Raw genomic sequence first — 57,671 nt, 5'->3', positions numbered from 1 at the left:
CCCTGGGTGAGCTCGGGGGCGGTGTTGGCCGGGGAGATGAGGGCCATGTCGGCCTGGTCGAAGGCCTTCTGCATCGGCGGGGCGACGTTGGAGTTCAGCGGGCCGATGGCGCCGACCGCCTCCTTGTTGTCGATGATGCGGTTGGCGTTCTGCTGGCCGGTGCCGGGCTGGGCGACGTCGTCCAGCGCCAGCAGCTTGAAGGTGACGCCCTCGACTTCCTTGTTCTTGTTGGCCGTCTTCACGGCCAGTTCCGCGGAGTTCTTGATGCCCTGGCCGAGCGCGGAGAGCTTGCCGGAGAGCGGGGCGTCGACGCCGATCACGACGGTGGTGCTGCCGCCGTCACCGCCGCCTCCTGCGCTGTCGTCGCGTGAGCCGCAGGCGGTGAGTGTGAGTGCCCCCGCGGTGACCGCGGTGGTGAGTACGAGCAAGGAACGGTGACGCACGATCTGTCCTTTCCCCTGGCGCGGCCTTCTCGCCTGAGTGGGCCGTGTCGCGTCGCCGGGCGGCGTGGGGGGTGGAAGAGGTGCTGCGTGTTGCCCCTGGCACGGGTGGTGCTGGTGGCGTGGAGGGGGTGTCCGTGGGCCTGCCCGGAGTCGCGGTAACTGGCGGTGAATATATGGGGAGGAGCTGCGCCCCGGCAGATGCTGGTCAAGGATGTGACGCTCTTGTTATGCCGGGTGTCCCCGCAGGCGCCGGCCCCGGGACCGCGTGGGCGCCCGGGCGGTGGCCGGACGGGCAGCGGACGGCCCGGAATCATTGATTCCGCAGTTCGGCGGAGGGGTGCCGGCGAAACCTCCCGGAGGGGGGTCCGCATATCGTGCGCCCTTCCGGGACGCGGGGCGCGGTGGCGCGGGAGGGTCCGGTTCCGGGGAGGGCCGTTCGGCAGTTGTGTTACGCAGCGTTACGATTGGGTGAGCGGAACGGACGTTTCGGACACGTTCCGTGGGCGGTCCCGGGCCCGTGCGCCCGGCGCGCGCCGGGCGGGGTGGACGCCCTCGTGCCCGGGGCGGCCGGCCGGCGGGGCAGGGGCGGGAGCGAGCGGTCAGGGGAGCCCGCGAGCCCTGTGGGACGTGCGGGACGTGCGGGACGCGGAGCGCGCGGAAAGGGCGCGGGCGGGGAGCCGCGCTTCCGGGGGTTCGCGGGACTGCCCGCACGGGCCGCCGGGGACCGGCGCCGGACCGGGTGCCCCGCGGCGGCCGGGTCTGGTGCTGCGCGCGGCCGCGGGCACCGGCGGGCCGCGCGGCGCCGGGACCGGGCGTTCCGTTTCCCGCCGCCCGCATCCCGCCCGCTTCGCGCGCGGACCGCGCGGAAGGGGTTCCCGTTCGCGCCGCCCTCGGCACGGTGGGCGGCCCGGCCGGGGCGGGCCGGCCGATCCCGGCGGGACGCGTGGCCCACCGCCGGACGGGCCGCCGGGCGGGCCAACGGCCGGACCGGCCTCCGGGTCCGGCGGACGGCGGCGGGCTGTCACCCGGGCCGGGGCCGGTCTCAGCCGGTGGGGGCGTCCTTGAGCAGGCAGGTGAGCCGGGCGGTGCAGACCCGCTTGCCGTCCTCGTCGGTGATGACCGTCTCGTAGGTGGCGGTGGAGCGCCCACGGTGCACGGGGGTGGCGACCCCGGTGACCACACCGGAGCGGACGCCCCGGTGGTGGGTGCAGTTGAGGTCGACGCCCACGGCGATCTTGCCCGGACCGCCGTGGAGCATGGCCCCCACCGACCCCAGGGTCTCGGCGAGCACCGCGGAGGCGCCGCCGTGGAGCAGGCCGTAGGGCTGGGTGTTGCCCTCGACCGGCAGGGTGCCGGTGACCCGCTCCGGGGAGGCCTCCCGGATCTCCAGCCCCATCCGGGTGCCCAGGTGCCCCGCGGAGAACAGGGCGGCGAGGTCCACGCCGAGACCGGCGTACTGGTCCAGGATCTCCTGGGGGAAGGTGATGGGGCTGTGCTCGCCCATGCTGCGGGACTCCGGCTTCTCCTCGGGGCACGGCGGCGCGCCGTGGCGGTCGGTGCAGTGTGCACCGTCCCCTGGGGCGGGCGCTGTGGGGCAGGTCACGGGGCGGGGGACGGGGCGGGTTCGAGGCGGACGACGACGGACTTGGAGACGGGGGTGTTGCTCCGGTCCGCGGTGGCGTCCAGCGGCACCAGCACATTGGTCTCCGGGTAGTACGCGGCGGCGCAGCCCCGGGCGGTGGGGTAGTGCACGACGCGGAAGCCGGGGGCGCGGCGCTCGGTGCCGTCGGTCCACTCGCCGACGAGATCGGCGTAGGAGCCGTCGGCGAAGCCGAGCGCGCCGGCGTCCTCGGGGTGGACCAGGACGACCCGGCGGCCGCCGCGGATGCCGCGGTAGTGGTCGTCGAGGCCGTAGATGGTGGTGTTGTACTGGTCGTGCGAGCGGAGGGTCTGCAGCAGCAGCCGCCCCTCGGGCAGCTCCGGGTACTCCAGCGGCGCCGCGGTGAAGTTGGCCTTGCCGGTGGCGGTGGGGAAGCGGCGCTCGTCACGGGGGGCGTGCGGCAGGGTGAATCCGCCGGGGCGCGCCACCTTCGCCTCGAAGTCCTCGAAGCCGGGGACGACGCGCGAGATCCGTTCGCGGATCAGCCGGTAGTCCCCCTCGAACTCCTCCCAGGGGATCTCCCCGCCCGGGCCGCCGTCGAGGACCCGGCGGGCGAGGCGGCTCACGATGGCGGGTTCGGAGAGCAGGCCGGGGCTCGCCGGGTCCAGGCGCCCGCGGGAGCCGTGCACCATGCCCATGGAGTCCTCGACGGTGACGAACTGATCGCCGGTGGCCTGCCGGTCGCGTTCGGTGCGGCCGAGGGTGGGCAGGATCAGCGCCCGCGCGCCGGTCACGGCGTGGGAGCGGTTCAGCTTGGTGGAGACGTGCACGGTGAGCCGGGCGCGGCGCATCGCGGCCTCGGTGACGTCCGTGTCGGGTGAGGCGGCGACGAAGTTGCCGCCCATGGCGAAGAAGACCCCCGCGGTGCCGTCGCGGAGGGCGCGGATGGAGTCGACGACGTCGAGGCCGTGGCGCCGGGGCGGGGCGAAGCCGAACTCCTTCTCCAGGGCGTCGAGGAAGGCGGGCGTGGGGCGTTCGGTGATGCCCATGGTCCGGTCGCCCTGGACGTTGCTGTGGCCGCGCACGGGGCAGACGCCGGCGCCGGGGCGGCCGATGTTGCCGCGGAGCAGCAGGAAGTTGACGATCTCGCGGATGGTGGGGACGGCGTGCTTGTGCTGGGTGAGCCCCATCGCCCAGCAGACGACGATCGACCGGGCGCCGAGCACCATCTCCAGGGCCGCGTCGATGTCGGCGCGGTCCAGGCCGGTGGCGCGGAGGGTCTCCGCCGGGTCGGCGGCGCGCGCCGCGGCGGCGAACTCCTCGTAGCCGTGGGTGTGCTCGCCGATGAAGGCGTGGTCGAGGGGGCGGGGGCCGTCCGCGCCGGGCGGCAGGGCGTCGTCGGCGGCGAGCAGGAGCCGGCTCAGCTCCCGGAAGAGGGCCTGGTCGCCGCCGAGGCGGATCTGCAGGAAGAGGTCGGTGAGCTCGGTGCCGCGACCGGCCATCCCGCGGGCGTTCTGCGGGTTGCGGAAGCGGATCATGCCCGCCTCGGGCAGCGGGTTGACGGTGATGATCCGCGCCCCGGCGGCCTTCGCCGCCTCCAGCGCGGAGAGCATCCGCGGGTGGTTGGTGCCCGGGTTCTGCCCGGCGACGATGATCAGGTCGGCGCGGTTCAGGTCCTCCAGGAGGACGCTGCCCTTGCCGACGCCGATGGTCTCGGTGAGCGCCTCGCCCGAGGACTCGTGGCAGAGGTTGGAGCAGTCCGGGAGGTTGTTGGTGCCCAGGGCGCGGGCGAAGAGCTGGTAGAGGAACGCGGCCTCGTTGCTCGTCCGGCCGGAGGTGTAGAAGAGGGCTTCGTCGGGCGAGCCGAGGGCGCGCAGCTCCTCGGCGACGATGTCGAACGCCCGGTCCCAGCTCACCGGTTCGTAGTGGGTGCCCCCCTCGGGGAGGTACATCGGGCCGGTGAGCCGCCCCTGCTGGCCGAGCCAGTAGCCGCTACGCCCGGCGAGGTCGGCGACGGAGTGCTCGGCGAAGAAGTCCGGGGTGACCCGGCGCAGGGTGGCCTCCTCGGCGACGGCCTTGGCGCCGTTCTCGCAGAACTCGGCGGTGTGCCGGTCCTCCGCCTCCGGCCAGGCGCAGCCGGGGCAGTCGAAACCTTCCTTCTGGTTGACGCGGAGGAGGGTGAGCGCGGTGCGCCGGGCCCCCATCTGCCGTCCCGCCATCCGCAGGGAGCGCCCCACGGCGGCCGGTCCGGCGGCGGACCGGGCCGGCGGGCCGACCTCGGGGGCGTCCTGGGCCGGGTCGCTTACGGGGGGCTTGGCTGCCATGACGTTCTCCCTGGGGCTCCCGGAGGCGGGTGGGCGTCGTTCGATCTTGCCACGCCGGGGCGGTGGTGGTCACGGGGTGGGGGGTGGGGACGGCCCGGTACGTCCGGAGACCGGCCCGGGCGCCCCGGCCGCACGCCGCCCGCCACCCGTCACCCGCCGCCGGGAGCCGGGTGACCGGGGAGTGTCGGTGGGGTCTGGCAGGATCGTCCCCGTGGCGAAGACAGCAGCGAAGAAGACATCGGCGGCCGTCCCCCCGGGGGACGGGCGGCCCCGGCTCATGCTCATGGACGGGCACTCCCTGGCGTACCGCGCGTTCTTCGCGCTGCCCGCGGAGAACTTCACGACGAGCATGGGACAGCCCACCAACGCCATCTACGGCTTCGCGTCGATGCTGGCCAACACGGTGCGTGACGAGGCGCCGACGCATCTGGCCGTCGCCTTCGACGTCTCCCGCGTGACCTGGCGCTCCGAGGAGTTCGCGGAGTACAAGGCCAACCGCTCCAAGACGCCCGACGAGTTCCGCGGCCAGGTGGAGCTGATCGGCGAGCTGCTCGACACCATGCGGATCCCCCGGTTCGCGATCGAGGGCTACGAGGCCGACGACGTCATCGCCACCCTCGCCACCCAGGCGGAGGCCGCCGGCTACGAGGTGCTGATCGTCACCGGCGACCGGGATTCCTTCCAGCTCGTCAGCGACCACGTGACGGTGCTGTACCCCACGAAGGGCGTCTCGGAGCTGACCCGCTTCACCCCCGCGAAGGTCGAGGAGCGCTACGGGCTGACCCCGGCCCAGTACCCGGACTTCGCCGCGCTGCGGGGGGACCCGTCCGACAACCTCCCCGGCATCCCGGGCGTGGGGGAGAAGACCGCCGCCAAGTGGATCAGGCAGTTCGGTTCGTTCGACGAGCTGGTGGCGCGGGCCGATGAGGTCAAGGGCAAGGCCGGGGAGAATCTCCGGGAGCACCTGGACGCCGTCAAGCTCAACCACCGGCTCACCGGCCTGATAAAGGACGTCGAGCTGCCGGCCGGCCCGGAGGGGCTGGTCCGCGAGGCGTACGACCGCAAGGCGATGGCCGTGCTGCTGGACGCCCTGGAGATCCGCAACCCGAGCCTGCGGGAGCGGCTGGCCGCCGTGGACCCGGGAGCGGAGGACGAAGAGGGGCCCGCCCCGGCCGCCGGCGTCGAGGTCGACGGCGAGGTGCTCTCCGCCGGCGGTCTCGCCCCCTGGCTGGAGGTTCACGGCTCCGGGCCGCTGGGCCTGGCGTCCGTCGCCCACTGGGCGCAGGGCGGCGGCGGCGTCTCGGAGATCGCTCTCGCCGCGGGCGGCGGGCCGGCCGCCTGGTTCGACCCGGCCGGGCTGGACGAGGCCGACGAGCGGGCGTTCGCGGCCTGGCTCGCCGACGCCGGCCGGCCCAAGGTGGTGCACAAGGCGAAGGAGACGATGCGCGTCTTCGCCGAGCACGGCTGGACGCTCGACGGGGTCACCCTCGACACCGCGCTCGCCGCCTATCTGGTCCGGCCCGGCCGCCGCACCTTCGACCTGGACGCGCTGGCGCTGGAGTACCTGGGCCGGGAGCTGACGCCGGCCGCCGACGCCGGCGGTCAGCTCGCCCTCGGTGCCGACGAGGACGCGGAGCGCAACGCCCTGATGGTGGAGGCCCGCACGGTGCTGGACCTCGGCGGGACGCTGGAGGGGCGGCTGGAGGAGGTGGGCGCCGCCGGTCTGCTGCGCGACGTGGACCACCCGACCTCCCGGCTGCTGGCCCGGATGGAGCGGGCCGGGATCGCCGCCGACCGTGGCTGGCTGGAGCGAATGGAGCAGCAGTTCGCGGCCGCCGTGCAGCAGGCGGTCCGTGAGGCGCACGACGCGGTGGGCCGCGAGTTCAACCTCGGCTCGCCCAAGCAGCTCCAGGAGGTGTTCTTCGGCGAACTGGGCCTGCCGAAGACGAAGAAGACCAAGACCGGCTACACCACCGACGCCGACGCCCTGGCCTGGCTGGCGGGGCAGACCGACCACGAACTCCCCGTGATCATGCTGCGCCACCGGGAGCAGGCCCGGCTCCGCTCCACGGTCGAGGGGCTGATCAAATCCATCGCCCCCGACGGGCGCATCCACACCTCCTTCAACCAGACCGTCGCGGCGACCGGCCGGCTCTCCTCCACCGACCCCAATCTGCAGAACATCCCCGTCCGCACCGACGAGGGCCGCGCCATCCGCCGCGGCTTCGTCGTCGGCGAGGGGTACGAGTCGCTGCTGACGGCCGACTACAGCCAGATCGAGCTGCGGGTGATGGCCCACCTCTCCGAGGACGAGGGGCTCATCCAGGCCTTCCTCTCCGGCGAGGACCTGCACTCCACGGTGGCCTCCCAGGTCTTCGGCGTGGACCGCTCCCAGGTCGACCCGGAGATGCGCCGCAAGATCAAGGCCATGTCCTACGGCCTGGCGTACGGCCTCTCCGCGTTCGGCCTCTCCCAGCAGCTCGGCATCGAGGCGGCCGAGGCGCGGCGGCTGATGGACGACTACTTCGCGCGTTTCGGCGGCGTGCGGGACTACCTGCACCGGGTCGTGGAGGAAGCCCGCGCCACCGGCTACACCTCGACGATCCTGGGCCGCCGCCGCTATCTGCCCGACCTCAACAGCGACAACCGGCAGCGGCGGGAGGCCGCCGAGCGGATGGCGCTCAACGCGCCCATCCAGGGCACCGCCGCCGACATCGTCAAGATCGCGATGCTGGGCGTCGACCGGGCCCTGGCCGAGGAGGGCCTGCGCTCCCGCATCCTGCTCCAGGTGCACGACGAAATCGTGCTGGAGGTCGCCCCGGGCGAGCGCGGCCCGGTGGAGGAACTGGTCCGCCGGGAGATGGCGGGCGCCGCGGACCTGCGGGCCCCGCTGGACGTGGCCGTCGGTTTCGGCCGTGACTGGGAGTCGGCCGCGCACTGAGACCTCAGGGGCCTCGCGGGGGTGCCGGCCCGCGCTCCCCGGGGCCCCGGTCCGGCGGGGCCCCGGCCGCCCGCGCCCCGCGGGCGGGGCGCGCGGCGGGGCGCGGACGTCACCCGCCACGGGCGGCCCCGTCTCCGGTGGTGCCGCCGGTTCCCGCGCCGGGCACCGCGCCGGCCGGGCGCGCCGCGCCCGGGGAGCCGGCCCGCCGCCGCCCGCGCCGCACGCGCCGGCCGATCCGTACCGCCGCCGCGCGGGCCACCAGCCCGGCCGCGAGCCCGGCGCCCGCCCCGAACAGGGCGGCCGGCGCGTAGTCGACGAGCGTGTACTCCCACCCGGTCAGGGCGTGCTGCCGGACGCACCGGTGGACGGCGCCCGCCAGGGCGCACCCACCGAGGAACACCGCCCCGGTCCACCGGCCGGCCCCCGCCGGCCGGGGCGCGGACTCCACCCCCACCGCCTCGGGCGCCCGGCGCACCGCCGTCACCACGGCCACGGTGAGGATCACCAGCGCCAGTGCCGAACTGCCGTACTGCACCCAGAAGTGGAGCGGGTACCCCGCGACGGTCTCCCCGAGCGGCGGCACCAGCCGGACACCCCAGCGGCCGGGGTGGGTGAACGCGTCCCACACCACATGGGTCGCGGCGCCCAGAGCGGCCGACACCCAGAACCAGAACGCCCGCCGCCACCACGGCAGCCCCCGCCCCGGCCTCCCGCGCGCCGCCCCGTACACCCGCCGCCGCCACCGGGCGGGCACCAGAACGGCCAGCGGCTCGCGCAGCACCGGCCAGGCGCCGACGAGTACCGCGCTGAGCAGCACGTCCACGGTGAGCACTCCGGCGAGGGAGTGGGTGACCCCGCCGAAGGCGGTCGCACCGGGGACCAGGGACCCCGCGTAGTACGTCAGGTCGGGCGCGAACGAGCCGGCCACCAGGGCCGGGGCCACCAGCGGCCCGCGCGCCCGCCCGGACCGCCGCAGCAGCGGCAGCACGGCCGCCGCGTGGCTGAGTGTGAACGGCATGATCCCCCTCGGTCCGCCCGGCGGTGCGCCGGGGAGCACCCGTGTGCCCACCGGGGGCGACGCCCCGGCCGCGTCCGGGGTTCGCGCCGGACCCGGAGATCCGGGCCACGGAGGCCGCTTTGCCCGCGCGCCGGGTCGCTCCCCCCGCTCTTCCCCCGCGCGCCCGGCCGTTCCCGCCGCGCCCCGGCGGACGCCGCTGCGGGGGGCGCGCCACCGTGCCGCCGGTTCACCACCGCCCCTTTCCGTGCCGTTCCGGTGCGGGCGGTCACCTCCGTGGGCGACCGGGGTGACCCGCGCTCCGGTGCGCCGGTGGAAATGCGGTGAAACATCCCCAGGGCCGGGTGCCCGGGGAGCGGAAGGTGGCGTAGTGTCACGGCAGTTGCCGTGGCGGCCCGCAGCGGCGGTGTGCGGCACGGGTGGTGTCGGAGGGGCGGCGGTCCACGCCCCGTGGTCCAGGGGAGGGACACACGTATGGCAGCGCACATCGGCCGACGGCTTCGCAGGGGGGCGGCAACGACAGCCGTCGCGGCGGTCGCGATGGCCGCGCTGACCGCCTCCCAGGCGCCCGGCCTGGTCTCCCCCGAGAACGAGCGCACCCCGGCCGGCTCGCCCGCCGACGACCTGCCCATCGACGGCGGCTCGCCGTACCACACGGATCTGCCGCCCCTGCGCACCCCGGACAAGCCCGGTACGTCCACCCGCCTGCCGGGGGTGAAGGACCCGGCCTCCGGGATCCCCGCCACCGTCCTCGACGCCTACCGGCAGGCCGAGGCCGCGCTCGCGGTGAGCAACCCCGGCTGCAACCTCCCGTGGGAGTTGCTCGCGGCCATCGGCAAGGTGGAGTCGGGCCACGCCCGTGGCGGTGCCGTGGACGCCGAGGGCACCACGCTCACCCCGATCCGCGGCCCCCAGCTCAACGGCGACGGCTTCGCCAGGATCGCGGACACCGACGGCGGGACGTACGACGGCGACACCAGCTTCGACCGGGCCGTCGGCCCCATGCAGTTCATCCCCTCCACGTGGATGCGGTGGAGCGCCGACGGCAACGGAGACGGCGCCAAGGACCCGAACAACATCTACGACGCCGCGCTCGCCGCCGGCCGCTACCTCTGCGCCGGCGGACGCGACCTGGCCGACCCGGGTGACCTGGAGCGGGCCATCCTCGGCTACAACCCCTCGCGGGAGTATCTGAACACCGTCCTGACCTGGCTGGAGTCCTACCGCAAGGGCACGCACGAGGTGCCGGACGGCACCGGTGTCCTGCCCACCACCCCCGGCGCGGGAAGCGGTGCCGGGAGCGGCGGGAAGGGCTCCGGCAGCGGCGTGACCCCGGGCACGGGCGGCACGGGCCCGGGCGGGAAGGAGGCCACGGCCCCCTCCGGCCGGGACGGGAAGCCGGGCGAGCCCGGCAGGCCCGGCACGCCGGACCGGCCGGCCGACCCGGACCGGCCCACGGTCAGCGCCAGTGGCACCGTCCGTCCCGGCGGCGGCTCCCCGACCGGCACCTCCCCGAGCCCCTCCGCCCCGGAGACGACGGAGCCCGGCGACGGCCCGGGTGAGGGAGAGACCACCCCGCCGGCCGAGTGCCCCACGGACTCCGCCTCCCCCAGCCCGTCACCCAGCGACGGCTCCGGCTCTCCCGCTCCCTCGGCCTCGCCGAGCGCGTCGCCCAGTGGCAGCGGTTCCCCCACCACCTCGCCGGGTGACGATCCGGAGGAGCCGGAGGACGGCGCGGAGGACCCCGGCGATCCGGACGACCCGTGCGGCGACCGGGACGCCGAGGACGGCGACGGCAAGGACGGCGAGGACGGCGACGGCAAGGACACCGTGGCCGAGCCGGCGGCGGCTCCCACCGCCGGTTCCCTCATCGGCACCGCCCTGGCCCGGCTCACCTCCGCCTGAACCACTCCGTCCCGGTGCGCCGCCCCTCGCGGGACGGTGCGCCGGGACGTGCCACGCCTCCGGGCCTTGCCGTTCCGGCCCCGCCACGTACCGTCCCTTGCCGTTTGCCGTTTGCCTTTGCCGCTCGCCGGCGGCTCGCCCGGCCGCGTGCCGGGGCCGTCCGCCAAGGCTGTGCGCCAAGGCCGTGCGCCGGGGCGGTGCGCGAGCTGTGCCCGCCGTCCGGCCACCCCGTTCGGCTCCGGGGCCCGGCCGCGGACCCGGCCCCGGAGCCCGCGGCGGGGAACGCCTCGCCGGGCAGGCCGGCCGGGGCCCGCGGGCGCGTCAGCCGCCGCCCGGCCGCCGGCTGGTGCGGCGGGTGGGCTCGGCGCCGGCCGGGTCCTCCGGCCACGGGTGCTTCGGGTAACGGCCGCGGAGCTCGGCCCGTACGGAGCGGTAGCCCGTACGCCAGAACGACGCCAGGTCCGCGGTCACCGCGGCCGGACGGCCGGCGGGGGAGAGCAGGTGCACCAGCAGCGGCACCCGGCCGTCCGCGATCCGCGGGGTCTCCTGCCACCCGAACAGCTCCTGGATCTTGACCGCCAGCACCGGCTGCCCCTCGCCGTAGTCGATCCGCACCCGTGAACCGCTGGGCACGGTGATCCGGTCCGGCGCCAGCTCGTCCAGCCGCGCCGCCTCACCCGTGGCCCACGGGAGCAGGGCGGACAAGGCGCGCCCGGCGTCGATCCGCTCCAGGTCGGCCCGGCGGTTCGCGCGTTCCAGCGCGGCCCCCAGCCACTCCTCGGCGCGGGCCGGGGCCAGCAGTGCCTCGTCCGACACCTCCGGCCAGGGCCCGCCCAGCTCGCGGTGGAGGAAGGCCATCCGCTGCCGCAGCCGCACCGCTTCCGCCGGCCAGCGCAGCAGGCCCGTACCCTCCCGTCGCAGACCGGTGAGGAGCGCGGCCCGCACCGCGGCCCGTTCCGGCGCGCGCAGCGGGCGCGCGGAGAGTTCCAGCGCCCCCAGCCGCTCCACGCGCCGGGCCACCACATCGCCGCGCTCCTCGGACCAGCGCACTTCCTCGGCGTCCGAACCCAGCGGCGCGGCCGCCCACCGGGCGGTCGCCTCATCGAGGACGGCGGCCAGCCGCACCCGGGCGGACGCGGCGGTCACCGGACGGTCCGCGACGGCCACGGCCAGCCACGCGGCGGCGGCGAGCGGTGAACCGGCCGCGGTCTCCGCGCCGGTGCCGGAGGCCATGAGGAACGCCCCGTCCCCGCGCCGCCGCGCCACCCGCTCGGGAAAGGCCAGCGCGGCCATCACCCCGGCCGCCGCGTCGTCGGGGAGCCCTCGCCCGGTGGCGGCCGGCGCCGAGCCCCCGCCGTCACCCGGGCCCGCCACGCCACCCGCCGGGGCCGCCTCGGTGCCCTCGCCGTCCCCGCCGTCCCCGTCCCCCCGTACGGACACGCCCGCCGCCAGGGCGCGTTCCAGCCGGCGGGCCTCCCGGCGCCAGCGCTCCGGGTAGGTCCCGGCAGCGGGGCGATCCGGACCGCCGGGCCGCCCACCCCGCCCGCCGCCCTCCGCCCGTACCGCGCGCCACACCGCCGCCAGATCGTCGCCCAGCGCGCGCGGCGGCTCCTCGGAGAGGAGTGCCACCAGCTCCGCGGCCCGCCGCGCGCCCACCTCCGGAGCCCCGTCCAGCAGGGCCCGGGCCAGACGGGGGTGCAGCCCGGTCCGGGCCATCCGCCTCCCCCGCCCGGTCGGCCGCCCGTCCCGGTCCACGGCCCCCACGGCGGTCAGCACCTCGCGGGCCGCGGCCATCGCCCCGGCCGGCGGCCGGTCCAGCAGCGCCAGCCCGCTCGCGTCCGGATCGCCCCAGCAGGCCACGTGCAGGGCGAAGGGCGCCAGATCGGCCACCGCGATCTCCGGCGAGGGCCGGCGCGGCAACCGCCCGTCCTCCGCCTCCGACCAGCAGCGCAGGGCCAGGCCGGGCGCCTGGCGCCCCGCGCGGCCGGCCCGCTGCGCCGCCCCGGCGGCCGACACCCGGACCGTGGTCAGCGCCCCGAGGCCGCGCCCGTGGTCCATCCGCGGTTCCCGCGCCAGCCCCGCGTCGACGACGGTCCGCACACCCGGAACGGTCAGGCTGGACTCGGCCACGGCCGTCGAGAGCACCACCCGCCGCCGCTCCCCGCCCCCGCGCACCACCGCCTCCTGCACGGCCGCCGGAGCCTGCCCGTGCAGGCGCAGCACCTCGGCGCCGCTCCCGGCCAGGGCCCCCGCGACCCGCGCGATCTCCCCCACCCCGGGCAGGAAGCAGAGCACGTCCCCGTCCCCCTCGCGCAGCGCCCCCCGCACGGTCGCGGCGACGTGGTCCAGCAGGGCCGGGTCCACCCGGGTGCCGTGCGGCGGGCGCACCGGCCGGGGCGGGGGCGCGTGGCGGATCTCCACGGGGTACGCGCGCCCCTCGGCCCGGATGACCGGGGCGGGGGTCCCGGTGTCCTCCGGGTGGCCGGGGGCGCCGGATCCCGCCCCGCCGAGCAGCCACGCCCAGGCGCCCGTGTCCGTCGTTGCGGAGGCCGCGACCAGCCACAGCTCCGGCCGGAGCGCCGCCCGCACGTCGAGCAGGAAGGCGGCGGCCGTGTCGGCGTCGAGATGCCGCTCGTGGCACTCGTCGAGCAGCACCGCGTCCACCCCGGGCAGTTCGGGGTCACGCTGCAACCGCTGGAGCAGCACCCCGGTGGTGACCACCTCCACGACCGTCCGCGGTCCCGCCCTGCGCTCCCCGCGCACCGTGAACCCGACCCGCCCGCCGGTCTCCTCGCCGAGCAGCCAGGCCATCCGGCGGGCGGCGGCCCGGACCGCCATCCGGCGGGGCTCCGCCACCAGGACCCGGCGCGCCGGGCCCGGTGACGGCGGGCCGCCGGACGGCGGGACGAGCCCGGCGAGCGCGAGCGGCACCAGCGTGGTCTTGCCCGTACCGGGCGGCGCCTCCAGCACGGCGGCGCCGTGCCCGTCGAGGGCGGCCAGCAGCCGGGGCACGGCGGTACGCACCGGCAGTTCGAACATCGCGTCGGTCCGGGTCACGGCACCAGTCTCCCGTGACCCGGTTCCCCGCCCCGCCCCGGGACCCCACGGCCGCGGCCGTCCCGGAGGGGTGACCGCGGCTCACCGCTCCGGGGCCCACGGCGTCCCGGGACCTGCCGGCCCCGCCCGCGCCGCCGACCGTTCACGGGCGGGACCTCCGGCCCACCGGGCGCTCCCGGCCGTCGGGGCGCCGGTGCGGCCGCCGGCGCGGGCGCGCGTCCCGGGCGGCCGGGGCCCGGTCCGTGAGTCCTCAGTCCTTGACGCAGACGAAGACGGCCGTGCCCGGGATCAGCCGCCCGCGCAGCGGGGACCAGCCGCCCCACTCGTGCTCGTTCTCCTCGGGCCACTCCGGCTCCACCACGTCCAGCAGGCGGAAGCCGGCCGTGACGACGTCCCGCACCCGGTCGCCCAGCGTCCGGTGGTGCTCGACGTAGACGGCCCGGCCGCGCGCGTCCTCCTCCACGTAGGGCGTGCGGTCGAAGTACGAGCCGGAGACCGACAGCCCTTCCGGGCCGGGTTCGTCGGGGAAGGCCCAGCGGAAGGGGTGGGTGACGCTGAAGACCCAGCGGCCGCCGGGCCGCAGCACCCGGTGCACCTCGCGCAGGACCCGCACCGGGTCGGCGACGAAGGGCAGCGCCCCGTACGCGGAGCAGGCCAGGTCGAAGGAGTCCGCGGCGAACGGCAGCGCCCCGGCGTCGGCCTGGACGAGCGCCACACGGCCGGCCGCGCGCGCCGCCGGGGGACCGGTGGGCCCGGCACCCGCCGGGCCACCGTCCCTCCCGCCGCCCGCCGGGGCCGCCTCGGTGCCGCCCGCCCCGGCGCGGCCCGTCCCACCGTGGCCCGGCCCGGCCCGGCCGCCGAGCCGCAGCGCGTGCTGGAGCTGCCGGTGGGAGAGGTCGAGGGCCACCGGCCGGGCGCCCCGCGCCGCCAGCCAGCGCGAGCACTGCGCCGCGCCGGCCCCGATCTCCAGCACGTCCCGCCCGGCGAGCCCGGCGGCCGGCCCCAGCAGGCCGGCCGCCGCCTCGTCCAGCCCCTCCGGGCCCCAGACGAAGCGGTCGTCCCCCAGGAACGCGCCGTGCTCGGCCTGGTAGTCGTCGGCGTTCCGGTCCCACCAGCCGCGGCTGGCCCGGCTGCTCTCCGCGGCACCGCTCGCGCGGCGCGTGGCCGCCGCCTCCGGTTCGTCCTCTTGGTTCATCGCGCCCGTCGTCGTACTCTTCCGTCGTCCCGGGGCCGCTCCGGCCGCCGGGCGCCGCGTGATGCGGTCCTGCCGGAGGGTGACACCTGCCGGGTATGGGAGTTTCCACCCACCCTGAGCCCTTCGTGCATTGACCCTGTCCGGCCGCCCCCGTATGCTACAAGTTGCGCTGCGGGCCTGCGCGCCTCAGACAGAGCAGGTCGCGCTCGCATCTGTTGCGGTCCCCTCGGTCATCGGGACGCCGGCACTTCCCTCCGGAAGGTAAGGCGCCCCAGGGCTGTCCGGCTTCGGCGGTGCGATACGGGTTCTCGGCGTAGCAGTATCTACGACACCTTGTCCGTACCGGAGCCCTTTCCCACATGACGAGCAGCACCGAGGCAACCCGCACCACCCCGCAGGTGGCGGTCAACGACATCGGTTCCGAGGAAGAATTCCTCGCCGCGATCGATGAGACGATCAAGTACTTCAACGACGGCGACATCGTCGACGGCGTGATCGTGAAGGTCGACCGGGACGAGGTCCTGCTCGACATCGGTTACAAGACCGAAGGCGTCATCCCCTCCCGCGAGCTCTCGATCAAGCACGACGTCGACCCCAACGAGGTTGTGGCCGTCGGCGACGAGATCGAGGCCCTGGTCCTCCAGAAGGAGGACAAGGAAGGCCGCCTGATCCTCTCGAAGAAGCGCGCTCAGTACGAGCGTGCCTGGGGCACCATCGAGAAGATCAAGGAAGAGGACGGGATCGTCACCGGTACGGTCATCGAGGTCGTCAAGGGTGGTCTCATCCTCGACATCGGCCTCCGTGGCTTCCTCCCGGCGTCCCTCGTCGAGATGCGCCGCGTCCGCGACCTCCAGCCCTACGTGGGCAAGGAGCTCGAGGCGAAGATCATCGAGCTGGACAAGAACCGCAACAACGTGGTCCTGTCCCGCCGTGCCTGGCTGGAGCAGACCCAGAGCGAGGTCCGCCAGACCTTCCTCACCACGCTGCAGAAGGGCCAGGTGCGCTCCGGCGTCGTCTCCTCGATCGTCAACTTCGGCGCCTTCGTGGACCTCGGCGGCGTCGACGGCCTGGTCCACGTCTCCGAGCTGTCCTGGAAGCACATCGACCACCCCTCCGAGGTCGTCGAGGTCGGCCAGGAGGTCACGGTCGAGGTCCTGGACGTCGACATGGACCGCGAGCGGGTCTCCCTGTCGCTGAAGGCGACGCAGGAGGACCCGTGGCAGCAGTTCGCCCGGACCCACCAGATCGGGCAGGTCGTCCCCGGCAAGGTCACCAAGCTCGTCCCGTTCGGCGCGTTCGTCCGTGTGGACGAGGGCATCGAGGGCCTGGTGCACATCTCCGAGCTGGCCGAGCGCCACGTGGAGATCCCGGAGCAGGTCGTCCAGGTCAACGACGAGATCTTCGTCAAGGTCATCGACATCGACCTGGAGCGCCGCCGCATCAGCCTCTCGCTGAAGCAGGCCAACGAGGCGTTCGGCGGCGACCCGACGGCCGTCGAGTTCGACCCGACCCTCTACGGCATGGCCGCGTCCTACGACGACCAGGGCAACTACATCTACCCCGAGGGCTTCGACCCGGAGGCGAACGACTGGCTGCCGGGTTACGAGAAGCAGCGCGAGGAGTGGGAGCGCCAGTACGCCGAGGCGCAGCAGCGCTTCGAGCAGCACCAGGCGCAGGTCGTCAAGTCCCGCGAGGCCGACGAGCAGGCGGCGGCCGAGGGCACGGCCACCCCGTCCCAGGGCGGCGGTGGCGGTGGCGGCGGTACGGGCGGCGGCTCGTACTCCTCCGAGTCGGCGGACAACTCCGGCGCCCTGGCGTCGGACGAGGCCCTTGCCGCGCTCCGCGAGAAGCTGGCCGGCGGCCAGAGCTGACGCACCGGTGTCCCGGCCGCGCGGCCGGGACACCGCGATCCGAGGCCCGTTCCCTCCGGGGAGCGGGCCTCGCCGCGTTGCGGGACACGCGCGACCGGGCACCGGGGCGGGGAATGCCGGGTGCCCGGCGCGGTGTTGGACCCGCACAGGGAACGAGGAGGAACGCACTGTGCAGGACGACGCCCAGAGCTTGTACACATGGGACCCGGCCGGTCTCGCGGCCGTGGACGCGCTCATCACCGGGGACTCGGCCGGCCTGACGCTGCTGTACCACTTCGAGGGGTACATCGACGCGGGCGCGACCGGCGACCAGATCGTGGAGCGGCTGCTGGACGGCCTGCCCCGGCAGACCGTGGCGCGCTTCGACGCCGACCGGCTCATCGACTACCGGGCCCGCCGCCCCTTGCTCACCTTCGAGCGCGACCACTGGAGCGCCTACGACGAGCCGAAGCTCGAACTGCAGTTGGTACGGGATGCCACGGCCTCACCGTTCCTGCTGCTCACCGGCCCCGAGCCGGATGTGGAGTGGGAGCGGTTCACGACCGCCGTACGGCAGCTCGTGGAACGCCTCGCCGTCCGCCTGGCGGTGACCTTCCACGGCATCCCGATGGGGGTGCCGCACACCCGGCCCGTCGGGCTCACCCCGCACGGCAACCGGGTGGATCTCGTACCGGGGCGCGGCTCCCTCTTCGAGGAGGCCCAGGTGCCCGGCAGCGCCGCGGCGCTGCTGGAGTTCCGGCTCGCCCAGGCCGGGCACGACGTGCTGGGGGTCGCCGCACACGTCCCGCACTATCTCGCGCGCTCCGCGTACCCGGACGCGGCCCTCGCCGTGCTGGAGGCGGTCACCGCCGCCACCGGGCTGGTGCTGCCCGGGGTGGCGCACGCACTCCGTACGGAGGCCCAGCGCACCCGGGCCGAGATCGAACGGCAGCTCCGCCAGGGGGACGACGACCTGACCACGCTGGTCGAAGGGCTTGAGCACCAGTACGACGCGGCGGCCGGGGCCGAGACGCGGCCCAATCTGGTGGCCGAGGCCAGCCCGCTGCCCTCGGCGGAGGAACTCGCCGGGGAGTTCGAACGCTTCCTCGCGGAGCGGGAGGGCAACGACACCTGATATCGGCGCCGGCACGGCCCCGGCAGCCCGGCAGTCCTCTCGCGGCCCCAGGAATCGCCCGGGGCCGCCGGGCTCCGCCGCCCTCCGGGGATACCGGCCGGTAGGGTGAGGCCATGCTGAAGGTGGGCCTGACGGGCGGGATCGGTGCCGGGAAGAGCGAGGTGTCCCGGCTGCTCGCCGGGCACGGGGCGGTGATCGTGGACGCCGACCGCATCGCGCGGGAGGTCGTCGAGCCCGGTACCCCCGGGCTGGCCGCGGTCGTCCAGGAGTTCGGGCCGCGGATCCTCACCCCCGGGGGCACCCTGGACCGCGCCCGCCTCGGCCGTCTCGTCTTCTCCGATCCGGAGCGGCTGCGGGCGCTCAACGCGATCGTGCACCCCCTGGTCGGCGCCCGCTCCGCCGAGCTGGAGCGCGCCGCCCCCGGGGACGCCGTCGTCGTGCACGACGTGCCGCTGCTCACCGAGAACGGCCTCGCCCCGCTGTACGACCTGGTCGTGGTGGTCGACGCCGCGCCGGAGACCCAGCTCGGCCGGCTGGTCCGGCGGCGCGGGATGACGGAGGACGAGGCGCGTTCCCGGATGGCCGCGCAGGCCACCCGGGACGAACGGCTCGCCGTCGCCGATCTCGTCATCGGCAACGACGGCCCGATCGAGGCGCTGGAGCCGCGGGTCGGCGAGGTCTGGGAGGAGCTGAGCCGGCGGGAACGGGCGGCCCGCGCGGCCGGCGGCTGAGCGGTCCCGCGCCGAGGCGGTCCGCGGACGACGGGCCCCGCGCCCGGCGCACGGCTCCGCCCCCGTCCGGTCCTTCCCGCTCCGGGATCCGGCGGCCGCGTCCGCACCGGGTGGCCGGGGCCAGGGGGCCGGGAATGCGCCGAGCGCGAACCGCGTTGAGCGGGCGTACGGAGCGGAGACCGGCCCCCGGGGCCGTCCCGGCTCCGGGAAGGAGAAGTCCGGTGACCATGAGCCCCGAGACCAACGTCATCCAGTTCCGCGCCGCCGAGCACCTGCTGGCCGCCCGTGACCCGCTGGGCGCCGTCAAGCTGCTGGACTCCGTCGTCACGGACCACCCGGAGAACACCGCGGCCCGGCTGCTGCGCGCCCGTGCCTACTACCACGCGGCGCAGCTCCGCCCGGCCGAGCAGGAGTTCCAGGTCGTCCTGGAGCGGGAGCCCGACAACGCCTTCGCCCACTTCGCCCTGGCCCGCACCCTGCAGCGGGCCGACCGGGCGGCGGAGGCCACCCGCCACTTCCGGCTCGCGGCGGCCCTGGACCCCCGACCGGAGTATCTGGCGGCGGCCGGCTTCGGCGGGACGGCGGGCCCCTGGCCCGCTACGGGCTGAGCCCGGGGCGGCACGGTGCCGTGCGCGCGGCCCGGGTCTCGCGTTCCGGCTTCCGGCCCCAGCGGTGCCACCGCCTTTGCCCCGGCCCCGGGTCCGTCTCAGGACCCGGGGCCGGAGTGCGTCCCAGGGACCGGCCCGGCCGGTGGCGCGGTGGGGGGCCCGGGTTTGCGGTGACGGCGCGGGCGCTGGGGGCGCAAGGGGCCCCGGAGCGGGACTTTCCCGGCCGGGCGCCCCTCCTCCCTCGCTCCCAGGGGAGGAGGTCAGTCCCGGCGTGCCCGCGGCTCCCCGTCCGGGCGGTCGTAGACCAGCAGCCCGTCCTCGCGCAGCCGCGCCCCGGCGGTGGGCGGGTGCGGGGTGAGCCGGCCGTCGTGGGCCAGGTGGAGTACGGGCGTTCCCCGGGCCAGCACGGCGAAGTCCGCGATGAGCCGCCGATGGCAGCGCCACCACACCGATTCGCCGCACATCACCGCCGTGGAGGCGGTGGCCGCCTCCGACAGGAGATCGTCCATGGCGGCGCGGAAGTCCGGGTCGCGGGTGTGGCCCGCGTAGCCCCGGAACGAGTCGTTCCGCCAGAAGGTGTCGGGGGAGCCGGGCGCCGCGCGCCGGAAGCCGCCGAGCCGGGGCTCCCAGCGGTACCCGATATCCGCGCCGGGCAGCCACGAGCCCAGCGCGGCCCGGGACACGTCCGGGTTGCGGCGGCTGCCCGGCGCCGTCCGCACGTCCACGACACCCGCGATGCCGGCCTCGCGCAGCAGTTCGGTGAGAAACTCCCGGCCGGCCGTGCCATGGCCGAAGGTGAACAGGGGGCGAGGGGTGCTCAACGCGGACCACTCCGATCGGACGGCGACGGACAGCGTCGCGGTACCCCGGGGAGCACGGTGGTATCACGCCCGGCCGGGGCCCGCGGGGGCGCCAACCGGGTGAGGGCGCCGCCACGTCCGGACCGCCGCGGATCCGCTCTCCCCGTCCCCGCGGCTCTCCGCCCGCTCGCCGGGAACGGGGGCCGGACGGGGATGATGGCTCCATGCGGATGGAAGCGATCTCCTGGGAACGGCTGACGGAGGCGCTGGCGGAGCGGATCGGCACGGCGGGGCCCGGCGCGGACGGCGGGCCGTGGCTCCGCGTCGCGCTCGACGGGGCACCCGCCGCCCGGCCCGGGGGCCTCGCGGCGCGGCTCGCCGAGGCGCTGCGGCTCCACGGCCGGCCCGCGCTCCCCGTCGCGGCCGGTGGTTTCCTCCGCCCGGCCGCGCTGCGCTACGAGACCGGGCGGGAGGATCCCGAGGCGTACTACGAGCGCCGGCTCGACACCGGGGCGCTGTGGCGTGAGGTGTTCGGGCCGCTGGAGCCCGGAGGCAGTGGGCGGGTGCTCCCGGACCTGTGGGACCCGGAGGCGGACCGCGCCACCCGCAGCCCCTACACCGCGCTGCCGCCCGGGAGCGTGCTGCTGCTCCACGGCCCGCTGCTGCTCGGCCACTGGTTCCCCTTCGACCTGACGGTCCATCTGCGGCTGTCGCCGGGAGCCCTGGAGCGCCGCACACCGGTGGGGGAGCGCTGGACGCTGCCCGCCTTCGCCCGCTACGAGGCGGAGATCCGGCCCGAGGAGACGGCGCATGTCGTGGTCCGGGCGGACGACCCGCGGCGACCGGCGTGGAACGGTACCGCCCTGGGCTGACCACCGGCCCGGCCCCGGGTTCCGTCCTTCCCGGGCCGCCGTCAGGCCGGGCTCTCCTCCTGCCGGGTCTTCCCCGGACGCCGCCCCGACCGGTGGGAGCCGGCGCCCGGCAGCCGGCGGCGGAGCCGCCGCTTGAGCCGGTCGATACGCGGGTGGCGGTGGCGCTGCTCCCGCGAGTAGCGGTCGAGCTCCTCCGCCAGCCGCATCGAGCGTTTGTCCACGTCCAGTTCGTCGAGGAACCGGTCCACCTCCGCGAGCAGCGCGCCGTGCAGCTGCCACTGGCGGGGGTGTTCCTGCACCTTCTCCAGCAGCAGCCGGGCCACGTGCTCCCGGCTCATCCGGGCCGCGGACAACTCGGTGAGCAGGAACGTCTCGGCGTCCTCGGCGTTCTCGCTGACCTGATCGGTGATCAGGACGGCGAAGCTGTCCACCGCTCCGGCCATGTTGGTGAAAAGCTCGCGCAGCGCGTCCGAGACGTCCTTGGGGAACAGCGCCTCCTCCGTGCGCGCCCGGGCCAGGTCGGCCAGGCTGCGGGTGGTCACGCGCAGTATCACCGCGCAGATCTCCAGGGTGTCCAGACCGGTCCGCAGCACGATCCGGGAGAGCAGCCCCTCCCGCACCCGGGGATTGAACCGCAGGCTCTCCTCGGCGCGGGTGAGATCCTGGTCCACCTCGGAGATGTCCTGGTCGAGGCGGCGCGCCTCCTTCAGCCGGGCGTCCGCCACCTCCACCGGGGTGTGACCGCCGAGTTCGTCGCCGGTGTCCTGGAGCAGCTTCGCCATCCGGCGGGCGAGGTCCTTGATGGAATCGCCCGCGTCCTCCACCCACACCGGTGGGACGAAGACCAGGTTGAACAGCAGCCCCACCCCGGCGCCGACCAGGGTCTCCAGCACCCGGGCCAGGGCCAGGTCGGTCGAGTGGGCCACGCCGAGGACGAGCATCGCGGAGATCGCCACCTCCGGGACGAACTCCCCGGCCCGTACCAGATGGCCGGTGACCAGGGCGGAAATGATCAGCAGCCCGAGACTCCACCAGGCGAGGCCGACCCAGGCGGCGAACCCCACCGCGACGAGCACCCCCGCGACGACGGCGTTGACCCGGCGGATACCGCTGGTGAGCGTGGCGTAGAGGGTGACCTGGACGACGAGCAGCGCGGTCAGCGGGGCCAGCAGCGGGGGCGGTGAGGACCCCAGCAGGTAGACGGCCGCCGCGTACGAGAGGGTGGCGGCGGTCGCGGAGCGGAGCGTCTGGACGACGACGGGCTCCCTGCGGCGCCGGACGAGCTTGGCCACGGGCTCCGGGACGACATCGCGCATTCTGTCCGCATTCCCGCTTCACCAGCAGGGATTCGCCGCGGAGGCGCCGCGCCACCCGGCTGGGTCACCCCTCCTCGCCACCCGGCGCGCCCCGTCCGGCGGACACGGCCGGAGGCGGGCCGCCCGGACCCGGACGGAACCTCAGGCGGAGCGTGAGGACGGCCGCCGGGAGGAGCAGCAGTGCGGCCAGGGCGTTGAGCCGGCCGTACCCGGCCCCGGCCACCACCAGCCCGGCCACCACGCCGCCCACCCCCGCCGACGCGTTCATCGCCAGGTCCGACAGGCCCTGCACCGCGGCGCGGGCGCTCTGCGGCACCGAGTCCGTCAGCAGCGCCGAACCCGACACCAGCCCCGCGGACCAGCCCAGGCCGAGGAGGAACAGCCCCGCCGCGGTGCGGCCGTGGGCGCCCCCGGCCGTGCCCGCCAGCAGAGTCGCCACCGCCACCAGCCCCAGCGCCAGCGCGATCACCGGCAGCCGGCCGGCCCGGTCGCTCAGCCGGCCCATCAGCGGGGAGAAGGCGTACATGCCCGCGATGTGACCGCTGATCACCAGGCCGATCAGCTCGATGTCCGCGCCGTGGTGCGCCAGGTCGACCGGGGTCATCACCATGACGGCGACCATGGCCGTGTGCGCGGTGGCGACCGTGACCAGCGCCAGCCGGGCCGGCCGGGATTCCGCCACCGCGGCGAGCCCGGCGCGCAGCGACCCGGCACGCCCCGGCGACGCGCTCTCCCCGGCGAGGGCGCGGGCGGTGAGCAGCGGGTCCGGGCGGAGCAGCACGGCCACCACGAGCGCGCACAGCAGGAAGACGGCCGCCGCCCACAGGAAGGGGCCGGCGGCCGGGGGTATGCCGAGCCCCGTCACGCTCCGGCCGGCCGGCGCCGCCACGTTCGGCCCGAGGACGGCGCCCACGGTGGTGGCCCAGACGACGGTGGAGATGGCCCGGGCCCGGCGCTCGGCGGGGGCGAGATCGGCGGCGGCGAACCGGGCCTGCAGATTGGCCGAGGAGGCCGCACCGAAGAGGGCCATCCCCAGCAGGAGCAGCGGGAAGGAGCCGGCGACCGCGGCCAGGACGGTGAGACCGCCGCCCGCCGCGCCGATCGCGTACGCGAGGGTGAGCCCGGGCCGCCGGCCGCGCGCGGCCATCAGGGCGGCCAGCGGCACGGAGAGCAGGGCGGTGCCCAGGACCGCGGCCGTGGGGCCGAGCCCGGCCACCGCGGCCGAGCCGCCGACCTCCTGGGACAGCACGGAGGAGAGGGCGACCCCGATCGCGACGCCGAGCCCGCCGAGGATCTGGCTCACGACGAGGACCGCCGTGGTCCGCCGGCGCAGCGCGGGCAGATCCGCCGGATCCGGGGCCGCGCGGGCGGACGGGGGCGCGCCGGGGGACGCGGCTCCGGACGGGGCGGGCGGGGTGTCCCGGGGGTCGGCCGGGCCCTGGGCTGTGGTCACGGCCCGAGTCTGCCGGACCCCACCGACAGGGCGCACGGCCCGTGCTCCGGGGGAGGGCCCGGGCCGGGAGGCCGCGCGCTGCCGTCCCCCGGGCGGCCTGGGCGGCTGGGTGGGCCGGGCGGCCCCGGCGGTCGGAACAGGGGCTGCGGGAGCACTCCCGCCGGCTCCAGCAGCGCACGCTTCATCGACGGCCCGCCGCCGAAGCCGCCCAGCGGCCGGCGCGGGCGGCCCCGGCGGAACCCGCGGCGGGCAGACGGAGGCCGCCGGCCGGGTGCTCCCCGGCCGGCGGCCACGTGGTCACCGGCGGACTGCGCCGGACTGCGCCGGACTGCGCAGTCCGGCGGGTCAGCGTCCGGCCAGGGCCGGGGCCCCGGCCGCCGTCCGGCCGCCGACGGCCTTCGCCACCACGTCCGGGTGGTTGGTGATGATCCCGTCCACCCCGAGGCCGGCGAGCGACGCGGCGGTGGGCCCGTCGTTGACCGTCCAGGTCAGCAGTTCCAGGGGCTTGCCGTGGGCGCCCTTCAGACGGTGGACGGCGGCCACGTACTCGGCGGTCACCGTCCGGAAGCTGGGGTTGATCTGGTCGGTGAACTCCGCGTAGGCGGGCAGGTCCGCCACCGCCGGGGTGCCCAGGAAGCCGGTCTTCACGTCCGGGCGCTGCTCGTGCACCGCCTTGACGCTCTCCGCGGAGAAGCTCTGCACGATCAGCTTGGAGCGCACGTGGTACGGGCTCAGCCAGCCGGTCCACCGCAGCTCCCGCAGGATCTGCCGCTCGATGCCCGGGTACAGCTCCGGCGCCTTGGTCTCCAGCAGCAGGTTCTGCCGGTTGCGGGTCAGCGTGCGGAGGAACTCGCGGAGGGTGGGGATCCGCTCCCCGGCGTACTCGGCGGAGAACCAGCTGCCCGCGTCGAGCTGCCGGATCTCCCGCAGGGTGAAGTCGGCGACGTTCCAGGGGGCGCGGTCGGGGAAGACCTCCTCGACGTTCGTCGTGCGGGCGAGCGTCGTGTCGTGGATGACGACCAGCGCGCCGTCCCGGGTGCGCTGGACGTCGTTCTCCACCCAGAGCGTGCCGAGCTCGTCCGCCTTGTCCGCGGCGGCGAGGGTGTTCTCGGGGGCGTAGCCGGAGGCGCCGCGGTGGGCGACGACCACCGGGTCCCCGGGGGAGCCGGCGGCCGCCTGGGCCGCCGGCGCGGAGAGGAAGAGTGCGGAGAACCCCAGCACCGCGCCGGTGAGAGCTGCGACAGGGCGTGTGAGCACGTGGACTCCTCGCGTCGGGTGTTCACGGACCCGCCGAGGTTCCCAGCCGCCCGCCAACACGAAACAGGCGTGGGATGGCCAGAAAGTGAACGAGCGACTCCGCAGAGTTGTGTGTCCGCTCTTGTCACGATATGGAGTGGTGAGCGCTCCCGTCGCGCCGTCCGGGGCGTGTCACGGGTGATTGCCGTCGCCACAGGGGTCTCATCCGCCCTGGAAACCCCGGGCGGGCGGGCCCTCCCGGGTGGGCCGGGACGGCTTGATCCGATCGGGGGACACCGCTGCTGCCGCCGGGCGCCGGTGGCTGGACGGCCCGTACCGGCCCGGAGCGGACCGTACCGGCGGGTACCGGCGGCCCGGAGCGGCCCGGAGCGCCGGTGCCGCCGGGCGCCGGCCGGGCCGCCCGGCCCCCACGTCCGTCCGGAACGCCGGTTGTCGGTGCCGGGCCGTACGGTGGTGACATGCGGCCCGTATCCCACATCGAACGCACGGTGGCGCCCTTCGAGGTCGTCAGCCCGTACCGCCCCAGCGGTGACCAGCCCGCGGCCATCGCGGACCTGGAGCGGCGCGTCCGCGCCGGCGAGCAGGACGTCGTGCTGCTCGGCGCCACCGGCACGGGCAAGTCGGCGACCGCCGCCTGGATGATCGAACGGCTCCAGCGGCCGACCCTGGTGATGGCGCCGAACAAGACGCTGGCCGCCCAGCTCGCCAACGAGTTCCGCGAGCTCCTGCCGAACAACGCCGTCGAGTACTTCGTCTCCTACTACGACTACTACCAGCCCGAGGCGTACGTCCCGCAGTCGGACACCTACATCGAGAAGGACTCCTCCATCAACGAGGAGGTCGAACGGCTGCGCCATTCGGCGACCAACGCCCTGCTCACCCGGCGTGACGTCGTGGTGGTCGCCTCCGTCTCCTGCATCTACGGCCTGGGAACCCCGCAGGAGTACGTCGACCGGATGGTCCCCCTGCGCGTCGGCGAGGAGTACGACCGCGACGAGTTGCTCCGCCGCTTCGTCGGCATCCAGTACGCCCGCAACGACACGGCCTTCACCCGGGGCACCTTCCGGGTCCGCGGCGACACGATCGAGATCTTCCCGGTCTACGAGGAGCTGGCCGTCCGCATCGAGATGTTCGGGGACGAGATCGAGGCGCTCTCCACCCTCCACCCGCTCACCGGCGAGGTCATCAGCGAGGACCAGCAGCTCTACGTCTTCCCCGCCAGCCACTACGTCGCCGGCCCGGAGCGCATGGAGCGGGCCGTCTCCGCCATCGAACGGGAGCTGGCGGAGTCCCTGGAGCGGATGGAGCGCCAGGGCAAGCTGCTGGAGGCCCAGCGGCTGCGGATGCGCACCACCTACGACATCGAGATGATGCGCCAGATCGGCACCTGCTCCGGCATCGAGAACTACTCCCTGCACATCGACGGACGGGAGACCGGCTCCCCGCCGCACACCCTCCTCGACTACTTCCCGGAGGACTTCCTCCTGGTCATCGACGAGTCGCATGTCACCGTGCCGCAGATCGGGGCGATGCACGAGGGGGACGCCTCCCGCAAGCGCACCCTGGTCGACCACGGCTTCCGGCTGCCCTCCGCGATGGACAACCGGCCGCTGAGGTTCGAGGAGTTCCAGGAGCGGGTCGGCCAGACCGTCTACCTTTCCGCCACCCCGGGGCCGTACGAACTCTCCCGTTCCGCGGGCGTCGTCGAGCAGATCATCCGGCCCACCGGCCTGGTCGACCCGGAGGTGGTGGTCAAGTCCACCGAGGGGCAGATCGACGACCTGGTGCACGAGATCCGGGTCCGTACCGAGCGGGACGAGCGCGTCCTGGTGACCACGCTCACCAAGAAGATGGCCGAGGACCTCACCGACTACTTCCTCGAACTCGGCATCCAGGTCCGCTACCTCCACTCCGACGTGGACACCCTGCGCCGCGTCGAGTTGCTGCGGGAACTGCGCTCCGGGGAGTTCGACGTCCTGGTGGGCATCAACCTCCTCCGTGAGGGACTCGATCTGCCCGAGGTCTCGCTGGTCGCGATCCTCGACGCCGACAAGGAGGGTTTCCTCCGCTCCGGCACCTCCCTGATCCAGACCATCGGCCGGGCGGCGCGGAACGTCTCCGGCCAGGTCCACATGTACGCCGACAAGATCACGCCGGCCATGGATCGGGCCATCGAGGAGACCAACCGCCGCCGGGAGAAGCAGATCGCCTACAACCGGGAGAAGGGGGTCGACCCGCAGCCGCTGCGGAAGAAGATCAACGACATCGTGGCCACCATCGCCCGCGAGGAGATCGACACCCAGGAACTGCTGGGCACGGGCTACCGCGCCCCGGGGGACGGCCGGGAGGCGAAGAAGACCCCCGTGCCCGCCCTCGGCGGCAAGGCGGCCGCCGCCTCGGGCCGCCGCGAGCCCGCGGTGCCCACCGACCGTCCCGCGGCCGAACTGGCCGAACTCATCGAGGAGATGACGGACCGGATGCGCGCCGCCGCGGCCGATCTCCAGTTCGAGGTGGCGGCCCGTCTCCGGGACGAGGTCGGTGAACTCAAGAAGGAGCTCCGCCAGATGCGGGAGGCAGGACTCTCCTGAGGCCGCCTTCCCCCCGGAGCCGGAGCCGGAGCCGGAGCCGGGAGTTCCGGGGGACCGGAACCGGGTGCGGCCGTGCGGCCCCGCCGCCGCGCCGCCGTGCCGCCCCGGGCCGTGGGGTCCCGCCGCCCGTTCCGCCGCGGGGCGCCCGGTGCCCGCGCACCCCGTCCGACCAGCGCCGCGGCCGGTGGGATTGTGTTGCAAGAACGACACAAAGCGCGACCGGGCGGCGGCGCTGTCGGTGGCACTGCGTAGGGTTCACCTCACCCCGGGAACACCGGCGGCTTCCAGGTTTCGAGAGGGGACAGCGCGTGACCGTCAACTTGTCCAAGGGCCAGGGCATCAGCCTCGAGAAGTCCGGCGGCGGAGCGCTGAGCTCGGTGCGCATGGGCCTGGGCTGGAAGGCCGCCCCGCGCCGGGGACTCTTCGGCAAGCGCACCAAGGAGATCGACCTGGACGCCTCCGCGGTGCTCTTCGCCGGTGAGCAGCCGGTGGACGTGGTCTTCTTCCGCCACCTCGTCAGCGACGACGGCTCCGTGCGGCACACCGGTGACAACCTGGTCGGCGGCGCCGGCCAGGGCGGGGACGACGAGGCCGTCCTCGTCGACCTCCAGCGCGTCCCGGTCCACGTCGACCAGATCGTCTTCACCGTCAACTCCTTCACCGGGCAGACCTTCGCCGAGGTGGAGAACGCCTTCTGCCGCCTGGTCGACGAGACCACGGGCCAGGAGATGGCGCGGTACACCCTGACCGGCGGCGGGCAGTACACCGCCCAGATCATGGCCAAGGTCCACCGGACCGGCGGCGGCTGGACGATGACCGCCCTCGGCACCCCCGCCAACGGCCGCACCTTCCAGGACCTGATGCCGGCGATCGTCCCGCATCTGTGACGACCCGGCCCGGTGACCCGCCCGGCGCGCCCCGGCACGGGGGGCGCCGGGCGGGTCCGGCCGGTTCCGTGCCGCCGCGCCCCGGTCCCGCCGCGGGCGGGCGCGCCGGCGCGCAGCAGGAGTGACGCACCGAGGGGGACGCAGGATGACGGCCGAGCTGGTCCGCGGGCAGAACCATCCGCTGACGGAGACCCGCCTGGAGATCACGGTCTCCACCGGTGACCCGGTCCTGGCCGGGATCCTCCTCGCGGACGCCCGGGGCCACGTCGCCGGCCCGGACGGCGTCGTCCACCCCGGCGCCCCGCGCCGCCCCGGCCTGGAGGTGCCCGGGCGGGCCGCGGCGAGCCACCGGCTGACCGTGGACCTCGGCGCGCTGGACGAGACCGTCCACCGGGTGACCGTCGCGCTCGCCCTGGCCGCCGGGGCGGCCGGGCCGGACCGGTTCGGCGCGACGGCCGCCCCGTTCACCGCGGTCCACGGCCCCGGCGCCGCCGAGCTGGTGAGCTTCACCCTCACCGGCCTCGGCCCCGAGACCGCTGTCGCCGCCCTGGAGTTCTACCGGCGGCAGGGCGCCTGGCGGGTCCGCGCCGTGGGCCAGGGCTACACCGGCGGTCTCGCCGGACTCCTGCGCGACCAGGGACTCGCCGAGGGCGCCGGCGCGCTGGCCGCCGCCGCTCACGAGGCCGCCGCCCCGGTCCCGCGCCACGCCACCGCCTCCCGGACGGCCGGTGACGGAACCCCGGCGGCCGTGGCCCCCCCTCCGCGGCCCGGCGAGCCGGCGCCCGCCACGGCTCCGCCACCGGCCGCTCCGCCGATGGCGGCCGTCCCTCCAGCCGCCCCGTCCGGGCAGGCGTCCGAGCCGTCCGCACCACCCCAGCCGCTCCCGGCCGGCGGTGGCCGCGTGGACTACCGGCACCCGGGCCGGGCCGGCGGTCCCACCGCGGCGGGACCGCCATCACCGCAGCAGGCTTCGCAGCAGGCTCCACAGCGGTCACCGCAACAGGACCCGCCCGCCGGCCCGCCGCGGCCCGTCGCCGGGGACGCCGAGGGGTGGACCCCGGAGGAACGCCTCTACAACCAGGTTCGCGGCATGTTCGAGGATCTGGCCCGGGCCGTGGCCGCCTACCGCTCCGCGGTGTCCTTCGCCGATGCCCGCCGTGAGCGGGAGCTCGGCCAGGCGCTGGCCGACCCCCGCTCCCGGACCGGGGGGACGGCCGGGCGGGCCCGCGCCGAGGCGGAGGCCCGGCACGCGGCGCTCGTGACCCGGGCCCGCGCCGTGCTCGACCGTGACCTGGCGCAGCTGACCGCCGAGTCGGAGGTGGTGGAGCCGGCCCTGCCGCCCGCCTTCGCCCGCTGGGACAACCCCGTATGGCACGGCTACCGGGTGCCGATGGAGAACCCGATGGCGCTCCGCCTGGGCGACCTGCACCTCCCCGAGCGGCCGGAGCTGCGGATCCCGCTGCTCGTACGGCTGCCCCTGGAGACCGGTCTGTGGATCGACGGCGGGCGTACGGGCACCACCGCGGACCTGGCCGCCGGTCCCGGCGGGACACGGCGCGCCGCCGCCGAGGCCGCGGTCGCCCTCGCCGCCCGGCTGCTCGCCGTCCACCAGCCCGGGGACTACACCCTCCACGTCCTCGACCCGGCCGGCTCCGCCGCCGCCTCCCTCGCCCCGCTGCTGGAGTCCGGCGCGCTGCCCGGCCCGCCGGCCGCGGGCGCCGCCGGGGTCACCGCGGTGCTCTCGGAGCTGACGCGCCGGGTGGACCTGCTGCACATGGCCGTCCGGGGCGGCGCGCCCGACGCCCTCCCGCCGGATCTCGCCGCCGGCGAACACCTGCTGCTGGTCAACGACTTCCCGCACGGGTTCGACGACCGGGCCGTCACCCGGCTCCGCTACCTGGCCGACGAGGGCCCGGCCGTCGGGGTGCATCTGCTGATGGTGGCCGACCGCGAGGACGCCCGTGCCTACGGTCCGCTGCTCGACCCGCTGTGGCGTTCGCTGCTGCGGATCACACCCGTCCCCGACGACCATCTCGCCGACCCCTGGGTCGGGCACGCCTGGACCTATGAGCCTGCGCTGGTCCCGGCGGGGAGCCGGGTGCTGGTCCAGGTGCTCCGCCAGGTGGCCGAGGCCCGCCGCGCCTGGGGGCGCTGAACCGGCCCCCGCGCCCCGGCGTGCCCCGATGCGCACCCCCGGTGACCAGGAGATTTTTACCTTTCTTTGCCCAATGGGTACGCTGCTGCGGTGTACTGGGGCACCTTGCTGTGCAAGCCCCGGACTCCGGAGCCGCCGGAACCCCGGGAACCGGCCCGGACCGCAGCACGAGGAGCGCCGTGGACGTATCGCTGAATCTCTGGATCCTGACCGTGGTCGGCCTGTCCGTCCTCATCGCGGTGGACTTCTTCATCGGCCGCAAGCCCCACGACGTCTCGATCCGTGAGGCGGGCATCTGGACGGTCGTCTGGATCGTGCTCGCCGCGCTGTTCGGGCTCGGTCTGTACCTCACCGGCGGGGGGACGCCGGCCGGTGAGTTCTTCGCCGGGTACATCACCGAGAAGTCCCTGAGCGTCGACAACCTCTTCGTCTTCGTCCTGATCATGGCGAAGTTCGCGGTGCCCAGCATCTACCAGCAGCGGGTGCTGATGATCGGCGTGCTCATCGCGCTGGTCATGCGCGCGGGCTTCATCGCCGCCGGGGCGGCCCTCATCGCCTCCTTCTCCTGGATCTTCTACATCTTCGGCGCGTTCCTGATCTACACGGCCTGGAAGCTGATCCAGGACGCCCGCAAGGAGGAGCAGGACGAGGAGTACGAGGAGAGCAAGCTGCTGAAGGCGATCGAGACACGGGTCCCCTCCACCTCCACCTGGCACGGCACCCGGCTCTTCGTCCGGGAGCACGGCAAGCGGCTGATCACGCCGATGTTCGTGGTGGTGCTGGCCCTCGGCACCACGGACCTGCTCTTCGCGCTGGACTCGATCCCCGCGATCTTCGGTCTCACCAAGGACCCGTACATCGTCTTCACCGCCAACGCCTTCGCGCTGATGGGGCTGCGGCAGCTGTACTTCCTCATCGGCGGCCTGCTGAAGAAGCTGGTCCACCTCTCCTACGGGCTGTCGATCATCCTCGGTTTCATCGGCGTCAAGCTGCTGCTGCACGCCCTGCACGAGTCCGGGGTGCACGTCCCGGAGATCAGCACCCCGGTGTCCCTGGGGGTGATCGTCGCCGTGCTGGCCATCACCACCGTGACCAGCCTCTACGCCTCCTCCCGCGAGGGCGGGGAGGGGTCCGGCCCGGAGGGCGGCCCGTCCGGCTCCCCGGAGAAGGACCGCACCGGCGCCTGACCGCGCCGTTCCCGCCGGGGTCCCGCGAGCCGCGGGGCCCCGGCGGGGCCGTGTCCGTCACCAGCCGCGGGCGCGCCACTCGGGCAGCTGCGGGCGCTCGGCGCCCAGCGTGGTGTCCCGGCCGTGCCCGGGGTAGACCCAGGTCTCGTCCGGCAGGGCGCCGAAGAGCTTGGTCTCCACGTCCGCCAGGAGGCTCGCGAACGCCTCCGGATCCTTGTTGGTGTTGCCGACCCCGCCCGGGAAGAGGCAGTCGCCGGTGAAGGCGTGCGGGTGGCCGTGCGGGTCGTCGTAGACCAGGGCGATGGAGCCGGGGGTGTGGCCGGTCAGATGGCGGGCGGTGAGCGCGATCCGGCCGAAGTGGACGGTGTCCCCGTCCTCCACCAGGACATCCGTGGAGACGGGGATGCCCGCCGCGTCGTAGCGGCCGGCGTAGGTGCGCGCCCCGGTGGCCTCGACCACCTCGGCCAGCGCCTGCCAGTGGTCGCCGTGCCGGTGCGTGGTGACGACACCCGTGAGACCGCCGTCACCGATGAGCCGCAGCAGGGTGCCCGGTTCGGCTGCGGCGTCGATCAGCAGCTGCGCGTCGGTGGCCCGGCAGCGGAGCAGATACGCGTTGTTCTCCATCGGGCCGACGGCCACCTTGGAGATCATCAGGTCCGTCAGTTCGTGCACGTCGGCCGGTCCGCCGACCTTCACCGTTCCGCTGTAGGTCATGGCGCCAGCCTAGTGGCGGCGGCCGGGGGCGCGGGCTCCGCGGCGGGGGCCGGGCCGGCCCCGGGCCGGTGAGCCGGGACGAGCCGGCGGCAGGGGCCGGCGGCGGGAACGGGCGGCAGGAACGGACGGCAGGAGGGGACGCCAGGCGGGGGGAGGGGCCGGGCCTTCGGCGCTCCGGCCGGCCGCGGCACTCCCCGGCCCTCGGCCGGCGTGGCTCTCCGGCCGGCGTCCCGGTGCCGCGTCCGGTCCCGCCCCTCCTCCCGTTCCGCGGCGGCTCGCGGTCCGGTCCCGCCCGCCCCCTTCCGCGCCGCACCCGCCCACGCGCTTCCGCGCAACGGTCACGCCGGGTGCTCCGCCCCTCGCGTTCCGTACCGTCCGGGGCGGCGGCCGGAATCGGTTGTCGGACCCCGGCGTTATCGTCACGGAAGAGGGGGCGTGCCGCCGTGGTGGCGGCGGCGAGCCGGGCCGGGGGCCTGTGGCGGGCCTGGTGACGCCCGGAGAGCGGGGAAGACGGGGGAGCGGTGGCGGCGGAGAGGATGGAATCGAAAATACGTGCGATAAGCTCGGTGCCGGCCCGGAGACGTGTCCCGTAGCGCGGACACTGTCGCGGCGCGCCCCATACCCTGGGTCCGGGGCTCCGCACCGCCCCCCGTCCGGTTCTCAAGAAAGGTGCACCCCGGCGTGGCCGACCGTCTCATCGTCCGTGGCGCTCGCGAGCACAACCTCAAGAACGTCTCCCTCGACCTGCCCCGAGACTCCCTGATCGTCTTCACCGGGCTCTCGGGCTCGGGCAAGTCCTCCCTCGCGTTCGACACGATCTTCGCGGAGGGGCAGCGCCGCTACGTCGAGTCGCTCTCCTCCTACGCCCGGCAGTTCCTCGGGCAGATGGACAAGCCCGACGTCGACTTCATCGAGGGTCTCTCGCCGGCGGTCTCCATCGACCAGAAGTCCACGTCGCGCAACCCCCGCTCCACGGTCGGCACCATCACCGAGGTCTACGACTACCTCCGGCTGCTCTTCGCCCGGATCGGCAAGCCGCACTGCCCGCAGTGCGGGCGCCCGATCAGCCGGCAGTCGCCGCAGGCCGTCGTCGACAAGGTGCTGCGGCTCCCCGAGGGCAGCCGTTTCCAGGTGCTCTCCCCGCTGGTGCGGGAGCGCAAGGGCGAGTTCGCGGATCTCTTCTCCGACCTGCAGACCAAGGGGTACAGCCGGGCCCGGGTGGACGGCGCGACGATCCAGCTCAGCGAACCGCCGAAGCTGAAGAAGCAGGAGAAGCACACCATCGAGGTGGTGATCGACCGCCTCACGGTCAAGCCCGGCGCCAAGCGGCGGCTGACGGACTCGGTCGAGACCGCGCTCGGGCTCTCCGGCGGCATGGTCGTGCTCGACTTCGTCGACCTCCCCGAGGACGATCCCGAGCGCGAGCGGATGTACTCCGAGCACCTGTACTGCCCCTACGACGACCTCTCCTTCGAGGAGCTGGAACCCCGTTCCTTCTCCTTCAACTCGCCCTTCGGCGCCTGTCCGGACTGCACGGGCATCGGCACCCGCATGGAGGTCGACCCGGAGCTGATCGTCCCGGACGAGGAGCGCTCCCTCGACGAGGGCGCCCTGCACCCCTGGTCGGCGGGGCACAACAAGGAGTACTTCGGCCGGCTGGTCAACGCCCTCGCCGAGGCCCTCGGCTTCCGTACCGACATCCCCTGGGCCGGGCTGCCGCAGCGGGCGAAGAAGGCGCTGCTCCACGGCCACCGCACCCGGATCGAGGTGCGCTACCGCAACCGCTACGGCCGGGAGCGGGCCTACACCACCGCCTTCGAGGGCGTGGTGCCCTACGTCCGCCGCCGCCACGGCGAGGCCGAGACGGACAGCAGCCGGGAGCGGTTCGAGGGCTACATGCGGCAGGTGCCCTGCCCGACCTGCCAGGGCGCCCGCCTCAAGCCGATCGTCCTGGCCGTCACCGTGCACGGCCGCTCCATCGCCGACGTCTCCGCCATGTCGATCAGCGACTGCGCGGAGTTCCTCCGCGAGCTGAAGCTCACCAGCCGCGAGAAGAAGATCGCCGAACGGGTGCTGAAGGAGGTCAACGAGCGGCTGCGCTTCCTGGTCGACGTCGGCCTGGACTACCTCTCCCTCAACCGGGCCGCGGGCACCCTCTCCGGTGGCGAGGCGCAGCGCATCCGGCTCGCCACCCAGATCGGCTCCGGGCTGGTCGGCGTGCTCTACGTGCTGGACGAGCCGTCCATCGGCCTCCACCAGCGCGACAACCACCGGCTGATCGAGACCCTCGTCCGGCTGCGTGACCTCGGCAACACCCTCATCGTCGTCGAGCACGACGAGGACACCATCCGCACCTCCGACTGGGTGGTGGACATCGGGCCCGGCGCCGGTGAGCACGGCGGCCGTGTGGTGCACAGCGGTCCGCTGGCGGAGCTGCTGGCCAACGAGGAGTCGATGACGGGCCGGTACCTCTCCGGCAAGCGGTCCATCCCCGTCCCGGACGCGCGCCGCGAGACCGACCCCGACCGGCAGCTCGTGGTGCACGGTGCCCGGGAGCACAACCTCCGGGACATCGACGTGGCCTTCCCGCTGGGGGTGCTCACCGCCGTCACCGGCGTCTCCGGCTCCGGTAAGTCCACGCTGGTCAACGACATCCTCTACACCCACCTGGCGCGGGAGCTGAACGGCGCGCGCACGGTGCCCGGCCGCCACACGCGGGTCGCCGGGGACGGCCTCGTCGACAAGGTCGTCCATGTGGACCAGTCGCCCATCGGCCGCACCCCCCGCTCCAACCCGGCCACGTACACGGGCGTCTTCGACCATGTGCGCAGGCTCTTCGCGGAGACCACGGAGGCCAAGGTCCGCGGCTACCTGCCCGGCCGGTTCTCCTTCAACGTCAAGGGCGGGCGCTGCGAGAACTGCTCGGGCGACGGCACCATCAAGATCGAGATGAACTTCCTGCCGGACGTCTACGTCCCCTGCGAGGTGTGCCACGGCGCGCGCTACAACCGGGAGACGCTGGAGGTCCACTACAAGGGGAAGTCGATCGCCGAGGTGCTCGACATGCCGATCGAGGAGGCGCTGGACTTCTTCGAGGCCGTCCCGGCCATCGCCCGCCATCTGCGCACGCTCGACGAGGTGGGGCTGGGCTACGTCCGCCTCGGCCAGCCTGCGCCGACCCTCTCCGGCGGCGAGGCGCAGCGGGTGAAGCTCTCCAGCGAGCTGCAGAAGCGCTCCACCGGCCGCACCGTCTACGTCCTCGACGAGCCCACCACCGGGCTGCACTTCGAGGACATCAGCAAGCTGATCTCGGTGCTGTCGGGGCTGGTCGACAAGGGCAACACGGTGATCGTCATCGAGCACAACCTCGATGTGATCAAGACCGCGGACTGGCTCGTCGACATGGGGCCCGAGGGCGGTGACGGCGGGGGCCTGGTGGTCGCCGAGGGCACCCCCGAGCAGGTCGCCGCGGAACCCGCCAGCCACACGGGGAAGTTCCTGCGGGACATCCTCGGCCCGGTGAGCGACGCCCCCGCGCCCGCCGTCCGCAAGCGCTCCGGCGGCCGCCGGAAGGCCGCGGTGCGCGGCTGACGTGCCGGCGGCCGCCGCCACCGGTGCGCGAACCCTCCGCGCCCGGCCCCTTCACCGGTTCATCGGTGAGAGGGCCGGGCACGGACGGGTCACCGCGGGGCCGCCGCCAGCTCCGCCGCGTACGGGGGCCGGGCACCGGCCCGGGAGCAGGTCAGCGCCGCCGCCCGGGCCGCGAACGCCAGGACGTCCCGCCAGGCGCCCGGGGTGAGGCTCCCCGGCGCCCCCGGCGCGAGCGCCCCGTGCTCACCCAGCCGGTGCAGCAGCGCTGCGGTCACGGTGTCCCCGGCCCCGATGGTGTCGACCACCCGCACCGGCTCGGCCTCCACCGAGACCTCGCCGTCCCGGGTCAGCACCGTCAGGCCCTCGCCGCCCCGGGTGAGCACCACGGCCTCCGGCCCCTCCGCCAGCCAGTCGGACGGGGTGCCGCCCAGCCAGGCGGCGTCCTCCGCGGAGAGCTTCAGCACCCCCACCGAGGGCAGCCAGGAGCGGAACCGTTCCCGGTAGGCGTCGTGGTCCGGGATCAGCCCGGGGCGGATGTTGGGGTCGAGCGCGGTCAGCACGCCCCGGCCGGCCTCCCGCCGCAGCAGCGCCTCGTACGCGGTCGCGCCGGGCTCCAGCACCAGCGAGCAGGTGCCCAGGGACACCGCGCGGGTGGTCTCCGGCAGCGCCTCGGGGAGGGTGAACAGACGGTCCGCGGTGCCTTCCGCGTAGAAGCGGTACCCGGCGGAGCCGTCCTCGCCGACCTCGGCGACGGCCAGCGTGGTGGGCTCCGCCCCCCGCTGCACCAGTGAGGTGTCCACCCCGTCGGCTCCCAGCGCGCGCAGCAGCGCCCCGCCGAAACGGTCCTCCGAGACCCGGGAGCAGAAGGTCACCGGCGAGCCGAGACGGCCGAGCGCCAGCGCGGTGTTGAACGGGCCGCCGCCGAGGGCGGGGAGCAGGGCGGGCAGGTCGTCCCCGGGGGCCGCGGGGGCTGCCTGGGTTGCAGGGACGGCGGGGACGGCGGGGACGAGGTCGATGAGGGCTTCACCGGCTACGACGATCATCGCATCATCCTGCCTCGTGGCGGGGGGAACCGTCCACGGGGGCGGGTCCCCTCCCGTCCCCGGCGGCCACCGGCAGGTCTGCCGCGCGGACCGCCGGGCGCGCCGGGAGCGGCGCACACCGGGGCGCGCACCCGGAGCGCACGCCCACGGCAGGCGCGCCGGGCCCGGGAGGGGCGGGCCGGTGGCGGCCCACCCCGCCGGTAGGCTTCAGGGAACGGCGCGGGTCCCCGCCCGGGACCGCGCACTCGCACGCCCGCCGCGCCTGTCGCGCCCGAGCGTCCGCCCGGGCCCGGCGCCGCCCAGCCCAGGGGGTTCCATGCCCAGCCGGCCCACCGCCTCCCGCCGCGTCCTGCTCCGGGGGGCCGCCCTCACCGGTGCCGGTGCCGCCCTCACCGCCTGTGGTGACGGCGGGCGCCGCAGCCCCGCGGGGGAGTCCACCTCCCCCGGACCGGTGGACCTCGGCCCGGCCGGGGAGGTGCCGGTCGGCGGGGCCCGGCTCTACCGGGAGCAGCGTGTACTGGTCAGCCGCCCCGCCCAGGACGAGTACCACGCGTTCAGCGCCGTCTGCACCCACAAGTTCTGCGTCCTCTCCCATGTCAAGGGCACCGACGCGGACTGCGCCTGCCACGGCAGCGCGTTCGACGCGGACACGGGCAAGGTGCTCCGCGGCCCCGCCACCCGCCCGCTGCCCGCCGTGCCGCTCACGGTGGAGCGGGGACGGCTGATCGTCGGCGAGGGCGCCGCGGGCGGCTGAGCCGGGCCCGCCCCTGCCCCGCCCCCTCCGGCTCGCCGGACCGGCCGTCGTTCCGGCTGCTCCGGCCCGCCCCGCCCCTGCCCGTTCCCCGGCCACCGCGTGCCGGCCGGCCCGCCGGGACGGCCGTGGCGGGCGGGCGGACGGCCCCCGCACATCACCCCGCGGCCCCCGTCCGGGCCCGGGCCGGGCGCGGCGCGCGACCGGCCCCGGAGGCGTCGGACCGTGTCCGACCACGCCAGTAGGGTGGTGCCATGGCAGACCCGAGCAGTTACCGTCCGGCACCGGGCCAGATCCCCGACTCGCCCGGCGTCTACCGATTCCGTGACGAGCACCGCCGGGTCATCTACGTCGGCAAGGCCAAGAGCCTCCGCCAGCGGCTCTCCTCCTACTTCCAGGACCTGGCGGGCCTCCACCCGCGCACCCGCACGATGGTCACCACGGCGGCCTCCGTCGAGTGGACGGTGGTCTCCACCGAGGTCGAGGCGCTGCAGCTCGAGTACTCCTGGATCAAGGAGTACGACCCCCGGTTCAACGTCAAGTACCGGGACGACAAGAGCTACCCCTCCCTCGCGGTCACCCTGGGCGAGGAGTACCCCCGGGTGCAGGTGATGCGCGGCCCCAAGCGGAAGGGCGTGCGGTACTTCGGCCCCTACGCCCACGCCTGGGCCATCCGTGAGACCGTCGACCTGCTGCTCCGCGTCTTCCCCGTGCGGACTTGCTCGGCGGGTGTCTTCAAGCGCTCCCGGCAGATCGGCCGCCCCTGTCTGCTCGGCTACATCGGCAAGTGCTCCGCCCCCTGCGTCGGCCGGGTCGACGCGGCCGAGCACCGCGCCCTCGCGGAGGACTTCTGCGACTTCATGGCCGGCCGCACCGGCACCTACCTCAGCCGGCTGGAGCGGCGGATGGGGGAGGCCGCCGAGGCGATGGAGTACGAGCGGGCCGCCCGCCTCCGCGACGACATCGGGGCGCTCCGCCGCGCCATGGAGAAGAACGCGGTGGTCCTCGCCGACGCCACCGACGCCGACCTGGTCGCCGTCGCGGAGGACGAGCTGGAGGCCGCCGTCCAGATCTTCCACGTGCGGGGCGGGCGCGTGCGCGGGCAGCGGGGCTGGGTCACCGACAAGGTGGAGGCCGTGGACACCGCCGGCCTCGTGGAGCACGCGCTACAGCAGCTCTACGGCGAGGAGAGCGGCGAGGGCGTCCCCCGGGAGGTTCTGGTGCCCGCCCTCCCCGACCCCGTCGCCCCGCTCGCCGACTGGCTCGCCGACCGCCGCGGCTCCCGTGTCGACCTGCGGATACCCCAGCGCGGCGACAAGAAGGACCTGATGGCCACGGTCCGGCGCAACGCCCAGCAGGCGCTCGTCCTGCACAAGACCCGGCGCGCCTCGGACCTCACCACCCGCTCCCGCGCCCTGGAGGAGATCGCCGAGTCGCTCGCACTGGACTCCGTGCCCCTGCGGATCGAGTGCTTCGACGTCTCCCACCTCCAGGGTGAGGACGTCGTCGCCTCGATGGTGGTCTTCGAGGACGGCCTCGCCCGCAAGAGCGAGTACCGCCGCTTCCAGATCAAGGGCTTCGCCGGCCAGGACGACGTGCGCGCCATGCACGAGGTCGTCGGCCGCCGCTTCCGCCGCTATCTGCGGGAGAAGATCAGGACCGGCGAGTGGGACGACGAGGCGGCGGCCGGCCCCGGCCTCCGCCCCGGTGACGGTGATGGTGACGGCGACGGCCGGGACGACGGGCGCGGCGCGGGGACGGCCGGGGAGGTGCCCTCCGCCGTGGCGGAGTCCCCGGGGCCCGGCCCGGACGGGCTGCCCGCGGCGCCGGACGGTGAACCCGGCGGCGACGGCCCCCGCGACCCCGAGACCGGCCGGGCCCGGCGCTTCGCCTACCCCCCGCAGCTCGTCGTGGTGGACGGCGGCCGGCCACAGGTCGCCGCGGCCCGCCGCGCGCTGGACGAGCTGGGGATCGACGACGTGGCGGTCTGCGGCCTGGCCAAGCGGCTGGAGGAGGTCTGGCTGCCCGGCGAGGAGGACCCGGTGGTGCTGTCCCGCACCAGCGAGGGCCTGTACCTCTTGCAGCGGATCCGGGACGAGGCGCACCGTTTCGCCATCGCGTATCAGCGCACTCGGCGGGGGAAGGCCCTGCGGGCCGGGCCGCTGGCCGAGGTGCCGGGGCTGGGCGAGACCCGCCGTACGGCGCTGCTCAAGCACTTCGGCTCGGTGCGGCGGCTGCGCGCCGCCACGGTCGACCAGCTCTGCGAGGTCCCCGGCGTGGGCCGCAAGACGGCCGAGCAGGTCGCGGCGGCGCTGGCCGCGACGGCGCCGTCACCGGCGGTCAACACAGCCACCGGGGAGATGATGGAAGAGGACGAGCCGGCGGTCACTTCGCCGCCGGGGAGACGGGGGCAGGCGTGATGAGCGGACACGAGGGAGACGGAACTCAGGTGGGTACGGGCGCGACGGTGGAACCGGCCGACACGGCCGCCATCCCCGAGCTGGTCATCATCTCCGGCATGTCCGGAGCCGGCCGCAGTACCGCGGCGAAGTGCCTGGAGGACCTCGGCTGGTTCGTGGTGGACAACCTCCCGCCGGCGCTGATCCCCACGATGGTGGACCTCGGGGCCCGCTCACAGGGGAACGTCGCCCGCATCGCCGTCGTCGTGGACGTCCGCGGCCGGGGCTTCTTCGACAGCCTCCGCCAGTCGCTGGCGGACCTCGACGCCAAGAGCGTCAGACGGCGGGTGATCTTCCTGGAGGCTTCGGACGACGCCCTCGTCCGCCGGTTCGAGTCGGTCCGCCGGCCGCACCCCCTCCAGGGATCGGGCCGCATCGTGGACGGCATCGCGGCCGAACGGGATCTGCTGCGCGAGCTGCGCGGCGACGCCGATCTGGTGATCGACACCTCCGGCCTCAACGTCCACGAGCTGCGCGCCAAGATGGACGCCCAGTTCGCGGGCGGCGAGGAGCCGGAGCTGCGGGCCACCGTCATGTCCTTCGGTTACAAGTACGGTCTCCCCGTCGACGCGGACCTGGTCGTCGACTGCCGCTTCCTGCCCAATCCGCACTGGGTGCCGGAGCTGCGCCCCTTCACCGGCCTCAACGAGGAGGTGTCGGGCTACGTCTTCAACCAGCCGGGGGCCAAGGAGTTCCTCGACCGCTACACCGAACTCCTCCAGCTCATCGCCGCGGGCTACCGCCGCGAGGGCAAGCGCTATGTGACCGTCGCCGTCGGCTGCACCGGCGGCAAGCACCGCTCGGTCGCCATGTCGGAGAAGCTCGCCGCCCGCCTGGCCGACGCCGGGGTGGAGACCGTGGTGGTCCACCGGGACATGGGGCGCGAGTGAAAGGGCGGCGGCAGCCGGCCGGCGCCTCCCGGCTGGGCGGCCGGGTCCGCGGGCTGATGCCGGAGCGCACCGGCCCGGCTCCCGTCCGCGGTGGGGCGCCCCGGCGCCGCGGCACCAACCCGAAGGTCGTGGCGCTCGGCGGCGGGCACGGCCTGGCCGCCTCGCTCGCCGCGCTGCGCCGGATCACCGGTGACCTCACGGCCGTGGTCACCGTCGCCGACGACGGCGGCTCCAGCGGCCGGCTCCGCGAGGAACTGGGCGTGCTGCCCCCCGGCGACCTGCGGAAGGCGCTGGCCGCGCTCTGCGGGGACGACGAGTGGGGCCGCACCTGGGCGCGGGTCGCCCAGCACCGGTTCACCAGTGAGGGTGAACTGCACGGTCACGCCGTGGGCAATCTGCTCATCGTCGCCCTGTGGGAGCAGCTCGGCGACCACGTCCAGGCGCTGGAGTGGGTCGGCCGGCTGCTGGGGGCGCACGGCCGGGTGCTGCCCATGTCGGCGGTGCCCCTGGAGTTGCAGGCCCTGGTGCGCGGTCACGACCCGGCGCGCCCCGGCGAGGTGGTGACGGTGCGCGGTCAGGCCACCGTCGCGCTCACCCCCGGCGAGGTGCAGTCCGTGCACCTCGTGCCGAACGACCCGCCGGCCGTTCCGGAGGCGGTGGAGGCGGTGCTGGACGCCGACTGGGTGGTGCTCGGTCCCGGTTCCTGGTTCTCCTCCGTCATCCCCCATCTGCTGGTGCCGGAGTTGCTGGAGGCGCTGACGGAGACGAAGGCGCGCCGGGTGCTCGCGCTGAACCTCGCGCCGCAGCCCGGGGAGACCGATGGTTTCTCCCCGCAGCGTCATTTGGAGGTTTTGGCCCGACACGCCCCTAAACTCGCCTTCGACGTGGTGCTGGCCGACGAGGCCGCCGTACCCGACCGGGACTCCCTCACCGAGGCCGCCGAGCGGCTCGGCGGAACGGTCGAACTGGCGCCGGTGGCCACGCCGGACGGCTCGGCACGGCACGACCCCGAGCTGCTGGCCGCCGCGTACGACCGGATTTTCAGGATGCACGGAAGGATCGGCCCATGGCGATGACGGCAGCGGTGAAGGATGAAATCTCCCGGCTCCCCGTCACCCGGACCTGCTGCCGGAAGTCGGAGGTCTCCTCCACCCTGCGGTTCGCGGGCGGCCTGCACCTGGTCAGCGGACGGATCGTGATCGAGGCGGAGCTGGACACGGGGATCGCGGCGCGCCGGCTCCGCAAGGACATCCTGGAGATCTTCGGCCACGCCTCCGACCTGGTGGTCATGGCCCCGGGCGGGCTCCGCCGGGGCAGCCGTTACGTCGTCCGGGTGGTGGCGGGCGGTGACCAACTGGCCCGGCAGACCGGGCTGGTCGACGGCCGCGGGCGCCCGGTCCGCGGACTGCCGCCGCAGGTCGTCTCCGGGGCCACCTGTGACGCCGAGGCCGCCTGGCGCGGCGCCTTCCTGGCGCACGGATCCCTCACCGAGCCCGGCCGCTCCTCCTCCCTGGAGGTGACCTGTCCCGGCCCGGAGGCGGCGCTCGCCCTGGTCGGCGCGGCGCGCCGGCTGTCCATCGGCGCCAAGGCCCGCGAGGTGCGCGGGGTTGACCGGGTCGTGGTCCGTGACGGTGATGCCATCGGCGCTCTGCTGACGCGGCTCGGCGCCCACGAGTCGGTGCTGGCCTGGGAGGAACGGCGGATGCGGCGGGAGGTCCGGGCCACCGCCAACCGCCTGGCCAACTTCGACGACGCCAACCTGCGCCGCTCCGCGCGCGCCGCGGTCGCGGCCGGCGCCCGGGTGCAGCGGGCGCTGGAGATCCTCGCCGAGGACGTGCCGGAACACCTCGCCGCGGCGGGCCGGCTGCGCATGGAGCACAAGCAGGCCTCGCTGGAGGAGCTGGGCGCCCTGGCCGACCCGCCGCTGACGAAGGACGCGGTCGCCGGGCGGATCCGGCGGCTGCTGGCGATGGCCGACAAGCGCGCCCAGGACCTGGGCATCCCGGGCACCGAGGCCGGCCTCAGCGAGGACATGGCGGAGGACTTCCCCGGCGAGATGGCCGGCCAGCTCCACTGACCGGGCGGCGGGGCCCGGAAAGCCGACGGCCCGTCACGTTCCGTCAGCCGGCTGCCGCGGCGCGCGGCCCGCGGGCGCGCCCGCGCGCCCGTCCCGGGCCGCGCTCCACCGTGCCTCACCGCGCCCCACTGCGTTTTACTGCAGTCTTACCGCGTCTTACCGCGTCTTACGGGGCGCTCCGCCCCCTTCCCGTCCGCATGGCGGGACGGCGGCGGCAGGGCGGCGCCAATGTCACGTACGTCCTCTGTTAGGGGTAGGGTCGGAGAAGGTCGGGGACATCCCATACAGCTCGCCGGCGCGAAACCGGCGTACCAACGAGGAGATCGGTTCGTGACGATCCGCGTAGGCATCAACGGATTCGGCCGCATCGGCCGCAACTACTTCCGGGCCGTCCTGGAGCAGGGTGCGGACATCGAGATCGTCGGTGTCAACGACCTGACCGACAACGCCACCCTGGTGCACCTGCTGAAGTACGACTCCATCCTGGGCCGGCTGCGGGAAGAGGTCAGCCACACCGAGGACACCATCACCGTCGGCGGCAAGACGTTCAAGACGATGGCGGAGCGCGACCCGGCGAACCTGCCGTGGGGCGAGCTCGGCGCCGACATCGTCATCGAGTCGACCGGCATCTTCACCAAGCGCGACGACGCCGCCAAGCACCTCGCGGCCGGCGCCAGGAAGGTCCTCATCTCCGCGCCCGCGAAGAACGAGGACATCACCATCGTGATGGGCGTCAACCAGGACACGTACGACGCCGCTCAGCACGACGTCATCTCCAACGCCTCCTGCACCACCAACTGCGTGGCGCCGATGGCCAAGGTGCTCGACGAGGCGTTCGGCATCGCCAAGGGCATGATGACGACCGTCCACGCCTACACCAACGACCAGCGCATCCTCGACTTCCCGCACAAGGACCTGCGCCGCGCCCGCGCCGCCGCGGAGAACATCATCCCGACCTCCACCGGCGCCGCGAAGGCCACCGCCCTGGTCCTGCCGCAGCTCAAGGGCAAGCTGGACGGCATCGCCATGCGCGTGCCCGTCCCGACCGGCTCGGTCACCGACCTCGTCCTGGAGCTCGACCGCGAGGTCACCCGCGACGAGGTCAACGCCGCCTTCCAGAAGGCCGCCGAGGGCCAGCTCAAGGGCATCCTGGAGTACACCGAGGACCCGATCGTCTCCACGGACATCGTCAACACCCCGCCGTCCTGCACCTTCGACTCCCTGCTCACCATGGCGCAGGGCAAGCAGGTCAAGGTCGTCGGCTGGTACGACAACGAGTGGGGCTACTCCAACCGTCTGGTGGACCTGACCACCTTCGTCGGCGGCAAGCTCTGACCGGCCGACCGGACCGCCCGGCAGCCTGAGGCGGCAGGGCCCGCGCACGCCGCGGGCCCTGCCGCCTCGGCAAGCCACCGGCACCGGAACCGACCGCTCAGCAGACGGCCAACGGCTCAGCAAGGAGTCCCACCGTGAAGACGATCGACGACCTCCCGGCGGCGGGGAAGCGGGTCTTCGTCCGCGCCGACCTCAACGTCCCGCTCGACGGCTCCACCATCACCGACGACGGCCGGATCCGCGCCGTCCTCCCGACGATCAGGAAGCTCGCCGAGGTGGGCGCCAAGGTGATCGTCGCCTCGCACCTGGGCCGCCCCAAGGGCGCCCCGGACCCGAAGTTCTCCCTCGCCCCCGTGGCGGCCCGCCTCGGTGAGCTGCTCGGCCGTGACGTGGTGTTCGCGGCGGACACCGTGGGCGACGGCGCCCGGGCCGCCGTGGCCGGCCTCGCCGGCGGCCAGGTCGCGCTGCTGGAGAACCTGCGCTTCAACCCCGGCGAGACCAGCAAGGACGACGCCGAGCGCGGCGCGTTCGCCGACGAGCTGGCCACCCTCGCCGACCTCTACGTCGGGGACGGCTTCGGCGCCGTCCACCGCAAACACGCCTCCGTCTACGACCTCCCGGCGCGCCTGCCGCACGCCGCGGGCGGCCTCATCACCACCGAGGTCGGCGTGTTGAAGCGGCTCACGGAGGACGTCCGGCGGCCGTACGCCGTGGTCCTCGGCGGCGCCAAGGTCTCCGACAAGCTCGGCGTCATCGGCCATCTGCTGGAGAAGGCCGACCGCATCCTTGTCGGCGGCGGCATGGCCTACACCTTCCTCAAGGCGCAGGGCCACGAGGTCGGCGGCTCGCTGCTGCAGGAGGACCAGCTCCCGGCGGTCCGCGAGTACCTGGCCCGGGCCGAGGAGCGCGGGGTGGAGTTCGTGCTCCCCGTGGACGTGGTCGCCGCGACCGGCTTCCCGGACCTGGCCACCAAGGCCACGGCGGACCCGGTGGTGGTCGGCGCCGAGGCCATCCCGGCCGATCTGCAGGGTCTGGACCTCGGCCCGGAGACCCGCAAGCTGTTCGCCTCGAAACTCGCCGACGCGGCCACCGTCTTCTGGAACGGCCCCATGGGCGTCTTCGAGCACCCCGAGTTCGCCGAGGGCACCCGGGCCGTCGCCCAGGCGCTGGTCGACAGCCCGGCCTTCTCCGTCGTCGGCGGCGGGGACTCGGCCGCCGCCGTCCGGCAGCTCGGTTTCGACGAGAACGCGTTCGGCCACATCTCGACCGGTGGTGGCGCCAGCCTCGAATACCTCGAGGGCAAGACGCTCCCCGGCCTCGCCGCACTGGAGGACTGACCCCGTATGACCGCTCCCGCCCACGGCCGCACCCCGCTGATGGCGGGCAACTGGAAGATGAACCTCAACCACCTCGAGGCCATCGCGCACGTCCAGAAGCTCGCCTTCGCCCTGGCCGACAAGGACTACGACGCCGTCGAGGTCGCCGTCCTCCCCCCGTTCACCGATCTCCGCTCGGTGCAGACGCTGGTCGACGGCGACCGGCTGCGGATCGCCTACGGTGCCCAGGACCTCTCGGCGCACGACGGCGGCGCCTACACCGGGGAGATCTCCGGGGCGATGCTGGCCAAGCTGAAGTGCTCCTACGTCACCGTGGGCCACTCCGAGCGCCGCCAGTACCACCACGAGACCGACGAAGTGGTCGCCTCCAAGGTCAAGGCCGCCTTCCGGCACGGCCTCACCCCGATCCTCTGCGTCGGCGAGGGACTGGAGGTCCGGAAGGCGGGCGAGCAGGTCGCCCACACCCTGGCCCAGGTCGGCGCGGCCCTCGCGGACATCCCCGCCGAGCAGGCCGCCTCCGTCGTGATCGCTTATGAGCCGGTGTGGGCCATCGGCACCGGTGAGGTGGCCACCCCGGAGGACGCCCAGGAGGTGTGCGGCGCCATCCGCGGCCGGCTCGCCGAGCTGTACGACCAGGAGCTGGCCGACGGCGTCCGCATCCAGTACGGCGGCTCGGTGAAGTCCTCCAACGTCGCCGCGATCATGGCGCAGCCGGATGTCGACGGCGCCCTGATCGGCGGGGCCGCGCTGGACGCCGACGAGTTCGTCAAGATCGTCCGGTTCCGCGAGCAGTGAGCTGACCGCGGAGTGGGCCGGGGGGTGTGCTCCGGCGTACTCTGTCGGGGGCCGGAAGGCGGTCGGTCCGCCGCCCGGCCCCCGGCCCGGTGGGTCCGGCGCGGCGGGCAGCCGGCGCCGGCACCGCCCGGCCGCCGCAGCCGTTACAGCCGTCACAAGCCCGAGAGAGTTGGTCCAGCCGTGGTTATGGGGTTCTCGATCGCCCTGATCGTCTTCAGTTGCCTGCTGATGATGCTGGTGCTCATGCACAAGGGGAAGGGCGGCGGTCTGTCCGACATGTTCGGCGGCGGCATGCAGTCCTCCGTCGGCGGGTCCTCGGTGGCCGAGCGGAACCTGAACCGCATCACCGTCGTGGTCGGCCTGTTCTGGTTCGCCTGCATCGTCGCCCTCGGCGTGCTGATGAAGCTCGACAGCTGACACACCGTCGTCTCCGCGTCTTATCATGGACGTGCGTCCTCCAGGGGCTGGTTCGGTAACCACGGCCCCTGGACGCGCGTTGGGCCTTGCATAGACTGGGGCGCCCGGTAGCCGCACTGCCTACCGATGCTTCGCAGCACCATCACGCAGGGAGTTACGACCGTGGCAAGTGGCAACGCGATCCGTGGAAGCCGGGTCGGGGCGGGGCCGATGGGGGAGGCCGAGCGCGGCGAGTCCGCACCGCGCCTCCGGATCTCCTTCTGGTGCTCGAACGGGCACGAGACCCAGCCCAGCTTCGCCAGCGACGCACAGGTGCCGGACGTCTGGGACTGCCCGCGCTGCGGCTTCCCCGCCGGGCAGGACCGGGAGAACCCCCCGGACCCACCGCGCACCGAGCCCTACAAGACCCATCTCGCCTATGTGCGGGAACGGCGGAGCGACGCCGACGGCGAGGCGATCCTCGCCGAGGCGCTGGCCAAGCTCCGCGGCGAGATCTGAGACCGCGCGCGACCACACCTGACGACGGCCCGGCGGCCGGGAGACCCCCGGCGGCCGGGCCACACGCGTGCCCGGGGCGGGGCGCGGCCGGCAGCGGGGGCGTGCCCGGACCGCGGACCAGCCGCACCGCGGCCGTCGTCCGCACGCCCCGGGTCGCCGCGCCCGGACGCGCGCGCCGGGGTTCCCGTGTCCGCCCGCTCCACCGCCCCCTGCCCGTCCCGCGCTCCGCCCCTGTCGTCATGCGGTGCTCTCCGCCCTTGGCCGGCGCGTCCGCGTCCCCGCCCGTCTGAGGCCGGGGATCGGGAACCTTCCCGATCCCCGGTGTCGGTGCCTCCCGCTACGTTCCAGCCGGAGCGGCGGACGGCCGCCGCTCACCACGGCGAGGGGAAGCGCGGAGATGACGACGGACACGGGAAGCGGCGGGGCCGGGCCGGGACTGGAGACGGAGCCGGCCGGGGGTGCCGGGACCGGCCCGGTGGTTACTCCCTCCTGGCGCGGCGGGTTCGGGCGGCTGTGGTCGGCCGCCGTGCTCTCCCGGTTCGGCGACGCGCTGCGCGGGGCGGCGCTGCCCCTGCTCGCCGTCCGGCTCACGGACGATCCGCTGCTCGTCTCCCTGGTGACCGCCTGCGGGTATCTGCCCTGGCTGCTCTTCGGGCTGGTGGGCGGGGCCGTCGCGGACCGGGTGGACCAGCGCCGGGCGATGTGGGCGGTGGACGTGGCCCGGGCCGTGCTGATGGCGGCCTTCGCGGTGGCCGTGGTGGCCGACCGGGCCGCGATCGTCCTGCTGCTCGTCCTGGCCTTCGCGCTCACCACGCTCCAGACGCTCTTCGACAACGCCGCCACGGCCCTGCTGCCCACCGTCGTCCCGGGTCCGGCGCTCTCCTCGGCCAACGCCCGGCTGATGACCGGCCAGCAGCTCGCCGCGAGCTTCGCCGCCGCCCCGCTGGTCCCGGTGGTGCTGGCCCTGAACGCCGGGGCGCCCTACCTGCTCAACGCCCTGACCTACCTGGTGGCGGCGTTGCTCGTCGCCTCACTGCGGGCCCCCGTGAGCCGTCCGTCCCGGCCCGGCGGGCGAACCCTCCGCCGGGACATCGCCGAGGGGGTGGGCGCCCTGTGGCGGGACCGGGTCCTGCGGTCGCTCTGCCTCGGCGACGCCCTGGCCAGTGTGGGGATGGGCGCGCTGATCGCGATGCTCGTCGTCCACGTGACGGACTGGCTGGCGGCGGGGGAGTCCGGCTACGCCGCCGTGCTCACCGCCTACGGGGCCGGCAGCGTCGCCGGAGGGCTCGTCGCGGGGCGGGTCACCCGGTGGCTCGGCCAGGCCCGCGCCCTCGTCCTGCTGATGGTGGGGCAGATCGGCTGCCTGCTCGTGCTGGGTTCGGTGCGCCACCTCGCCGCCGCCGTCGTGGCACTGGGGATCTTCGGCGTCGCCGGGATGATCTGGAACGTCACCGAGGTGACGATGATGCAGCAGCGCAGCCCCGCCGGAATGCTCGGGCGGGTGAGCGCCGCCTCCCGCACGCTGTCCGCCGGCAGCGCCCCGCTGGGCGCCGTCCTGGGCGGCCTGGCCGCGGGCCTGTGGGGTCCCCACACACCCGTCCTGCTGACCGCGGCGCTCTTCCTCGCGGCGGTGCCGGTGCTGATACCGGCCCTTCGCGCCCCGGACACCGGGACGGCACCCCCCGCCGGCCCCTGATCCTTTAGGTTGGGTGGGCCAGTGGGGGCACGTACGAGAAGAAGTGGGTCGATGTCCGAGATGAACGCAGAAGGCCGCGGCCGCCTGAACCGCCTGCCCGAGTGGGCCGCCCTGGCCCGGCACCGCGAGGAGCTGGGGGAGACGCACCTCCGCGAGCTGTTCGAGAGCGACCCGGAGCGCGCCGGGCGCTACACCCTCGACGTCGGTGACCTGCGCCTGGACTACTCCAAGCAGCTGGTGACCGACGAGACGCTCGCGCTGCTGCGGGACCTCGCGGCGGCGGTGGACGTGGCCGGGCTGCGGGACGCCATGTTCCGCGGCGAGAAGATCAACAACACCGAGGGCCGCGCGGTGCTGCACACCGCGCTGCGCGCCCCGCACGACGCCGTGGTGGAGGTGGACGGGGAGAACGTCGTCCCCGCCGTGCACGCCGTCCTCGGCCGGATGGCCGTCTTCGCGGACAAGGTCCGCTCCGGGGAGTGGAGGGGCCACACCGGCAAGCCGGTCCGCGCCGTCGTCAACATCGGCATCGGCGGCTCCGACCTGGGACCGGCGATGGCCTACGAGGCGCTGCGCCCGTACTCCCAGCGGGAGCTGACGTTCCGGTTCGTCTCCAACGTCGACGGCGCCGACCTGCACGAGGCGCTCCGCGACCTGGACCCGGAGACGACGCTCTTCGTCGTCTCCTCCAAGACCTTCACCACCATCGAGACCATCACCAACGCCACCTCCGCCCGCGCCTGGCTGCTGGCCGGGCTCGGCGGTGACGAGGCGGCGGTGGCCCGGCACTTCGTCGCGGTGTCGACCAACGCCTCCGAGGTGCGGAAGTTCGGCATCGACCCGGAGAACATGTTCGAGTTCTGGGACTGGGTCGGGGGCCGTTACTCCTACGACTCGGCGATCGGTCTCTCCCTGATGACCGCGATCGGGCCGGACCACTTCCGCGAGATGCTGGCCGGCTTCCACCTCATGGACGAGCACTTCCGCACCGCGCCCCCGGAGCGGAACGCCCCGCTGCTGCTCGGCCTGCTCGGCGTCTGGTACGGCGGTTTCCACGGCGCCCGGTCGCACGCCGTCCTCCCGTACAGCCACTACCTCTCGCGGTTCACCGCCTACCTCCAGCAGCTCGACATGGAGTCCAACGGCAAGTCGGTGGACCGCGCGGGCCGCCCGGTCGACTGGAGCACCGGCCCCGTCGTCTGGGGCACGCCGGGCACCAACGGCCAGCACGCCTACTACCAGTTGCTGCACCAGGGGACCCAGCTGATCCCCGCCGACCTCCTCGGCTTCGCCCGCCCCGTGGACGAGCTGGACGACCGCACGGCCGGCCAGCACGACCTGCTGATGGCCAACCTGTTCGCGCAGGGCCAGGCCCTGGCCTTCGGCAAGACGGCCGAGGAGGTGGCGGGGGAGGGCGTTCAGGACGAGCAGGTGCCGCACCGCACCTTCCCCGGCAACCGCCCCACCACCACCATCCTCGCCACCGAGCTGAGCCCGTCGGTCCTCGGCCAGCTCGTGGCGCTGTACGAGCACAAGGTGTTCGTCCAGGGCGCCGTCTGGGACATCGACTCCTTCGACCAGTGGGGGGTGGAGCTGGGCAAGGTCCTGGCCAAGCGGGTGGAACCGGCGCTCACCGAGGGCGAGGCCGTCCCGGGCCTGGACGCCTCCACGGCCGCGCTGGTCACCCGCTACCGGGAGCTGCGCGGCCGCTGACAGCGAGGCGGGTTCCCCCCCGGTGGAGGGACGGACGGCCGCCGGCCGGGCCGCTCCCACCCCGGCCCACCGGAGTTCAGGGCCGGGGTGGGAGCGCGCTGGCAGCTCCGGGAGGTGGGAAGCCCCGGCCCGGCGGGCGCAGGACCGTCCGTCTCCCAGCGACAGTACCGTTCGCGTCCTGTAACAGGTGATCCGGAGACGCGGGGCGGTGGGCGAGACTGACGCCATGACGAACTGCGAGAAGTGCGGTGCGGACAAGCGCCGTTGGCCCCGTTCCTGCCCCCGGTGCCGTGCGGGGCGGCGCCGGGAGAAGGCGGCCGGCGGCGCCGCCGATCTGGCCCTGCCGGCCGGAGTCCTCGAGTGGCTCTGGCGGGGGGTCGCCGGAGCCGCCCGGGCGGTGCTGCGGGCGTTCACCTGACGCGGTGCGGCTCTGCCCGCGAGCCGCGCGCCCACCGGCCGCCACCTCGTCCGGTCCTCCTGCGGCCGGCCCCCGGATCGGCCGGCGCCTCCTGGCGGGGAACAGACGCCGGGGTCCCGTATGACGGAGTTCCGTACGCCGTCAGGATCCGCTCCCGGGCCGGGGTCACGCCACCGCGTGCGGGGCACGGGACGGCCCGGGAACGTACGCTCCGTACGTTCCCGGGCCGTCAGCCGTATCAGCCGTACCGGAGGGCTCCCCCGGTCCCGGAGCGGGTGCCTCCGCGCGGACCGGTGGCCCCGGCCTCAGCCGGAACCCGGCGGGGAGGCGGCCGCGTCCTCCGGGGCGGCCTCCTCCGCCGTCACCCCTTCCGGCAGCCGCGCCGCGGCCGCCCGGTCCAGCAGCCAGAGTGTCCGCTCCGTGCCCCGGGCACCCGCCGCGGGGACCTGGATCTCCCCGGTGGCGGTCAGGGCGCGCGCCACCGCCCCGGCCTTGTCCTCGCCCGCCGCCAGCAGCCACACCTCACGCGCCGCGCGGATCGCGGGCAGGGTCAGGGAGATCCGGACCGGCGGCGGCTTGGGGGCCCCGTGCACGCCGACCACCGTCCGCTCCGTCTCCCGCACGGCCGACAGCTCCGGGAAGAGCGAGGCCACATGGGTGTCCGGCCCGACGCCGAGCAGGAGCACGTCGAAGGCGGGGACGGCAGCGGGGCCGTGCTCGTCCGCCGCGCCGGCGGCCTCCGCCAGCTCCCGGGCGTACGCCTCGGCCGCACCGGCCACCGCGGCCTCCGTCCCGTCACCCCCGTCACCGGCCCCGCCGTCCGCGCCACCGCTCTCACCGGCGCCGTGCGGGCCGTCGGCGGCCGGCATGGGGTGCACCCGGGCCGGGTCCACGCCCACCGCGTCCAGCAGCGCCTCACGGGCCTGTACCTCGTTGCGGTCGGGATCGCCGCCCGGCAGGAAGCGCTCGTCGCCCCACCAGACGTCCAGCCGCGCCCAGTCCACCGCGTCCCGGTCCGGGGAGGCGGCGAGGGCGGCCAGCAGCGCGTTGCCGTTCCGCCCGCCGGTGAGCACCACCGAGGCCGTGCCGCGCGCCGTCTGCGCGTCCGCGAGCGCCCTGACCAGACGGGCCGCGGTGGCCCGCGCCATCAGCTCCGTGTCCCGGTGGACCAGGATTCTCGGGGCGGTCACGAGGCGGACCCCCCGCCGGTGTTCCGGCCGCCCCCGTCGGCGCCGGGGATCCGGTGCCGGGCGGCCTCCAGCTGCCGCGGGCCCGGTGCGGGGGAGGACTCGCCCTTCCCGCCGGGGGACGCCGACGGGCCCGGCGCCGGTGTCCCGGCCGCCCCGCCGCCCGGTGAGCCCGACGGTCCCGTCCGGGGCGGCGCGGGCCGGGGCGGTGCCGCCGCCTCGGCCTCCGCCTCCGGGGTCCGCGGGGCCCGGCCGGCCGCCGGTGCCCCGGTGGCCGGCCCGCTCCCCGAGCCGTTCTGGCGCTCGTCGGGCTGGATCGTCTGCTTGCCGAGCCGGCCCGCGCCGAACCGTACGGTGGCGGCGTACGCCTCGTCCGGGTCGAGCCGCCGCAGCTCCTCCGCGATCAGCTCGGAGGTCTCCCGGCGCTGCAGGGCCACATGGCGGTCCGGCTGGCCCGGTACGGACAGGGAGGCCAGCGAGCCGTCGGACCGGTGCAGCACGACCTCACCCTCGCCGGTCGACAGCCGGACGGCCGTCAGGCCCGGCCCCGCCGACACCTTCCGCGCCACCGGCACCCGCAGCCGCTCGGCCAGCCACAGCGCCAGCAGCTCGCTGCTGGGGTTGTAGGCCTCGCCCTCCACGACGGCCGATTCGACCGGCGCGTGCCGCTGGTCCAGGGCGGCGGCCAGCACGCTCCGCCACGGCGTGATCCGGGTCCACGCCAGGTCGGTGTCGCCCGGCGCGTAGGTCTCGGCCCGCAGCGCGAGCGTGGAAACCGGGTCCTCGGTGGCCGAGGCGTCCGTGATGCGGCGGGCGGCCAGCCGGCCCAGCAGGTCCTCGTTGGGGTGGGCGGGCGCGTCCTCCGGCCACCACACCACCACCGGGGTGTCCGGCAGCAGCAGCGGCAGCACCACCGAGTGCGCGTGGTTGGCCAGTTCGCCGTGGAGCCGCAGCAGCACCGTCTCGCTGGTGCCGGTCTCGCCGCCGACCCGCACCTCCGCGTCCAGGCGGGCCAGCTTGCGGTCGCGGGGTGAGCGCCCCGGCCGCTTGATGACCACGAGGATGCGCGAGGGGTGCTCCTGGGAGGCCTGGCTGGCCGACCTCAGCGCGTCGTAGTGGTTGCCCTCGTCGGTGACGATGACGAGGGTGAGCACCATGCCGACGGCGGGGGAGCCCGCCGCGCGGCGCGCCTTCACCAGCGCGGAGTTGATCTGGCTGGACGTGGTGTCGGTGAGATCGATGTTCATGGCCGGCGCCAGCTCCGTCCGTCTCGTGCGAGCATCTCGTCCGCCGCCCTGGGGCCCCAGGTGCCGGCGGTGTACTCCTCCGGCTTGCCGTGGGTGTCCCAGTACTCCTCGACGGGGTCGAGGATGCGCCAGGACTCCTCCACCTCCTGGTGGCGCGGGAAGAGGTTGGCGTCGCCCAGCAGCACGTCCAGCAGCAGCCGCTCGTACGCCTCCGGGCTGGAGGTGGTGAAGGACTCGCCGTAGGCGAAGTCCATCGTCACGTCGCGGATCTCCATCGAGGTGCCGGGCACCTTGGACCCGAAGCGGATCGTGACGCCCTCGTCCGGCTGCACCCGGACGACCAGGGCGTTCTGCCCCAGCTCCTGGGTGTCGGTGGTGTCGAACGGGGAGTACGGCGCGCGCTGGAAGACGACCGCGATCTCCGTGACCCGGCGGCCCAGCCGCTTGCCGGTGCGCAGGTAGAACGGCACCCCGGCCCAGCGGCGGTTGTCGACGGACAGCTTGATGGCGGCGTAGGTGTCGGTGCGCGAGTCGGAGCTGATGCCCTCCTCCTCGCAGTAGCCGAGCACCTCCTCGCCGCCCTGCCAGCCATGGGTGTACTGGCCGCGGACGGTGTGGCGGCCGAGGTCGCCGGGGAGCTGGACGGCCTTGAGGACCTTCAGCTTCTCGGTGACCAGCGCCTTGGCGTCGAAGGAGGAGGGCTCCTCCATCGCGGTCAGCGCCAGCAGCTGGAGCAGGTGGTTCTGGATGACGTCGCGGGCGGCGCCGATGCCGTCGTAGTAGCCGGCCCGGCCGCCGATGCCGATGTCCTCCGCCATCGTGATCTGGACGTGGTCCACATAGCTGCGGTTCCAGATCGGTTCGAACATGGTGTTGGCGAAGCGCAGCGCCAGGATGTTCTGGACCGTCTCCTTGCCCAGGTAGTGGTCGATCCGGAAGACGTCCGCGGGGCGGAACACCTGGTGGATGACGCTGTTGAGTTCCTGGGCGCTCTTCAGGTCGTGACCGAAGGGCTTCTCGATGACGGCCCGCCGCCAGGAGTCGCCCTCGCCTTCCGAGAGCCCGTGCTCCTTGAGCTGGCGGACCACGGTGGGGAAGAACTTCGGCGGCACCGAGAGGTAGAAGGCGAAGTTGCCGCCCGTGCCGCGGGCCTTGTCGAGTTCGTTGATGGTGGACTTCAGCTTGCGGAAGGCCTCGTCGTCGTCGAAGGTGCCCGGCACGAACCGGAAGCCCTGGCTCAGCTGCTGCCAGACCTCCTCCCGGAACGGGGTGCGGGCGTTCTCCTTCACCGCGTCGTGCACGACCTGGCAGAAGTCCTGGTCCTCCCAGTCCCGGCGGGCGAAGCCCACCAGGGAGAAGCCCGGCGGCAGCAGACCGCGGTTGGCCAGGTCGTAGACGGCGGGCATCAGCTTCTTGCGGGACAGGTCCCCGGTGACGCCGAAGATGACCAGACCGGACGGCCCCGCGATCCGCGGGAGCCGCCGGTCCGATGCGTCACGCAGCGGATTGCTGCTGCTCACGTCACGCCTCCGGAGCGAGTCGCTTCAACTCGGCCTCGGTGGACTCAAGGAGGTCGGTCCAGGACTTCTCGAACTTCTCCACCCCCTCCTCCTCCAGCAGCCGGACCACCTCGTCGTAGGAGATGCCGAGCTCCGCCAGCGCGTCGAGGTCCTTACGGGCCTGCTCGTAGCCGCCGCGCACCGTGTCACCGGTGATCTCGCCGTGCTCGGCCACCGCCTCCAGGGTGGTGCCGGGCATGGTGTTGACGGTGCCGGGGGCGACCAGCTCGTCCACGTAGAGGGTGTCCTTGTACGCCTTGTCCTTGACGCCGGTGGACGCCCACAGCGGGCGCTGCCGGTTGGCGCCCTGACGCTCCAGCGCGGCCCAGCGGTCGGAGCCGAACTCCTCCTCGTACGCCTGGTAGGCGAGGCGGGCGTTGGCGACGGCCGCCTTGCCGCGGAGCGCCGTGGCGGCCTCGGTGCCCTGGGAGTCCAGCCGCTTGTCGATCTCGGTGTCCACGCGGGAGACGAAGAAGGACGCCACCGAGTGGATCTTCGAGACGTCCAGCCCGGCCGCGCTCGCCTTCTCCAGCCCCGCCATGTAGGCGTCCATGACCAGCCGGTAGCGCTCCAGCGAGAAGATCAGCGTGACGTTGACGCTGATGCCGAGGGAGATGACCTCGGTGATCGCCGGGAGTCCGGCCTCGGTGGCCGGGATCTTGATGAAGGTGTTCGGCCGGTCCACCAGCCAGGCGAGCTGCTTGGCCTCGGCGACGGTGGCGTGGGTGTTGTGCGCCAGCCGCGGGTCCACCTCGATGGAGACCCGGCCGTCGCGGCCGTCCGTGGCGTCGAAGACCGGGCGCAGCACGTCGGCGGCGTCCCGGACGTCCGCCGTGGTGATCATGCGGACGGCCTCCTCCACGCTCACCCGCCGCACGGCGAGGTCCGAGAGCTGCTGCTCGTACCCCTCACCGGCGGAGATGGCCTTCTGGAAGATGGTCGGGTTGGTGGTGACCCCGACGAGGTGGCTGGTGTCCCGCAGCTCCGCGAGGGAGCCGGACGAGATGAACGTGCGGGACAGATCGTCCAGCCAGATCGCCACGCCCTCCTCGGAGAGGCGCTTGAGTGCGTCTGCCATATGAGTTGCAACTCCTCCTGATCCGTGTCCTACGGGCGTCAGCGACCCGCGGCTTCGAGAGATTCCCGGGCGGCCGTCTCGACCGCCTCGGCGGTCAGCCCGAACTCCCGGAACAGCACCTTGTAGTCGGCGGACGCGCCGAAGTGCTCCAGCGAGACGACGCGGCCGGCGTCGCCCACGTACCGGTGCCAGGGCAGGGCGATCCCGGCCTCCACCGCCACCCGTGCCCGCACCGCCGGGGGCAGCACGCTGTCCCGGTACCCCTGGTCCTGCTCCTCGAACCACTCGGCGCACGGCATCGACACCACGCGGGCCGGGACGCCGGACGCCTGGAGCCGCTCACGGGCCTCCACGGCGAGCTGCACCTCCGAGCCGGTGGCGATCAGCACCACCCGGGGCTCCGTGGCACTGCCGGCGTTCCCGGGGTCCTCGGCGTCGAACAGCACGTAGCCACCCTTGGCCGCGTCGCCGTTCGCCGCGTACGTCGGGACGTTCTGCCGGGTCAGCGCCAGTCCGTGCGGGGCCGGCTTCGCCGTGTGACGGCGCGTGATCTCGCCCCAGGCCACCGAGGTCTCGTTGGCGTCGGCGGGGCGGACGACGTTGAGACCGGGGATGGCGCGCAGCGCGGCGAGCTGCTCCACCGGCTGGTGGGTCGGCCCGTCCTCGCCGAGGCCGATGGAGTCGTGCGTCCAGACGTAGGTGACGGGCAGCCCCATCAGCGCGGCGAGCCGGACGGCGGGGCGCATGTAGTCGGAGAAGACCAGGAACGTGCCGCCGTAGATCCGGGTTCCGCCGTGCAGCGCGATGCCGTTCATCACCGAGCCCATGGCGTGCTCGCGGATGCCGAAGTGCACCGTGCGGCCGTAGGGGTCGGCCTCCGGCAGCGGGTTCGAGGCGGGGAGGAACGAGGACGTGGGGTCGATCGTGGTGTTGTTCGAGCCGGCGAGGTCGGCGGAGCCGCCCCACAGCTCGGGGAGCACCCGGCCCAGCTCCTTGAGGACCGCGCCGGACGCCTTGCGGGTGGCGACCTCCTTGCCGGGCTCGAACACCGGCAGCGTCGTCTCCCACCCCTCCGGCAGCTCGCCGGCGGCGACCCGGTCGAACAGCGCGGCGCGCTCCGGGTTGCCGTCCCGCCACTCCTGCACCCGCTTGTCCCAGGCGGCGCGGGCCTCGCGGCCCCGGTCACCGGCGGCGCGGGCGTGCGCCAGCACCTCCGGGTCCTCGGGGAAGTGCGTGTCCGGGTCGAAGCCCAGCACCCGCTTGGTGGCGGCGACCTCCTCGGCGCCCAGCGCCGAGCCGTGCGAGGCCTCGGTGTTCTGGGCGTTGGGGGCCGGCCAGGCGATGATCGTACGGGCGGCGATGATCGACGGCCGCCGCGTCTCCTCCTGTGCCGCGCGGAAGGCCGCGTACAGCGCCTTGACGTCGAAGTCCCCGCCCGGGGACTGCTCGACGCGCTGGACGTGCCAGCCGTACGCCTCGTAGCGCTTCAGCACGTCCTCGGAGAGGGCCGTCGCGGTGTCGCCCTCGATGGAGATGTGGTTGTCGTC

42 protein-coding genes (2 of these 42 cut by a window edge) are annotated in these 57,671 nt (G+C 74.6%); 25 read left to right on the top strand and 17 right to left on the bottom strand.

The genetic code is table 11. The features are described from left to right. The 3 genes from HCK00_RS17040 to HCK00_RS17030 all read right to left on the bottom strand — a co-directional run. Window positions 1-443: the start of a branched-chain amino acid ABC transporter substrate-binding protein gene (locus HCK00_RS17040; protein ID WP_168102822.1), read on the bottom strand. Its footprint begins 799 nt before the window's first position; the window shows 443 of its 1,242 coding nt (coding positions 1-443); its start codon is at window positions 441-443; the stop codon falls past the left edge of the window. Between the two features lie 1,042 nt (window positions 444-1,485). Then, the gene (locus HCK00_RS17035; protein ID WP_168102821.1) at window positions 1,486-1,947 is read right to left on the bottom strand and encodes a PaaI family thioesterase; all 462 of its coding nucleotides are present in this window, start codon (window positions 1,945-1,947) and stop codon (window positions 1,486-1,488) included. Between the two features lie 95 nt (window positions 1,948-2,042). Further along, entirely contained in the window at window positions 2,043-4,367 is a 2,325-nt protein-coding gene (locus HCK00_RS17030) for an FdhF/YdeP family oxidoreductase (RefSeq protein ID WP_168102820.1), read from the bottom strand. Window positions 4,368-4,578: 211 nt separating this feature from the next. On the opposite strand from HCK00_RS17030, the gene polA reads away from it, so the two are divergent. Continuing rightward, entirely contained in the window at window positions 4,579-7,308 is a 2,730-nt protein-coding gene (gene polA / locus HCK00_RS17025) for a DNA polymerase I (protein ID WP_168102819.1), read from the top strand. Between the two features lie 109 nt (window positions 7,309-7,417). Here polA and HCK00_RS17020 read toward each other — a convergent pair whose 3' ends face one another. Then, window positions 7,418-8,326 carry a DUF4184 family protein gene (locus tag HCK00_RS17020; RefSeq protein WP_168102818.1) on the bottom strand — a complete coding sequence of 303 codons (909 nt, stop codon included), beginning with the start codon at window positions 8,324-8,326 and terminating at the stop codon, window positions 7,418-7,420. A gap of 471 nt (window positions 8,327-8,797) precedes the next feature. Between HCK00_RS17020 and HCK00_RS17015 the strand changes: the two genes are divergently transcribed. Continuing rightward, window positions 8,798-10,228, top strand: coding sequence for a lytic transglycosylase domain-containing protein (locus HCK00_RS17015; RefSeq protein WP_168102817.1), 1,431 nt, complete (start codon window positions 8,798-8,800; stop codon window positions 10,226-10,228). A 321-nt stretch (window positions 10,229-10,549) separates the two neighbouring features. Here HCK00_RS17015 and HCK00_RS17010 read toward each other — a convergent pair whose 3' ends face one another. Both HCK00_RS17010 and HCK00_RS17005 read right to left on the bottom strand, forming a co-directional pair. Next, window positions 10,550-13,267 (bottom strand): ATP-dependent RNA helicase, encoded by a 2,718-nt coding sequence (locus tag HCK00_RS17010; protein WP_206320484.1) that lies wholly within the window; start codon window positions 13,265-13,267, stop codon window positions 10,550-10,552. Window positions 13,268-13,535: 268 nt separating this feature from the next. Then, the gene (locus tag HCK00_RS17005) at window positions 13,536-14,480 is read right to left on the bottom strand and encodes a class I SAM-dependent methyltransferase (RefSeq protein ID WP_168102815.1); all 945 of its coding nucleotides are present in this window, start codon (window positions 14,478-14,480) and stop codon (window positions 13,536-13,538) included. A 359-nt stretch (window positions 14,481-14,839) separates the two neighbouring features. On the opposite strand from HCK00_RS17005, the gene rpsA reads away from it, so the two are divergent. From rpsA to HCK00_RS16985, 4 genes are all read left to right on the top strand, one after another. Beyond that, entirely contained in the window at window positions 14,840-16,351 is a 1,512-nt protein-coding gene (rpsA, locus tag HCK00_RS17000; protein WP_168102814.1) for a 30S ribosomal protein S1, read from the top strand. A 169-nt stretch (window positions 16,352-16,520) separates the two neighbouring features. Beyond that, on the top strand, window positions 16,521-17,465 hold the full coding sequence (locus HCK00_RS16995) for a PAC2 family protein (RefSeq protein ID WP_311765361.1): 945 nt from the start codon (window positions 16,521-16,523) through the stop codon (window positions 17,463-17,465). 113 nt (window positions 17,466-17,578) lie between these two features. Further along, on the top strand, window positions 17,579-18,196 hold the full coding sequence (gene coaE / locus HCK00_RS16990) for a dephospho-CoA kinase (RefSeq protein WP_168102813.1): 618 nt from the start codon (window positions 17,579-17,581) through the stop codon (window positions 18,194-18,196). A 227-nt stretch (window positions 18,197-18,423) separates the two neighbouring features. Continuing rightward, entirely contained in the window at window positions 18,424-18,804 is a 381-nt protein-coding gene (locus tag HCK00_RS16985; RefSeq protein ID WP_168102843.1) for a tetratricopeptide repeat protein, read from the top strand. 260 nt (window positions 18,805-19,064) lie between these two features. Here HCK00_RS16985 and HCK00_RS16980 read toward each other — a convergent pair whose 3' ends face one another. Next, window positions 19,065-19,625 (bottom strand): DUF488 domain-containing protein, encoded by a 561-nt coding sequence (locus HCK00_RS16980; RefSeq protein ID WP_168102812.1) that lies wholly within the window; start codon window positions 19,623-19,625, stop codon window positions 19,065-19,067. A 203-nt stretch (window positions 19,626-19,828) separates the two neighbouring features. On the opposite strand from HCK00_RS16980, the gene HCK00_RS16975 reads away from it, so the two are divergent. Next, on the top strand, window positions 19,829-20,476 hold the full coding sequence (locus HCK00_RS16975; protein WP_168102811.1) for a nucleoside/nucleotide kinase family protein: 648 nt from the start codon (window positions 19,829-19,831) through the stop codon (window positions 20,474-20,476). A gap of 41 nt (window positions 20,477-20,517) precedes the next feature. Here the strand turns inward: HCK00_RS16975 and HCK00_RS16970 are convergent, their stop codons facing one another. The 3 genes from HCK00_RS16970 to HCK00_RS16960 all read right to left on the bottom strand — a co-directional run bounded on the left by HCK00_RS16970 (window position 20,518) and on the right by HCK00_RS16960 (window position 24,502). Then, entirely contained in the window at window positions 20,518-21,792 is a 1,275-nt protein-coding gene (locus HCK00_RS16970) for an FUSC family protein (protein ID WP_168102810.1), read from the bottom strand. A 64-nt stretch (window positions 21,793-21,856) separates the two neighbouring features. Beyond that, window positions 21,857-23,134: an MFS transporter gene (locus HCK00_RS16965; RefSeq protein ID WP_240965642.1), complete on the bottom strand. Its 1,278-nt coding sequence runs from the start codon at window positions 23,132-23,134 to the stop codon at window positions 21,857-21,859. Between the two features lie 456 nt (window positions 23,135-23,590). Beyond that, window positions 23,591-24,502 carry a glycerophosphodiester phosphodiesterase gene (locus HCK00_RS16960; protein WP_168102808.1) on the bottom strand — a complete coding sequence of 304 codons (912 nt, stop codon included), beginning with the start codon at window positions 24,500-24,502 and terminating at the stop codon, window positions 23,591-23,593. A gap of 458 nt (window positions 24,503-24,960) precedes the next feature. Between HCK00_RS16960 and uvrB the strand changes: the two genes are divergently transcribed. From uvrB to HCK00_RS16940, 4 genes are all read left to right on the top strand, one after another. Continuing rightward, window positions 24,961-27,090, top strand: coding sequence for an excinuclease ABC subunit UvrB (gene uvrB, locus HCK00_RS16955; RefSeq protein WP_168102807.1), 2,130 nt, complete (start codon window positions 24,961-24,963; stop codon window positions 27,088-27,090). Between the two features lie 308 nt (window positions 27,091-27,398). Then, complete coding sequence (locus HCK00_RS16950) at window positions 27,399-27,977, top strand: TerD family protein (protein ID WP_168102806.1); 579 nt, start codon at window positions 27,399-27,401, stop codon at window positions 27,975-27,977. Between the two features lie 145 nt (window positions 27,978-28,122). After that, window positions 28,123-30,132, top strand: a complete 2,010-nt coding sequence (locus HCK00_RS16945) for a TerD family protein (RefSeq protein WP_168102805.1) — start codon at window positions 28,123-28,125, stop codon at window positions 30,130-30,132. Window positions 30,133-30,311: 179 nt separating this feature from the next. Next, entirely contained in the window at window positions 30,312-31,319 is a 1,008-nt protein-coding gene (locus HCK00_RS16940; RefSeq protein ID WP_168102804.1) for a TerC family protein, read from the top strand. 57 nt (window positions 31,320-31,376) lie between these two features. Here the strand turns inward: HCK00_RS16940 and HCK00_RS16935 are convergent, their stop codons facing one another. Continuing rightward, window positions 31,377-32,033, bottom strand: a complete 657-nt coding sequence (locus tag HCK00_RS16935) for an MBL fold metallo-hydrolase (protein ID WP_168102803.1) — start codon at window positions 32,031-32,033, stop codon at window positions 31,377-31,379. Between the two features lie 681 nt (window positions 32,034-32,714). Between HCK00_RS16935 and uvrA the strand changes: the two genes are divergently transcribed. Beyond that, window positions 32,715-35,624, top strand: a complete 2,910-nt coding sequence (gene uvrA / locus HCK00_RS16930) for an excinuclease ABC subunit UvrA (RefSeq protein WP_168102802.1) — start codon at window positions 32,715-32,717, stop codon at window positions 35,622-35,624. Between the two features lie 89 nt (window positions 35,625-35,713). Here uvrA and HCK00_RS16925 read toward each other — a convergent pair whose 3' ends face one another. After that, the gene (locus HCK00_RS16925) at window positions 35,714-36,667 is read right to left on the bottom strand and encodes a carbohydrate kinase family protein (RefSeq protein WP_168102801.1); all 954 of its coding nucleotides are present in this window, start codon (window positions 36,665-36,667) and stop codon (window positions 35,714-35,716) included. Between the two features lie 316 nt (window positions 36,668-36,983). Between HCK00_RS16925 and HCK00_RS16920 the strand changes: the two genes are divergently transcribed. From HCK00_RS16920 to HCK00_RS16860, 13 genes are all read left to right on the top strand, one after another. After that, a complete protein-coding gene (locus HCK00_RS16920; RefSeq protein ID WP_168102800.1) occupies window positions 36,984-37,421 on the top strand; it encodes a QcrA and Rieske domain-containing protein in 438 nt (145 codons plus the stop codon). A 251-nt stretch (window positions 37,422-37,672) separates the two neighbouring features. Continuing rightward, window positions 37,673-39,838 (top strand): excinuclease ABC subunit UvrC, encoded by a 2,166-nt coding sequence (gene uvrC / locus HCK00_RS16915; protein WP_168102799.1) that lies wholly within the window; start codon window positions 37,673-37,675, stop codon window positions 39,836-39,838. Further along, entirely contained in the window at window positions 39,838-40,767 is a 930-nt protein-coding gene (gene rapZ, locus HCK00_RS16910) for an RNase adapter RapZ (protein WP_168102798.1), read from the top strand. The genes uvrC and rapZ overlap by 1 nt, the downstream gene beginning before the upstream one ends. A gap of 56 nt (window positions 40,768-40,823) precedes the next feature. Then, on the top strand, window positions 40,824-41,843 hold the full coding sequence (locus HCK00_RS16905; protein ID WP_168102842.1) for a gluconeogenesis factor YvcK family protein: 1,020 nt from the start codon (window positions 40,824-40,826) through the stop codon (window positions 41,841-41,843). Then, the gene (gene whiA / locus HCK00_RS16900) at window positions 41,834-42,844 is read left to right on the top strand and encodes a DNA-binding protein WhiA (protein WP_168102797.1); all 1,011 of its coding nucleotides are present in this window, start codon (window positions 41,834-41,836) and stop codon (window positions 42,842-42,844) included. Before HCK00_RS16905 ends, whiA begins: the two co-directional genes overlap by 10 nt. 330 nt (window positions 42,845-43,174) lie before the next feature. Then, window positions 43,175-44,179: a type I glyceraldehyde-3-phosphate dehydrogenase gene (gene gap / locus HCK00_RS16895; protein WP_168102796.1), complete on the top strand. Its 1,005-nt coding sequence runs from the start codon at window positions 43,175-43,177 to the stop codon at window positions 44,177-44,179. A gap of 134 nt (window positions 44,180-44,313) precedes the next feature. After that, complete coding sequence (locus tag HCK00_RS16890) at window positions 44,314-45,516, top strand: phosphoglycerate kinase (RefSeq protein ID WP_168102795.1); 1,203 nt, start codon at window positions 44,314-44,316, stop codon at window positions 45,514-45,516. A 6-nt stretch (window positions 45,517-45,522) separates the two neighbouring features. Beyond that, window positions 45,523-46,311 (top strand): triose-phosphate isomerase, encoded by a 789-nt coding sequence (gene tpiA, locus HCK00_RS16885; protein WP_168102794.1) that lies wholly within the window; start codon window positions 45,523-45,525, stop codon window positions 46,309-46,311. 186 nt (window positions 46,312-46,497) lie between these two features. Further along, a complete protein-coding gene (secG, locus tag HCK00_RS16880) occupies window positions 46,498-46,728 on the top strand; it encodes a preprotein translocase subunit SecG (protein WP_168102793.1) in 231 nt (76 codons plus the stop codon). 162 nt (window positions 46,729-46,890) lie between these two features. Further along, on the top strand, window positions 46,891-47,226 hold the full coding sequence (locus HCK00_RS16875; protein ID WP_168102792.1) for an RNA polymerase-binding protein RbpA: 336 nt from the start codon (window positions 46,891-46,893) through the stop codon (window positions 47,224-47,226). 397 nt (window positions 47,227-47,623) lie between these two features. Then, window positions 47,624-48,922: an MFS transporter gene (locus tag HCK00_RS16870; RefSeq protein WP_168102791.1), complete on the top strand. Its 1,299-nt coding sequence runs from the start codon at window positions 47,624-47,626 to the stop codon at window positions 48,920-48,922. Window positions 48,923-48,982: 60 nt separating this feature from the next. Then, window positions 48,983-50,635, top strand: a complete 1,653-nt coding sequence (gene pgi, locus HCK00_RS16865; protein WP_168102841.1) for a glucose-6-phosphate isomerase — start codon at window positions 48,983-48,985, stop codon at window positions 50,633-50,635. A gap of 226 nt (window positions 50,636-50,861) precedes the next feature. Further along, window positions 50,862-51,053: a hypothetical protein gene (locus tag HCK00_RS16860; RefSeq protein ID WP_168102790.1), complete on the top strand. Its 192-nt coding sequence runs from the start codon at window positions 50,862-50,864 to the stop codon at window positions 51,051-51,053. Window positions 51,054-51,358: 305 nt separating this feature from the next. On the opposite strand, the gene pgl is transcribed toward HCK00_RS16860, so the two are convergent. The 5 genes in view from pgl to tkt are tightly spaced (at most 38 nt apart) and all read right to left on the bottom strand, a layout consistent with a single transcriptional unit that may run on beyond the window. Next, window positions 51,359-52,243, bottom strand: coding sequence for a 6-phosphogluconolactonase (pgl, locus tag HCK00_RS16855; RefSeq protein ID WP_168102789.1), 885 nt, complete (start codon window positions 52,241-52,243; stop codon window positions 51,359-51,361). Next, window positions 52,240-53,487, bottom strand: a complete 1,248-nt coding sequence (gene opcA / locus HCK00_RS16850) for a glucose-6-phosphate dehydrogenase assembly protein OpcA (RefSeq protein WP_168102788.1) — start codon at window positions 53,485-53,487, stop codon at window positions 52,240-52,242. The genes pgl and opcA overlap by 4 nt, the downstream gene beginning before the upstream one ends. Beyond that, window positions 53,484-55,007 carry a glucose-6-phosphate dehydrogenase gene (gene zwf, locus HCK00_RS16845; protein ID WP_168102787.1) on the bottom strand — a complete coding sequence of 508 codons (1,524 nt, stop codon included), beginning with the start codon at window positions 55,005-55,007 and terminating at the stop codon, window positions 53,484-53,486. The genes opcA and zwf overlap by 4 nt, the downstream gene beginning before the upstream one ends. A gap of 1 nt (window position 55,008) precedes the next feature. After that, window positions 55,009-56,124 carry a transaldolase gene (gene tal, locus HCK00_RS16840; RefSeq protein WP_168102786.1) on the bottom strand — a complete coding sequence of 372 codons (1,116 nt, stop codon included), beginning with the start codon at window positions 56,122-56,124 and terminating at the stop codon, window positions 55,009-55,011. Between the two features lie 38 nt (window positions 56,125-56,162). Beyond that, window positions 56,163-57,671, bottom strand: partial view of a transketolase gene (gene tkt, locus HCK00_RS16835; RefSeq protein WP_168102785.1) — the 3' portion only. Its footprint extends 591 nt past the window's final position; only the last 1,509 of its 2,100 coding nucleotides appear in the window; its start codon lies off the right edge, out of view; its stop codon occupies window positions 56,163-56,165.

This window comes from Streptomyces zingiberis, from assembly GCF_012034935.1.
GTDB lineage: Bacteria > Actinomycetota > Actinomycetes > Streptomycetales > Streptomycetaceae > Streptomyces > Streptomyces zingiberis.
This window is presented reverse-complemented; position numbering and strand designations above follow the sequence as displayed.

Bases quoted from the DNA above. Each gene is read 5' to 3' on its own strand.
- uvrC (WP_168102799.1), top strand. From the start codon at position 37,673: ATGGCAGACCCGAGCAGTTACCGTCCGGCACCGGGCCAGATCCCCGAC.
- opcA (WP_168102788.1), bottom strand. From the start codon at position 53,487: ATGAACATCGATCTCACCGACACCACGTCCAGCCAGATCAACTCCGCG.
- HCK00_RS16925 (WP_168102801.1), bottom strand. From the start codon at position 36,667: ATGATCGTCGTAGCCGGTGAAGCCCTCATCGACCTCGTCCCCGCCGTC.
- HCK00_RS16985 (WP_168102843.1), top strand. From the start codon at position 18,424: ATGAGCCCCGAGACCAACGTCATCCAGTTCCGCGCCGCCGAGCACCTG.
- HCK00_RS16920 (WP_168102800.1), top strand. From the start codon at position 36,984: ATGCCCAGCCGGCCCACCGCCTCCCGCCGCGTCCTGCTCCGGGGGGCC.
- rapZ (WP_168102798.1), top strand. From the start codon at position 39,838: ATGAGCGGACACGAGGGAGACGGAACTCAGGTGGGTACGGGCGCGACG.
- HCK00_RS17005 (WP_168102815.1), bottom strand. From the start codon at position 14,480: ATGAACCAAGAGGACGAACCGGAGGCGGCGGCCACGCGCCGCGCGAGC.
- rpsA (WP_168102814.1), top strand. From the start codon at position 14,840: ATGACGAGCAGCACCGAGGCAACCCGCACCACCCCGCAGGTGGCGGTC.
- whiA (WP_168102797.1), top strand. From the start codon at position 41,834: ATGGCGATGACGGCAGCGGTGAAGGATGAAATCTCCCGGCTCCCCGTC.
- HCK00_RS16975 (WP_168102811.1), top strand. From the start codon at position 19,829: ATGCGGATGGAAGCGATCTCCTGGGAACGGCTGACGGAGGCGCTGGCG.
- HCK00_RS17015 (WP_168102817.1), top strand. From the start codon at position 8,798: ATGGCAGCGCACATCGGCCGACGGCTTCGCAGGGGGGCGGCAACGACA.
- coaE (WP_168102813.1), top strand. From the start codon at position 17,579: ATGCTGAAGGTGGGCCTGACGGGCGGGATCGGTGCCGGGAAGAGCGAG.
- HCK00_RS16945 (WP_168102805.1), top strand. From the start codon at position 28,123: ATGACGGCCGAGCTGGTCCGCGGGCAGAACCATCCGCTGACGGAGACC.
- uvrB (WP_168102807.1), top strand. From the start codon at position 24,961: ATGCGGCCCGTATCCCACATCGAACGCACGGTGGCGCCCTTCGAGGTC.
- HCK00_RS17010 (WP_206320484.1), bottom strand. From the start codon at position 13,267: ATGTTCGAACTGCCGGTGCGTACCGCCGTGCCCCGGCTGCTGGCCGCC.
- secG (WP_168102793.1), top strand. From the start codon at position 46,498: ATGGGGTTCTCGATCGCCCTGATCGTCTTCAGTTGCCTGCTGATGATG.
- HCK00_RS17030 (WP_168102820.1), bottom strand. From the start codon at position 4,367: ATGGCAGCCAAGCCCCCCGTAAGCGACCCGGCCCAGGACGCCCCCGAG.
- tal (WP_168102786.1), bottom strand. From the start codon at position 56,124: ATGGCAGACGCACTCAAGCGCCTCTCCGAGGAGGGCGTGGCGATCTGG.
- pgi (WP_168102841.1), top strand. From the start codon at position 48,983: ATGAACGCAGAAGGCCGCGGCCGCCTGAACCGCCTGCCCGAGTGGGCC.
- HCK00_RS17020 (WP_168102818.1), bottom strand. From the start codon at position 8,326: ATGCCGTTCACACTCAGCCACGCGGCGGCCGTGCTGCCGCTGCTGCGG.
- HCK00_RS17035 (WP_168102821.1), bottom strand. From the start codon at position 1,947: ATGGGCGAGCACAGCCCCATCACCTTCCCCCAGGAGATCCTGGACCAG.
- HCK00_RS16860 (WP_168102790.1), top strand. From the start codon at position 50,862: ATGACGAACTGCGAGAAGTGCGGTGCGGACAAGCGCCGTTGGCCCCGT.
- HCK00_RS16935 (WP_168102803.1), bottom strand. From the start codon at position 32,033: ATGACCTACAGCGGAACGGTGAAGGTCGGCGGACCGGCCGACGTGCAC.
- tpiA (WP_168102794.1), top strand. From the start codon at position 45,523: ATGACCGCTCCCGCCCACGGCCGCACCCCGCTGATGGCGGGCAACTGG.
- HCK00_RS16970 (WP_168102810.1), bottom strand. From the start codon at position 21,792: ATGCGCGATGTCGTCCCGGAGCCCGTGGCCAAGCTCGTCCGGCGCCGC.
- HCK00_RS16870 (WP_168102791.1), top strand. From the start codon at position 47,624: ATGACGACGGACACGGGAAGCGGCGGGGCCGGGCCGGGACTGGAGACG.
- HCK00_RS16905 (WP_168102842.1), top strand. From the start codon at position 40,824: ATGCCGGAGCGCACCGGCCCGGCTCCCGTCCGCGGTGGGGCGCCCCGG.